Annotated in this window: 50 protein-coding genes and 2 pseudogenes (1 of these 52 cut by a window edge); 27 read left to right on the top strand and 25 right to left on the bottom strand. The window is 43.0% G+C overall.

The features are described from left to right. Both secA and F973_RS12015 read left to right on the top strand, forming a co-directional pair. On the top strand, positions 1 to 2132 hold the 3' portion of the coding sequence (gene secA / locus F973_RS12020; protein WP_004762006.1) for a preprotein translocase subunit SecA. It extends 604 nt beyond the left edge of the window; only the last 2132 of its 2736 coding nucleotides appear in the window; its start codon lies beyond the left edge, outside the window; its stop codon occupies positions 2130 to 2132. A gap of 144 nt (positions 2133 to 2276) precedes the next feature. Next, positions 2277 to 2681, top strand: a complete 405-nt coding sequence (locus F973_RS12015) for a hypothetical protein (protein WP_004757228.1) — start codon at positions 2277 to 2279, stop codon at positions 2679 to 2681. A 62-nt stretch (positions 2682 to 2743) separates the two neighbouring features. Here F973_RS12015 and lpxO read toward each other — a convergent pair whose 3' ends face one another. The 3 genes from lpxO to trhA form a co-directional block, all read right to left on the bottom strand. Next, positions 2744 to 3649 (bottom strand): lipid A hydroxylase LpxO, encoded by a 906-nt coding sequence (lpxO, locus tag F973_RS12010; RefSeq protein WP_004762005.1) that lies wholly within the window; start codon positions 3647 to 3649, stop codon positions 2744 to 2746. A gap of 159 nt (positions 3650 to 3808) precedes the next feature. Next, positions 3809 to 5119, bottom strand: coding sequence for an MFS transporter (locus F973_RS12005; RefSeq protein WP_004675630.1), 1311 nt, complete (start codon positions 5117 to 5119; stop codon positions 3809 to 3811). Between the two features lie 100 nt (positions 5120 to 5219). Continuing rightward, positions 5220 to 5861: a PAQR family membrane homeostasis protein TrhA gene (trhA, locus tag F973_RS12000; RefSeq protein ID WP_004762004.1), complete on the bottom strand. Its 642-nt coding sequence runs from the start codon at positions 5859 to 5861 to the stop codon at positions 5220 to 5222. Between the two features lie 100 nt (positions 5862 to 5961). Here trhA and F973_RS11995 point away from each other — a divergent pair, with 100 nt between their 5' ends. Both F973_RS11995 and F973_RS11990 read left to right on the top strand, forming a co-directional pair. Further along, positions 5962 to 7179: a class I SAM-dependent methyltransferase gene (locus F973_RS11995; RefSeq protein ID WP_004762003.1), complete on the top strand. Its 1218-nt coding sequence runs from the start codon at positions 5962 to 5964 to the stop codon at positions 7177 to 7179. 16 nt (positions 7180 to 7195) lie between these two features. Then, positions 7196 to 7617, top strand: a pseudogene (locus tag F973_RS11990) (GNAT family N-acetyltransferase). Between the two features lie 76 nt (positions 7618 to 7693). Here F973_RS11990 and F973_RS11985 read toward each other — a convergent pair. The 3 genes from F973_RS11985 to F973_RS11975 all read right to left on the bottom strand — a co-directional run bounded on the left by F973_RS11985 (position 7694) and on the right by F973_RS11975 (position 11578). Beyond that, positions 7694 to 7918: a flagellar basal body-associated FliL family protein gene (locus tag F973_RS11985; protein ID WP_004762001.1), complete on the bottom strand. Its 225-nt coding sequence runs from the start codon at positions 7916 to 7918 to the stop codon at positions 7694 to 7696. A gap of 160 nt (positions 7919 to 8078) precedes the next feature. Beyond that, the gene (locus tag F973_RS11980; protein ID WP_004762000.1) at positions 8079 to 10226 is read right to left on the bottom strand and encodes a 3-hydroxyacyl-CoA dehydrogenase NAD-binding domain-containing protein; all 2148 of its coding nucleotides are present in this window, start codon (positions 10224 to 10226) and stop codon (positions 8079 to 8081) included. 146 nt (positions 10227 to 10372) lie between these two features. Beyond that, positions 10373 to 11578, bottom strand: a complete 1206-nt coding sequence (locus F973_RS11975) for an acetyl-CoA C-acetyltransferase (protein ID WP_004761999.1) — start codon at positions 11576 to 11578, stop codon at positions 10373 to 10375. A gap of 177 nt (positions 11579 to 11755) precedes the next feature. Between F973_RS11975 and F973_RS15510 the strand changes: the two are divergent. Next, positions 11756 to 12300: pseudogene (locus F973_RS15510) on the top strand (AAA family ATPase). A gap of 60 nt (positions 12301 to 12360) precedes the next feature. Here F973_RS15510 and F973_RS11965 read toward each other — a convergent pair. Further along, positions 12361 to 13374 carry an AraC family transcriptional regulator gene (locus F973_RS11965; RefSeq protein WP_004675650.1) on the bottom strand — a complete coding sequence of 338 codons (1014 nt, stop codon included), beginning with the start codon at positions 13372 to 13374 and terminating at the stop codon, positions 12361 to 12363. A 478-nt stretch (positions 13375 to 13852) separates the two neighbouring features. On the opposite strand from F973_RS11965, the gene F973_RS11960 reads away from it, so the two are divergent. The 3 genes from F973_RS11960 (at position 13853) to F973_RS11950 (ending at position 17515) form a co-directional block, all read left to right on the top strand. Continuing rightward, positions 13853 to 14971: a CaiB/BaiF CoA transferase family protein gene (locus F973_RS11960; RefSeq protein WP_004761997.1), complete on the top strand. Its 1119-nt coding sequence runs from the start codon at positions 13853 to 13855 to the stop codon at positions 14969 to 14971. 422 nt (positions 14972 to 15393) lie between these two features. Further along, positions 15394 to 17037, top strand: a complete 1644-nt coding sequence (locus F973_RS11955; protein ID WP_004761996.1) for a nitrite/sulfite reductase — start codon at positions 15394 to 15396, stop codon at positions 17035 to 17037. Next, the gene (locus F973_RS11950; protein WP_004675657.1) at positions 17030 to 17515 is read left to right on the top strand and encodes a DUF934 domain-containing protein; all 486 of its coding nucleotides are present in this window, start codon (positions 17030 to 17032) and stop codon (positions 17513 to 17515) included. The genes F973_RS11955 and F973_RS11950 overlap by 8 nt, the downstream gene beginning before the upstream one ends. A gap of 110 nt (positions 17516 to 17625) precedes the next feature. Here F973_RS11950 and F973_RS11945 read toward each other — a convergent pair whose 3' ends face one another. From F973_RS11945 to F973_RS11935, 3 genes are all read right to left on the bottom strand, one after another. Beyond that, positions 17626 to 18069 carry a VOC family protein gene (locus F973_RS11945; protein ID WP_004761995.1) on the bottom strand — a complete coding sequence of 148 codons (444 nt, stop codon included), beginning with the start codon at positions 18067 to 18069 and terminating at the stop codon, positions 17626 to 17628. A 138-nt stretch (positions 18070 to 18207) separates the two neighbouring features. Further along, positions 18208 to 19383 carry a thiolase family protein gene (locus F973_RS11940; RefSeq protein ID WP_004761994.1) on the bottom strand — a complete coding sequence of 392 codons (1176 nt, stop codon included), beginning with the start codon at positions 19381 to 19383 and terminating at the stop codon, positions 18208 to 18210. Positions 19384 to 19494: 111 nt separating this feature from the next. Beyond that, positions 19495 to 20010, bottom strand: coding sequence for a GspH/FimT family pseudopilin (locus F973_RS11935; protein WP_004761993.1), 516 nt, complete (start codon positions 20008 to 20010; stop codon positions 19495 to 19497). Positions 20011 to 20400: 390 nt separating this feature from the next. On the opposite strand from F973_RS11935, the gene omp38 reads away from it, so the two are divergent. Next, on the top strand, positions 20401 to 21435 hold the full coding sequence (omp38, locus tag F973_RS11930) for an outer membrane protein Omp38 (protein WP_004761992.1): 1035 nt from the start codon (positions 20401 to 20403) through the stop codon (positions 21433 to 21435). 321 nt (positions 21436 to 21756) lie between these two features. Continuing rightward, a complete protein-coding gene (locus F973_RS11920; RefSeq protein ID WP_004761989.1) occupies positions 21757 to 21939 on the top strand; it encodes a hypothetical protein in 183 nt (60 codons plus the stop codon). Positions 21940 to 22124: 185 nt separating this feature from the next. On the opposite strand, the gene F973_RS11915 is transcribed toward F973_RS11920, so the two are convergent. Continuing rightward, a complete protein-coding gene (locus F973_RS11915) occupies positions 22125 to 23771 on the bottom strand; it encodes an acyl-CoA synthetase (protein WP_004761987.1) in 1647 nt (548 codons plus the stop codon). A gap of 273 nt (positions 23772 to 24044) precedes the next feature. Between F973_RS11915 and thrS the strand changes: the two genes are divergently transcribed. Together thrS and infC are read left to right on the top strand one after the other, a co-directional pair. Then, positions 24045 to 25967 carry a threonine--tRNA ligase gene (gene thrS, locus F973_RS11910; protein ID WP_004761986.1) on the top strand — a complete coding sequence of 641 codons (1923 nt, stop codon included), beginning with the start codon at positions 24045 to 24047 and terminating at the stop codon, positions 25965 to 25967. Positions 25968 to 25972: 5 nt separating this feature from the next. Then, a complete protein-coding gene (gene infC, locus F973_RS14815) occupies positions 25973 to 26524 on the top strand; it encodes a translation initiation factor IF-3 (protein WP_081398901.1) in 552 nt (183 codons plus the stop codon). Positions 26525 to 26584: 60 nt separating this feature from the next. Here infC and F973_RS11900 read toward each other — a convergent pair whose 3' ends face one another. Continuing rightward, entirely contained in the window at positions 26585 to 27058 is a 474-nt protein-coding gene (locus F973_RS11900; RefSeq protein ID WP_004761984.1) for an Hsp20 family protein, read from the bottom strand. 290 nt (positions 27059 to 27348) lie between these two features. On the opposite strand from F973_RS11900, the gene F973_RS11895 reads away from it, so the two are divergent. Both F973_RS11895 and F973_RS11890 read left to right on the top strand, forming a co-directional pair. Beyond that, entirely contained in the window at positions 27349 to 27966 is a 618-nt protein-coding gene (locus F973_RS11895) for a glutathione S-transferase N-terminal domain-containing protein (RefSeq protein ID WP_004761981.1), read from the top strand. 27 nt (positions 27967 to 27993) lie between these two features. Continuing rightward, complete coding sequence (locus F973_RS11890) at positions 27994 to 28419, top strand: YqaA family protein (RefSeq protein ID WP_004761980.1); 426 nt, start codon at positions 27994 to 27996, stop codon at positions 28417 to 28419. A gap of 32 nt (positions 28420 to 28451) precedes the next feature. Here F973_RS11890 and F973_RS11885 read toward each other — a convergent pair whose 3' ends face one another. Next, a complete protein-coding gene (locus tag F973_RS11885) occupies positions 28452 to 29705 on the bottom strand; it encodes an MFS transporter (RefSeq protein WP_004761979.1) in 1254 nt (417 codons plus the stop codon). 236 nt (positions 29706 to 29941) lie between these two features. Between F973_RS11885 and rpmI the strand changes: the two genes are divergently transcribed. From rpmI to F973_RS11870, 3 genes are all read left to right on the top strand, one after another. Next, positions 29942 to 30136, top strand: a complete 195-nt coding sequence (gene rpmI, locus F973_RS11880) for a 50S ribosomal protein L35 (RefSeq protein WP_004637967.1) — start codon at positions 29942 to 29944, stop codon at positions 30134 to 30136. An 11-nt stretch (positions 30137 to 30147) separates the two neighbouring features. Beyond that, a complete protein-coding gene (gene rplT / locus F973_RS11875; protein ID WP_004675688.1) occupies positions 30148 to 30507 on the top strand; it encodes a 50S ribosomal protein L20 in 360 nt (119 codons plus the stop codon). 176 nt (positions 30508 to 30683) lie between these two features. Continuing rightward, on the top strand, positions 30684 to 30881 hold the full coding sequence (locus F973_RS11870; protein WP_004761977.1) for a hypothetical protein: 198 nt from the start codon (positions 30684 to 30686) through the stop codon (positions 30879 to 30881). A gap of 53 nt (positions 30882 to 30934) precedes the next feature. On the opposite strand, the gene F973_RS11865 is transcribed toward F973_RS11870, so the two are convergent. Further along, complete coding sequence (locus tag F973_RS11865; protein WP_004675689.1) at positions 30935 to 31933, bottom strand: hypothetical protein; 999 nt, start codon at positions 31931 to 31933, stop codon at positions 30935 to 30937. A 231-nt stretch (positions 31934 to 32164) separates the two neighbouring features. On the opposite strand from F973_RS11865, the gene pheS reads away from it, so the two are divergent. The 3 genes from pheS to F973_RS11850 are packed head-to-tail and all read left to right on the top strand — an operon-like array spanning position 32165 to position 35853. Beyond that, positions 32165 to 33145 (top strand): phenylalanine--tRNA ligase subunit alpha, encoded by a 981-nt coding sequence (gene pheS / locus F973_RS11860; RefSeq protein ID WP_004675691.1) that lies wholly within the window; start codon positions 32165 to 32167, stop codon positions 33143 to 33145. A gap of 33 nt (positions 33146 to 33178) precedes the next feature. After that, complete coding sequence (gene pheT / locus F973_RS11855; protein WP_004761975.1) at positions 33179 to 35560, top strand: phenylalanine--tRNA ligase subunit beta; 2382 nt, start codon at positions 33179 to 33181, stop codon at positions 35558 to 35560. Then, entirely contained in the window at positions 35557 to 35853 is a 297-nt protein-coding gene (locus F973_RS11850) for an integration host factor subunit alpha (RefSeq protein ID WP_004664224.1), read from the top strand. The genes pheT and F973_RS11850 overlap by 4 nt, the downstream gene beginning before the upstream one ends. A 103-nt stretch (positions 35854 to 35956) precedes the next feature. Here F973_RS11850 and F973_RS11845 read toward each other — a convergent pair whose 3' ends face one another. The 3 genes from F973_RS11845 to trxA form a co-directional block, all read right to left on the bottom strand. Then, positions 35957 to 36226 (bottom strand): hypothetical protein, encoded by a 270-nt coding sequence (locus tag F973_RS11845; protein WP_004761974.1) that lies wholly within the window; start codon positions 36224 to 36226, stop codon positions 35957 to 35959. Positions 36227 to 36621: 395 nt separating this feature from the next. After that, a complete protein-coding gene (gene rho, locus F973_RS11840) occupies positions 36622 to 37890 on the bottom strand; it encodes a transcription termination factor Rho (protein WP_004675700.1) in 1269 nt (422 codons plus the stop codon). A gap of 329 nt (positions 37891 to 38219) precedes the next feature. Further along, on the bottom strand, positions 38220 to 38546 hold the full coding sequence (gene trxA / locus F973_RS11835) for a thioredoxin (RefSeq protein WP_004675702.1): 327 nt from the start codon (positions 38544 to 38546) through the stop codon (positions 38220 to 38222). Positions 38547 to 38819: 273 nt separating this feature from the next. On the opposite strand from trxA, the gene ppx reads away from it, so the two are divergent. From ppx to F973_RS11810, 5 genes are read left to right on the top strand one after another with little or no spacing between them, the layout of a single operon-like run. Continuing rightward, complete coding sequence (ppx, locus tag F973_RS11830) at positions 38820 to 40340, top strand: exopolyphosphatase (protein ID WP_004683034.1); 1521 nt, start codon at positions 38820 to 38822, stop codon at positions 40338 to 40340. Between the two features lie 28 nt (positions 40341 to 40368). Next, positions 40369 to 41193 (top strand): acetyl-CoA carboxylase carboxyltransferase subunit alpha, encoded by an 825-nt coding sequence (locus F973_RS11825; RefSeq protein ID WP_004761973.1) that lies wholly within the window; start codon positions 40369 to 40371, stop codon positions 41191 to 41193. Further along, positions 41130 to 42521 carry a tRNA lysidine(34) synthetase TilS gene (gene tilS / locus F973_RS11820; RefSeq protein ID WP_081399910.1) on the top strand — a complete coding sequence of 464 codons (1392 nt, stop codon included), beginning with the start codon at positions 41130 to 41132 and terminating at the stop codon, positions 42519 to 42521. Before F973_RS11825 ends, tilS begins: the two co-directional genes overlap by 64 nt. A 3-nt stretch (positions 42522 to 42524) precedes the next feature. Further along, positions 42525 to 43364 (top strand): pyrroline-5-carboxylate reductase, encoded by an 840-nt coding sequence (gene proC / locus F973_RS11815; RefSeq protein ID WP_004761969.1) that lies wholly within the window; start codon positions 42525 to 42527, stop codon positions 43362 to 43364. Positions 43365 to 43380: 16 nt separating this feature from the next. Next, complete coding sequence (locus tag F973_RS11810) at positions 43381 to 43950, top strand: YggT family protein (protein ID WP_004683029.1); 570 nt, start codon at positions 43381 to 43383, stop codon at positions 43948 to 43950. Between the two features lie 60 nt (positions 43951 to 44010). On the opposite strand, the gene polA is transcribed toward F973_RS11810, so the two are convergent. Continuing rightward, on the bottom strand, positions 44011 to 46791 hold the full coding sequence (gene polA / locus F973_RS11805; RefSeq protein ID WP_004761966.1) for a DNA polymerase I: 2781 nt from the start codon (positions 46789 to 46791) through the stop codon (positions 44011 to 44013). Between the two features lie 188 nt (positions 46792 to 46979). On the opposite strand from polA, the gene F973_RS11800 reads away from it, so the two are divergent. Then, positions 46980 to 49835 carry a DUF2339 domain-containing protein gene (locus F973_RS11800; RefSeq protein ID WP_004761963.1) on the top strand — a complete coding sequence of 952 codons (2856 nt, stop codon included), beginning with the start codon at positions 46980 to 46982 and terminating at the stop codon, positions 49833 to 49835. Here F973_RS11800 and F973_RS11795 read toward each other — a convergent pair whose 3' ends face one another. Both F973_RS11795 and F973_RS11790 read right to left on the bottom strand, forming a co-directional pair. Continuing rightward, positions 49836 to 50765: a mechanosensitive ion channel family protein gene (locus F973_RS11795; protein WP_004683023.1), complete on the bottom strand. Its 930-nt coding sequence runs from the start codon at positions 50763 to 50765 to the stop codon at positions 49836 to 49838. Positions 50766 to 50774: 9 nt separating this feature from the next. Further along, on the bottom strand, positions 50775 to 51611 hold the full coding sequence (locus F973_RS11790; RefSeq protein ID WP_004683021.1) for a hypothetical protein: 837 nt from the start codon (positions 51609 to 51611) through the stop codon (positions 50775 to 50777). A gap of 93 nt (positions 51612 to 51704) precedes the next feature. Between F973_RS11790 and gspE the strand changes: the two genes are divergently transcribed. Next, positions 51705 to 53192: a type II secretion system ATPase GspE gene (gene gspE / locus F973_RS11785; RefSeq protein ID WP_004761961.1), complete on the top strand. Its 1488-nt coding sequence runs from the start codon at positions 51705 to 51707 to the stop codon at positions 53190 to 53192. 14 nt (positions 53193 to 53206) lie between these two features. On the opposite strand, the gene F973_RS11780 is transcribed toward gspE, so the two are convergent. From F973_RS11780 to F973_RS11760, 5 genes are all read right to left on the bottom strand, one after another. Further along, complete coding sequence (locus F973_RS11780; RefSeq protein ID WP_004761959.1) at positions 53207 to 53566, bottom strand: DUF4951 domain-containing protein; 360 nt, start codon at positions 53564 to 53566, stop codon at positions 53207 to 53209. Between the two features lie 193 nt (positions 53567 to 53759). Continuing rightward, on the bottom strand, positions 53760 to 54584 hold the full coding sequence (locus F973_RS11775; RefSeq protein WP_004761957.1) for a carbon-nitrogen hydrolase family protein: 825 nt from the start codon (positions 54582 to 54584) through the stop codon (positions 53760 to 53762). A 29-nt stretch (positions 54585 to 54613) separates the two neighbouring features. Further along, positions 54614 to 55135, bottom strand: coding sequence for an anti-anti-sigma factor GigB (gene gigB, locus F973_RS11770; RefSeq protein WP_004675727.1), 522 nt, complete (start codon positions 55133 to 55135; stop codon positions 54614 to 54616). Positions 55136 to 55237: 102 nt separating this feature from the next. Next, the gene (gene gigA, locus F973_RS11765) at positions 55238 to 56206 is read right to left on the bottom strand and encodes an RsbU family protein phosphatase GigA (protein ID WP_004675729.1); all 969 of its coding nucleotides are present in this window, start codon (positions 56204 to 56206) and stop codon (positions 55238 to 55240) included. A 129-nt stretch (positions 56207 to 56335) separates the two neighbouring features. After that, positions 56336 to 57223 carry an MlaA family lipoprotein gene (locus tag F973_RS11760; protein WP_004761955.1) on the bottom strand — a complete coding sequence of 296 codons (888 nt, stop codon included), beginning with the start codon at positions 57221 to 57223 and terminating at the stop codon, positions 56336 to 56338. Between the last annotated feature and the right edge of the window lie 448 nt (positions 57224 to 57671).

The following is a 57671-nucleotide window of genomic DNA, read 5'->3' as shown; positions in this document are numbered from 1 at the left end:
GTCTCAGCTATGCCATCATTGACGAAGTGGATTCAATCCTGATTGATGAGGCACGTACGCCGTTGATCATTTCAGGGCAGAGTGAAGACTCTTCCCATCTGTACCAGTTGATCAACAGTATTCCTCCGCAACTACGTCCACAGAAAGAAGAAAAAGTGGTTGATGGCGGACATTTCTGGGTTGATGAAAAACAGCGTTCAGTTGAAATGACTGAAATCGGTTATGAAACCGTTGAACAGGAATTGATTCGTATGGGGCTGCTGGCTGAAGGTGAAAGCCTGTATTCAGCAGCCAACCTGAATCTGGTTCACCATGTGACTGCGGCGATTCGTGCACATTACCTTTATCAAAAGAATGTGCATTACATCATTGGCATTAATCCACAGTCACAAAAAGAAGAAGTCATCATTGTGGATGAGAGCACGGGCCGTACCATGCCTGGCCGTCGTTGGTCGGAAGGTCTGCATCAGGCGGTTGAAGCCAAAGAGAACATGGAAATCCAGCCTGAGAACCAGACGCTGGCAACCACAACATTCCAGAACTATTTCCGTCTGTATAAAAAGCTTTCAGGGATGACGGGTACTGCCGATACTGAAGCAGCGGAAATGAAAGAAATCTATGGTCTGGATGTGGTGATTATTCCAACACACCGTCCAATGGTGCGCCAGGACCACAATGACCTGATTTATTTAAACCGTAATGGTAAATACAGTGCCATTATTGAGGAAATCACCAATATCCGTCAGCAGGGTGTTGCGCCAATCCTGATTGGTACAGCCACCATTGAGGCCAGTGAAATCCTGTCTGCCAAACTGTTGCAGGCTGGGATTCACCATGAAGTATTGAACGCCAAACAGCACGAACGTGAAGCAGATATTATTGCACAGGCGGGTAGTCCAAATGCGGTGACCATTGCCACCAACATGGCGGGTCGTGGTACGGATATCTTGCTCGGCGGTAACTGGAAAGCCAAGCTGGCGAAAATTGAAAACCCAACCCCTGAAGATGAAGCACGTTTGCAGGCACAGTGGGAAAAAGACCATGAAGATGTTCTGGCATCGGGTGGTTTGCACATCATTGGTTCTGAACGTCATGAATCACGCCGTATTGATAACCAGCTACGTGGTCGTGCGGGCCGTCAGGGTGACCCTGGTGTTTCGCGTTTCTATCTGTCGCTTGAAGATGACCTGATGCGTATCTTCGCGGGTGACCGTGTGGTGGCGATGATGCGTGCAATGGGCTTACAGGAAAATGAAGCCATTGAGCACAAGATGGTGAGCCGTTCCATTGAAAATGCACAGCGCAAGGTTGAGGCACGTAACTTCGATATTCGTAAGAACCTGTTGAAGTATGATGATGTCAATAATGAACAGCGTAAGATTATCTATTCGCAGCGTGATGAGATTCTGGCGGAAAGCACACTACAGGCCTACATTGAGGAAATGCACCATGAAGTGGTGAAAGGCCTGATTGCGAACTTTATTCCACCAGAGTCGATTCATGACCAGTGGGACATAGCTGGTCTGGAAAATGCCCTGCGTACCGATTTAGGCATTGAGCTTCCTGTTCAGCAGTGGCTGGACCAAGACCGTCGTCTGGATGAAGAGGGGTTGATTGAGCGTATCTCTGATGAGGTGATCAGCCGTTACCGTCAGCGCCGTGAACAGATGGGTGATGAGTCGGCGGCGATGCTTGAGCGTCACTTTATGCTGAACTCACTGGATCGTCACTGGAAAGATCACCTGGCGGCGATGGACTACTTGCGTCAGGGTATCCATTTACGTGGCTATGCACAGAAAAACCCTGAGCAGGAATACAAGAAAGAGGCATTCAACCTGTTTGTGAATATGCTGGCTATTATCAAGTCTGACGTGGTGACGGATTTATCCCGTGTCCATGTTCCGACCGCTGAAGAACTGGCTGAGTTAGAGGCTCAACAGCAGCGTCAGGCCGAATCAATGCGTCTTTCTTTTGAACATGATGATGTTGATGGCTTAACAGGCGAAGTGACCATTTCTGAAGAACCAGACCGTTCATTGGCAAATGCCCAGTTCGAAGTTCCAGAAAGCCGTAACGCACCATGTCCATGTGGTTCTGGTTTAAAATATAAGCAATGTCACGGTAAAATCTAGTTTTAGGCTGATTTTTAGCTGTTATGAAGAGCAGGACTTAAGTCCTGCTTTTTTACGAGAAGTAACTTGAGTCACAACTGGCTTTATAGTTAGATTATTGGGATTAATATTCTTGATTGAATGTGTATGAAAAGCGGGAAAGCAATGAAAAAAACATTAAAATTTTTGATTTTGGCAAGTGTGGCAGTTTCTGGTTTTGCAGTTGCGGAAGATGCACCACAAACAACCACTGTGGACAAGGTACTTGCCGCACAGGGCAACACCACAGCAGAGGCACAGGTAAAGCGTGATGTCACCACCATTATCAGCCCGCGCACAGGAATTCGTTATACCTTGGGTGATACAGGCAATCGTCCAATCGTTTTACAAACTGCGGCGATTGCGCCTGCAAACTCTGCAAATATCAACCGTATCGTGGCATCAAATCCAGCGCTTTCAGCAAAAAGTCAGGAAAAAGCCAAGATTGCTTTGATTGGTGAGGCGGCTGTTCAGGCGGCAGATATGGCAGCGCAAACCACCAGTGCCCAAACAGCTCAAACAAATCAATAACGATTGATTTTGCAATAAAAAAGAGATGCGATGACATCTCTTTTTTATTCATTGAAACTTTATTATAAAAAGCTCGGCAGCAAGATGAGTCCAATAATCATGCCAAACAACAGCCATTTAGACACATAGTATAAACGACGGTTACGTTGCTTTAAGCCACGGCCATAATGGTGTACCGCATAGCCATATTTAAAGATGCGGTTGATAAAGCCAGTCTTGTCCTGATCATCATTGGGTGAGCTTGCCGCAGACATGACATTGCGTCCAAACCAGTAGTTGAAACGTTGTGCCCATCCCCATTTCATTGGACGTTCGATGTCACAGAACAGGATAATACGGGTTTGATCAGTCTGGTTATGCGCCCAATGCACATAGGTTTCATCAAAAATGGTGGCTTCACCATCGCGCCAGCTATAACGTTCCTGATCGACCTCAATGAAGCAGTCATCGCTATTTGGTGTGACTAAACCTAAATGATAACGAACTGAACCTGCATAAGGATCGCGGTGTTTGCCTAAATAACTTCCTGATGGTAACTCAGTAAACATGGCAGCTTTGACAGAGGAGATACTTTCCAGTAATGCCACTGTTTTAGGCCAAAGTTGCTGCGCCGATGGGTGGCTGTCCTGATACCATTTTAAGTAGAAACGTTTCCAGCCACGTTTAAAGAATGTGTTAAAACCCGCATCATTATTTTTTTCCGCCGCCTTAATCTGGCTTTGGAGTTGAATGGCTTCCTCACGAATCATCTGCCAGTCATCCTGCAATGGCTTGAGCTCTGGGAACTGTGCCACATCAAAGAATGGTTGGTTTGGGAGTTTTGAAAAACCCGTCATAAACATGTTTACGGGTGCCAGAAACGTGGAGTGATCAAATAATTGTCTAGAGGCTTTTAAGCGTTCTTTACCACGATAATAGGTATATAAGAAGCTGAGCAAAAATACGGCAACGATAATCACTGCGTACATAACACAATCGCCTAAAAAATGGAAGCGGTAATTTTACCATAAAAAATATTTTGGAAAATTTTGTGATCTATTTAATGGGAAGGGCTTGGGTATTGCCCGATAAATGGTATTCCAGATGATCCAGGTTTTTTTATTTTTGGATCATCTGGAAAACGAGGTTTAAATCTGGTTATTTACATCATCATGCTTGGTTTCACGAATTAGTAAAAACGCGATTAAAGAGAGAATGGATGCCAAACTTAGATATAAACCAACAGCACCCAGACCATAATTTTCCGCTAGTTTGGTGGCGATATAAGGGGCAAAAGACGCACCAAAAATACCTGCCAAATTGAATGTCAAAGCTGAACCTGTATAGCGTACTGAGGTTGGGAAAATTTCAGAAAGTACAGTGCCAATCGGGCCATAAGTCAATCCCATGATGGAAAGGCCAATACAGAGGAACAGGAACACCAGTATTGGGTTGCCTGAACCCAGTAGTGGCGCAAAGCATAATCCGAACAGTGCGGAAAGTACGCAGACAGCAATCGAGGTATTTTTGCGGCCAAATTTTTCTGCAAAAATCGCAGACAGCGGAATAAATGCTGCAAAGCATAGCGTGGCGATCAACTGCAAGCCAAGAAAATCACCGCGTGCATAACCCAGCTTGGAGGTTCCCCAGTTCAACGCGAACACGGTGGTGAGATAGAACACCACAAAGGTACAGATTGCGGCAATGGTGCCCAGTACCAACATCGGGAAATGCTTGGTCATAACTTCCTTGAAAGGAACATTGACCTCTTTCTGCTTATTCAACACTTTTTGGAAAGCAGGAGTTTCATGCAGTTTTAAACGGATATACAAACCGACCAATACCAGAATTGCACTGGAGATAAATGGAATCCGCCAGCCCCATGTCATAAAGGCCTGTTCCGACATAAAGGCATTCAGCAGGAGGAATGAACCTGTTGCCAGGATAAAGCCAATCGGTGCGCCAAGCTGTGGGAACATGCCATACCATGCACGTTTACCCTCTGGAGCATTTTCAGTGGCAAGTAAAACAGCGCCACTCCATTCACCGCCTAAGCCCAAGCCTTGTCCTAAACGGCATAAGGCAAGTAGTAAAGGGGCAACAATGCCAATCTGGGCATAGGTTGGAAGCAGCCCGATACAGACAGTGGAAATTCCCATAGTGAGCAGGGCGGCAACCAGTGTGGCTTTACGTCCAATTCGGTCACCCAGATGTCCAAAAATCGCCGCACCAATCGGGCGGGCAATAAAGGCGATGGCAAAGGTTGCCAGTGATTTGAGTACCGCAGCACCATCACTGCTTTCAGGAAAAAATAAATGGGGGAAAATTAGGACTGCCGCTGTGGCGTAGATATAAAAGTCGAAAAACTCAATCGTAGTACCGACCAGACTGGCAAATAATACCCGTACCTTTGAATTACTGGCCACTTCAGTGGTGACAGTCGTAGCGTTTGACGACATACAAAACCTTAATGTGATTTATTCAGGAAACAGTAAAACCTGTCCTGAAATTTCTTTTGAATGCGGAATTTACCCAGCAAGCTGCCTGCGATGCATGGATTTATAATACATAGCAATAGATCGCTAAAAAGTGTAAACCTGCCCCTAATAGCACAAAAACATGCCAAATTGCGTGGCTATATCTTACCTTTTTTAAGGCATAAAACAATGTGCCAACCGTATACGCCAGTCCACCTGCAATCAGGAGCTGTATTGCATCCTTGGAAAGATAGCGCTGCATGTCATCCATCACCAAAACCGCCAACCAGCCCATCACCAGATAGCCTGCCAGGGACACTTTCTGGAAACGGTGAATAAACACCAGCTTAAACAATGTTCCAATCAATGCAATGACCCAGAGAGCAATCAGTAGGTGGTGTGCCTTTGCCGTTGGAATGGCAATGCTGAGAAAAGGCGTGTAAGTCCCTGCGATTAAATAATAAATAGCAGTATGATCAAGTTTTTTATACCAATAACGTTTACGTTCGTCCTGAGCAAAGTGATACAGCATGGAGCTGCTGAGCAACAACACCAGACTCAGCCCATAGACCCATAGGCTGATCCATTGTCCCAAAGGTAAACCATAGCCTTTCACAATCAGGAAGATCGCGGCAATAAATGCCAGTACAGCACCCAGGCCGTGACTATAGGCATTGATCAGTTCTTCCTGTGGATCATAATCGAGTGGGGAAGTTGAAGCCATTCATAGCTCATCCGAATAAAAATACAACTGTATCGTAATGCAATTTCCCTTTTAAAGTAAGACGCTTTAGAATTTAGTTTCTATTTGTCAGGTTTTCACTATGTTTGCGCCGAAATTTTCTTTTGAACAGGAACAGCAGTTTTTCTTGGATATCCAGCAATCTATTGAAAATAAAAGCTTTGAACGGCTGATTCTCAGTCAGTACAAAGGTGAACTGGCAGATCTGGAAAAGATGACGTTTCGCATGATTGAGTTGCAGGGGCAGCCAACCTTGTCTTGCCTGTATCACCACACTACTCAGGACATCACCAAAAACTATGCAATTGCTGAGGGGTTGGAGAAAATTGCTGAGTTATTGAACCTGTCTAAACAGGCAAATTTATTTACACTCAATCAGGATATTCAACTGAAGAAAAATAAAAAGAAAGCCATGTTCAATATCCAGAAAAAACAGGCTTCTGCAACCAAAGTGGAACAGCATCAGCATAACCGTGAAAAGCAGCGTTATGTTGATCAGCACAGCTCATTTTTAATGCATCTGGGCATTACCGATGAAAAAGGGCAGATCATTCCGAGCATGGCGCGTAAGTGGAAACAGATTAATAAGTTCATTGAAATCTTTTCCAATGCCTATGAACAGATTGATGCCTCACAGCAAGAGTTGAACATTGTCGATTTTGGTTCAGGCAAGGGCTATTTAACCTTTGCCTTGTATGACTATTTGTTGGCACAACATAAAACACCACTGATTACTGGTGTTGAACTTCGGTCAAATCTGGTGGAGTTCTGCCAAAATGTAGCTGATCAGGTCGGATTTCATCATCTCGATTTTTTTGAGGGGGATGTACGCAGTTATCAACCTGCAAAGCTGGACGTGATGATCGCCCTGCATGCCTGTGACATTGCAACCGACTTCGCCATTCATACAGGGATTCGCTTAAATGCTTCCATGATTATGTGCGCGCCGTGTTGCCATAAAGAATTAAGGCCGCAACTCAAGAGTCCAGAAGTGTTGCAACCGATGCTTCAGTTTGGGATTCATGCAGGCCAGCAGGCAGAAATGCTGACCGATACCCTACGGGCCTTATTGCTCAAGGCCTATGGTTATGAAACCAAGGTATTTGAATTTGTGGCATTGGCACATACCAGCAAAAACAAGATGATTCTGGCAACCAAACGCAAGGATATTCAACAGCCTGACCCAAACATCATGCAGCAGATTCAGGCCTTAAAAGCCATGTATGGCATTGAAAAACAATCTCTGGAATTGTTGTTGCAGGATCAAATGCCAGTCGAAAATCTGGGTTGCAAGTGTTAGGCGTGTTAAGATCGGTATGTTAAGCGTTGAAAATGGCGATTGGGATCAATTGCAGCAAGATGCCAGACTGATTCGGGAATTGGTGTTTATTGTTGAACAAAATATTCCTGAACAGGATGAGTGGGATGATCAGGATGCCATTTCACAGCATTTTGTGGTTTATGATCGTGATCAACCTGTAGCCACAGCGCGTCTATTGCAAAACAATAGTGTTGGGCGCGTGGCGGTCATCCAAAAATATCGGGGGCAGGGCATTGGACGAATGATTATGTTGGATATTATTCGCTATGCACAACAGCAACATCGTCCATTCCTCAAACTGTCATCACAGGTTCATGCCGTTCATTTTATGAAAAACTTGGTTTTGTCACGCAAGGCGATCCGTATGATGAATGTGGCATTCCCCATATTGAAATGATAATGCCACTTATACCATAAGTGTCATAGATTAATGGATTGAACTTAAACTCTATAATTTCTGGTATCAAATTTTAGGTATGCTAGCCCAATTCAATCATTCGTGGTGCTGATGTGTTTCAGTATTGCCTGTTTCAGTGGTCATGGAAGACTGTGACATTTCAGCCTGGGCTGCTGCTTTCTTCTGGTTCATTGGCATATAGTCAGGCTCATTATTTATGGCTAAATAAAAAATCACCATAAAGATAAAGCTTAAAATGCAAGTGATGATCAGTGCTTTCCAACCCCACGGCGAGGTTTCAGGACATAATTTCTCAGACATAAGACAAATTTCCAAAGGACAAAAAGTAAAGCAGAATTGGTATATTTATAGCACAATTTGTGATGGATTAGACGTAATTCGATTTTCTATCAATAAATACAAAAAAACTCATACCAGTTAAAGAAACTGATATGAGTCTAAAGTGAAGAGAATGAAAAAATTATTGAATAATTTCTTTCTTCTGTGCCTTGTCTTTCAATAACTGCGGTGGATTAAAACGCTCACCATATTGAGCCGCCAATTGTTCTGAACGCTGGAGAGATTTCTCAATTCCATTCTGGTTTAGGAACTGGATTGCGCCTCCTGTCCACGGTGCGAAACCGATTCCGAAAATCGAGCCGACATTGGCATCAATCACCGATTCCAGAACATTCTCTTCATAGCAGCGTAAAGTATCGAGTGCCTGAACAAACAAGAAACGATCAATCATATCTTGTTCGGAAATATCATGGTCTTTAGTCCAGCGGCTGAGTCCATCCCATAAATGTTTTTTACCATTTTCAGGATATTCATAGAAGCCTGCACCCGCTGCCTTACCTTTACGATTCAGCTCGTGAATCATGGTGTGAACCACTTCATCTACAGGAGTTTTTGGTAATTCCTTACCCTCAGCCTGTAGGGCTTTACGGGTTTCACTCGCAACATGCTCAGTCAGAGTTAAAGATACTTCATCCTGAATTGCCAATGGACCGACTGGCATACCTGCCTTGAGTGCTGCCATTTCGATTTTCGCTGGATGCACGCCTTCAGCAAGTAGGCGCATACCTTCCTGAATGAATGTACCAAACACACGGCTGGTAAAGAAGCCACGACTATCGTTCACCACGATTGGTGTCTTGGCAATTTGCTGTACAAAGTCATAGGCTTTAGCCAAAGTTTCAGCCGAAGTCTCTTTGCCCTTGATAATTTCAACCAACTGCATCTTGTCGACTGGACTAAAGAAGTGTAGGCCAATAAAGTTTTTGGTATCTTTACTTGCTGTGGCTAGACCTGTGATTGGTAAGGTAGACGTATTCGATGCAAAGATTCCTCCTTCCGCTAAATATTGTTCAGCTTCTTGAGTCACCTTGGCTTTGAGTTCTTGATTTTCAAATACTGCTTCAATGATTAAGTCACAGCCTTGTAGATCAGCTGCATCAGCGGTAGCCGTAATAAGCGCTAACACTTGATCACGTTTTTCTGCGGTCATACGACCTTGTGAAACACGTTTATCAAGTAGCTTTTGCGAATAAGCTTTGCCTTTCTCTGCATTTTCTACAGACACATCTTTGAGTACGACAGGAATGCCCTTGATTGCAGTTGAGTAGGCAATCCCTGCACCCATCATACCTGCACCCAATACACCCACTTTGGTTGCCTGCCATTTTGCAACATCGGCGGGGCGGCTTGCACCTGACTTGATGGCATTGAGACCATGCCAGAATGTACCAATCATGTTCTTGGAAATCTGACCCACGGTAAGCTGGGTGAAGTAGCGTGATTCGATACGCAAAGCTGTATCAACATCCACCTGTGCACCCTCAACCGCTGCTGCCATGATGGCTTCAGGCGCTGGGTAGCAACCTTTGGTTTTATCACGCAGCATCGCTGGTGCAATCGCCAATACCTGAGCCACCGCAGGAGTTTTTGGATCACCCCCTGGAATCTTGTAGCCTTTGACATCAAACGGCTGTTGTGCTGCTTTTGTAGAGGGCGGATTGGCTTTGACCCATGCAATTGCTTTGTCCAACAACTCTTGTTCATTCTCAGCGGTGTCATGCACCAAACCAAGCGATTTTGCCTTGTCCACGCCAAACTGCTTGCCTTCCATCAAGAATGGAAATGCATTTTGTAAGCCGAGCAGACGCACCATACGCACGATACCACCGCCACCAGGAAGTAGACCTAAAGTTACTTCTGGTAAACCAAATTTAGTTTTTGGATCATTGATGGCAATACGATAATGACAACCTAAAGCGATTTCCCAGCCACCACCAAGCGCAGTGCCGTTTAAAGCTGCAACAACAGGCACACCTAAAGTTTCGATTGTGCGTAAGTCACCTTTGAGTTTTTCAATCATCCTGAAAAATTCAGTGGCATGTTCGGGTTTAACCTGAATCAGTTCATCCAGATCGCCGCCTGCAAAGAATGTTTTCTTGGCTGAGCGGAAAATAATACCTTTCAGGTCAGTTTCAGCTTTCAGCTTTTGACTGACTTCATCTAAAGCATCACGGAACTCTGCATTCATGGTATTTGCAGATTGACCAGATGAATCAAGTGTAAGAATTACAATATTGTCAGCGTTTTTTTCGTATTTAATAGCGCTCATACATCATCGTCCTAAATTTATTTCTTAAAAACGCTGGCGAAGCAGAGCTTGCGAGGCGGAAATATTTGAAAAAAGCGCAGTTTACGAGCTGTAAATGAGCATTTTTGAAAGTGTTTCCAACGTGGCAAGATCAATGCAGCCAGTTTTTATACCAACTCAATGATGGTGGCAATCCCCATTCCACCACCGACACATAATGTTGCTAGACCACGTTTTTTACCTTGACGCTCTAATTCATCTAGCAAAGTTCCTAAAATCATGGCACCAGTTGCACCCAATGGATGTCCCATCGCAATCGCACCACCATTGACATTGACTTTTTCGGCAGGAACATTTAGTTCGTTGATAAAGCGCATTACCACGGCAGCAAAGGCTTCATTCACTTCAAACAGGTCGATGTCATCAATGCTTAAGCCTGCCTTTTGCAGTGCTTTGCGAGCAGCAGGAGCAGGGCCTGTCAGCATGATGGTTGGATCTGTACCGACTAATGCAGTTGCAAGCACCTTGGCACGAGGTTTCAAGCCTTGTTCTTTGACTGCTTTTTCAGAAGCAAGTAATACTACCGCAGCACCATCGACGATGCCTGACGAGTTGCCCGCATGATGAACATGGTTAATTTTTTGCGCTTCAGGATACTTCTGTAATGCAACTGCATCGAAGCCCATTTGTCCCATCATTTCAAAGCTGGTGTTCAGTTTTGCCAAGCCCTCAACGGTAGTATTGCCTTTGATAAATTCATCTTTTTCTAAAATCATTACACCTGCATGATCTTTCACAGGCACAACTGATTTATCGAAAAAACCATTTGCTTGAGCAGCAGCAGCCTTTTGCTGTGAATTCACTGCAAAGGCATCCACATCTGCACGGCTATAACCATCTAAAGTGGCAATCAGGTCAGCACCAACACCTTGTGGGACAAAGGAGGACTTCAAGTTGGTTTCTGGATCAAGCGCCCATGGACCACCATCAGAACCCATTGGAATGCGTGACATGGATTCCACACCGCCAGCAACCACAACATCTTCCCAACCTGAACGAACTTTTTGTGCTGCCAAGTTCACGGCTTCTAAACCAGAAGCACAGAAACGGTTGATTTGTACGCCTGCGACATCATCATTCCAACCTGCAGCAATCGCAGCAGTTTTGGCAATATCCCCACCTTGATCACCAATTGGTGTCACACAACCGAGAACGATATCATCGACTTTAGATGTGTCGAGTTGATGGCGTTGTTGTAATTCATTCAATAATGTTGTGAGTAAAGTAATTGGTTTTACTTCATGTAATGAGCCGTCTTTTTTTCCTTTTCCGCGTGGTGTGCGAATGGCATCAATAATATAGGCCTCGCTCATAGCTGTTCCTTGTATTGCCTTAAATTAAAATCATTGTGCTTCGAGTGTACTCAATTTAAGTGGCAGTGCAATGATGATAAACGTTGGCAAGCTTGATGTTTTTCGCCAATTGGTCACTTGCCAGAAAAACGGCTTCATCAGTAAACTGGCCCGCCATAACTGAAGCAAGCATTTCAGATGAAATTCATTAATATTATTGGCACTACAGGCTGTGGTAAGTCTACACTTGCCCGAAAACTGGCACAAAAACGACAATTACACTATATCGAACTGGATGATTTACTCTGGCTGGATGATTGGCAGGAATCATCAAATGAAGCCTTATTCTCCAAACTAAAAACAGCGATGGAGGATGCCACAGCGGGTTGGGTATTGGATGGTCTTTTATACCCGTAGCATTCCGATGATTATGCAACAGGGGGATACCGTGATTTGGCTGGATTATCCATTTCACATCAATCTATAACGTCTGACTAAACGCACTTGGGGACGTGTCATCAGCCGAAAAAATTTGTGGGAAAATTCAAATAATCGGGAAAGTTTAAAATTGATGTTGTCTAAGGAATCAATTTTTGTCTGGTTAATCAAATGCTATCCTAAAAAACCGTAAGAAATATTTCGACCTCATGCAAAACCCAGCCTATCAGCATATTCAATTTATTCGCCTGACTTCGCCTAGACAAACTGAAGCTTTCCTAAAGCAAGTTAAGGCAGAGCAATGATAATTTGTTGACACATTAAAATAGATAGTCTGAGCTTTCAGACTATCTATAGACATTGATTTATAAATGCTGTCCGTGTAACTGACGATACAACCCTGGGGTAACACCCGTCCACTTTTTAAAGGCACGGTGAAAAGTACTCGTTTCGCTAAAGCCGACCTGTTGGGCGACATCCTCAAGGGTAAGGTTTGGCGTTAACAATAAATGAATCGCAGCATCACGACGTAAGGCATCTTTGACACCTTGATAGCTCTTGCCTTCCGCAGCCAAACGACGACGCAAAGTTTGCGGAGAAAGATACAGCATGGAGGCCACATTATTCAGTGTCGGCATTTCTTCACCGATCTGACTCTTTAACACATCACGAATGCGCGAGGTGAGCGAGTTGGTGTTCTTGAATTTTACCAGCAGCTGCGCTGGTGCAGCTTTTAAAAATTCCTCTAAGGTCTTTTCATCTTGACGGATCGGAAGATCAAGATAGTCCGCAGCAAATGTGATTTCCGTACGTGGTGCATCGAATTGCATCACAGGCGCAAAAAATAGCGCATCATATTCATCGGCGTGGTTAGGGCGTTCATAACCAAAATGGACGCGCTCCAAAGGTAAGCGACGTTCAATTAGCCATGAAGCCAGACCATGCCAGATCATCAGCATGCTTTCAGTAATGAAGTGATCGGGATCCAGAGCTTTGGGAATATGCGGCACTAAACGTGCTTCATGCTTGTCACGTTCCAGACTCACCGACCATTCATCTCCAAACAATTTATAGAATTGGGAGGAAAGTTCGAGTGCCTGTCCAAGTGTTTTCGAATGTATGATCAATTGGCACATAATAGCAAACGTACCCAGACGACGTGGCTGGACATCAAAGCCCACATGCTCGTCCTGCGTCACCATCCACAACATTTTAACGAAACGGGTGTATTGCTCTGGGGAGATTCGGGCCTTGGGTTGGCGCAGCAATTCTGCTTCAATACCGACATGTGAAAGTAATGTTTCCACGTCCATGCCGAGGCGTTTGACACCTGTTAAAGCCGCATTCACGAAGTGGATGCTGATCGTATCACGGCTCATATTGAATCCTTCAGTTTCTTTACTATTCACGATAATTGACCTAAATAACCGTCTAAAATAAAAAGGGCTTGTTAGTTGATCAGATATAGTTGCGACAGTAGACATTTTTTAGATGATACAAGGCATGGCTTGTGAGATTTAGTGCCTCTAAATGAACAAGACATAACGCAGGAGCATCAAAAAATGTCTTTGTCCCGTAGGGTTGTGACCAAAATTTCCTCATACTTCGTTATGAAACTCGGAAATGAATTGTCATTCCTTTCGTTTCATGCCTCGTCTGATAAAATTTTTGTCAACAACGCAATATATATCTGGTCAATTAACAAGCCCTATGGCAATTGACAAGAAAAATAATTGCTCATTCAGTACATGTTAAATTGCCGAAACGATCAAGGTAAATGGCTGAACATGACATTGTTTTTGTGTTTATCCAAACCTAATATAAAAGAAAATTTAAACAAACTGAGTAGAAATTATTATGCCAACCGCTTTAAAGGGATTGAAAGTTCTGGATTTTTCAACGTTATTGCCTGGACCATTTGCCAGCATGTACCTTGCCGACATGGGTGCAGAAGTGATCCATGTAGAATCTCCGAGTCGTCCAGATTTGGTTCGAATCATGCCACCTTATGCCAATGGACAGGCTACAGCGCATAGTTATTTAAACCGTAACAAGCAGTCGATTGCACTCGATTTAAAAGATGCAGCCAATATTGAAATGATCAGGAACAAGATTTCCGAGTTTGACATCCTGCTGGAACAGTTCCGTCCAGATGTGATGCGCCGTTTGGGCTTGGACTATGACACCCTGGCAGAGATCAATCCACGTTTAATCTACTGTTCAATTACAGGCTACGGTCAAACAGGTACTTATAAAGACCGTGCAGGGCATGACATTAACTATCTGGCACTGGCAGGTGTTTCTGGTCATAGTGGTCGTCAGGATGGTGGCCCACCGCCATTGGGCATCCAGATTGCCGATGTTGCGGGTGGTTCACTGCATGCGGTGATTGGTATTCTGGCAGCTGTGGTCGAACGTCAGCGCAGTGGCATGGGGCAATACATAGATATTTCTATGACGGACTGTGTGGCTAGTTTAAATAGTATGGCCGCCTCAGCAAGTTTGGCTGGTCAGACACCGCAAGGTCCTGAGCAAGGGATGCTGAATGGTGCTATTTTCTATGACTATTATGAAACCAAAGATGGTCGTTATTTCTCTGTAGGAAGTTTAGAACCACAGTTTATGACTGGGTTAGCTGCTGCATTAGATTTACCTATATTGATGGCAAAAGGTAGTTCTTTTGACCCTGAAGACCGTCAAGCGATTAAACAAGCCTTAAAGGAAAAGTTTAGCTCCAAAGATTTTGCTGAGTGGCAATCAATTTTTTCGCAATTAGATATTTGTGTTGAGCCAGTGTTGAGCTTGGATGAAGCTTTGACTTCACCGATTGCAAAACAACGTGGTTGGGTGGTCGATGTGCCTTTATCTGAAAATACAGATCAAACTGAGCCCCAATTAGCATGCCCAATCAAATTTTCACGTTCTCAAATGCGTTATCAATTTATCGGACAGGGATTAGGTCAAGGAAAATGGTAGAAAAAATGTGCATACAATCACAACTTGGTGAAATATTGCACATTTAATCAAGTGATTAACATTTTGAATAAATTAATCAATTAAAAATGGGCGTAACCTTTTATATACAAAAGCATAAAAGAGAGGTGGTCCTACGTGTTTGAACAACTAAAAGCTTATTTATAAGTGATATTCTGCTCTAGTTAAGCTACCTTATTTTGTTGTGGTAGCTGGTCTCTTGTAGCTTATGCATTGCCAGATAAGAACTAATTTCATTTAGAAAATGATTGTAAAAGCTCAGATTCGTCTGAGTTTTTTCTTTTTGGGGCAATTAGATAGGCTTATCAATAAAATCGTTATTAAATATGCAAAAAAAGCATTTTGTTGATGAATAAAAGCTCGCTATGCTAGTTGCCTTTATAATGAATGACTAGCCATACGCCATGTATTTATATACGGATTTCGATCAACAACTGATTAACCAACGTGTTGCTCAGTTCCGCGATCAAACAGAACGCTATTTAGCAGGAAAATTGACCGAAGACGAATATCGTCCATTACGTTTGCAAAATGGTCTGTACGTGCAACGTTATGCACCTATGCTCCGTATCGCTGTGCCGTATGGCTTGATGAATACTAAACAACTCAGAAAAATTGCTGAAATCGCGACTGAATATGATCGTGGTTATGCCCACGTTTCAACTCGTCAAAATATTCAGTTGAACTGGCCTGCTTTAGAAAATGTACCTGATATTCTGGCAGAGCTAGCAACAGTACAAATGCATGCAGTACAAACCTCAGGTAACTGTATTCGTAATACCACCACTGATCAGTTTGCAGGCGTGGTTGCAGGTGAAATTGCAGATCCACGTCCAACGTGTGAATTAATTCGTCAGTGGAGTACTTTTCATCCTGAATTTGCGTTCTTGCCACGTAAGTTCAAGATCGCCGTGTCTGCTCTGGAAGAAAAAGACCGTGCCGCAACTGCTTTCCACGATATTGGTGTTTATATCGTTCGCAATGAAGCGGGCGAAATGGGCTATAAAATCATGGTTGGTGGTGGCTTGGGCCGTACCCCAATCATTGGTAGCGTAATCCGTGAGTTCTTACCACGTGAAGACTTGATTGCCTATCTTGAAGCGACCTTGCGTGTCTATAACCTGCATGGCCGTCGAGACAACAAATACAAGGCACGTATTAAGATTCTCGTGAAAGCACTCACACCAGCAGTGTTCGCAGAAAAAGTTGAGGCTGAATTTGAGCACACCCGTGAAGCATTGAAGATTCAGCCTGAGATCTTGAAAAAATTAGATGAAGAATTCACTCCATTTGATTATCAAGATTTAGAAGATCAGGATTTTTCAGCACTGTTTGCTGAACATCCAAAATTTAAGCAATGGTTTAACGTCAACACCAATGCACATAAAGTCAAAGGCTATCGTATCGTCACGATTTCACTAAAACGTGCAGGCGTTGCCCCTGGTGATGTGACTTCTGAAGAAATGAACTTAATCGCAGACTTAGCGGATAAGTACACTTTTGGTGAGTTCCGTACTACACATGAACAAAATATTTCACTCGTGGATGTACCACAAAAAGACCTGTTTGAATTGTGGCAAACGCTTGAACATCACAACATGGCACGCGCGCATATCGGCTTTATTACCGATATTATTTGCTGCCCAGGTGGTGATTTCTGTTCATTGGCCAATGCGAAATCCATTCCAATTTCAGAAGCGATAAGCCGTCGTTTTGAAGATTTAGATACCATTTATAATTTGGGTGAACTTGATCTGAATATCTCAGGCTGTATGAATGCCTGTGGTCATCACCATGTTGGTAACATCGGTATTTTGGGAGTCGATAAGAAAGGTGCTGAGTTCTATCAAATCACTTTAGGTGGTCATGCTGATCACGATGCGTCGTTGGGGGACATTCTGGGGCCATCGTTTGCTGCGGATGCCGTTCCTGATGTGATTGAAGAAATCCTCAATACCTATCTTGACTTGCGTACAGAGGGTGAGCGTTTCATCGACACTTACCGCCGTGTTGGCATCCAGCCATTTAAGGAGCGTGCTTATGCTTAATACATCGCTACAAGTGCTTTCTAAAGATGGCACAATTGCAGACAATAGCTATCAAGTGATTGCTGAAGATGGTCTGATTCCGCAAGGTGATGTAGTGCTGACCACTGCACAACTTGATCAGTTGACACAGGTACAAGGTAAAAAGGCTTTATATATCACGGTCAATGATTCACCTGAAACCCATCAATTTCCATTAAATGAACTAGATGCAATTTTTATCGAGTTTGCTGGTTTTGGTGATGGTCGGGGCTACTCCTTTGCTGCGTTATTACGCCGTCAGGGCTATCAGGGTGAATTACGTGCAGTAGGTGATGTGTTTAAGGATGTTTTAAATTATTTGAAACGTTCTGGCTTTGATACCTTTGTTGTCAAAGAGGGCAAGGACATTCACGAAGCGGCTGCTGGACTTCAGGATTTTACTCACCCTTATCAGGCTTCAACCGCAGTGCCACAGGCCAGTTATCAAACAGGTGCGTAAGTATCCTCAAAGCAAAAGCTGAACTACGGTTCAGCTTTTTTATTATATGCAAATATTGATGCTTAGAACTTCATCAAAAAATTATTTCGATGAAGTCTTTATTCTGTTATTTATATGCTCTCAAGCTGACAATTGACCATCCATTTTATCCCGAACTGATCGGTAAATGCACCGTAGAGTGCACCCCAGAAAGTTTTCTCCAGTTGCATTTCAATATGACCATGTACTGAAAGCTGGTTAAATAAACGTCGTGCTTCCATTTCATCATATTCAAGATTAATCGAAATATAATGGTTATTTCCTGGCGTAAACACACTATTTGCTGCGCAAAACTGATCGTTGACATCCGATCCCATCAGAACCGTAGATTCATTGATCGGTAAGGAAACGTGCAGGATTAAACTTTTATCGACTTCAGACAGGGTGATTCCCTCAGTTGGTGGCATATCTCCATAGCGACTAATCATGGAAAATTCACCGCCAAACACAGACTGGTAAAAAATGAATGCCTGTTCGGCTTGTCCTTGGAAATTGAGATAATGATTGAGTTGCATGGGAAATTCCTTGTTGTTTTTTTATACACAACATAACTTATCGGGATTTTTAGATAAGGTGCATTATTTTTTTGTAATTATGAAAATAAAAAATCCTGCATCAAGCAGGATTTTTTTATAGAAAAGAATGATAGATATTTAGATCAATTCAATCGCAACAGCAGTTGCCTCACCACCGCCGATACACAGGGCTGCAACACCTTTCTTGCCACCCGTACGTTTAAGTGCATGAATCAGGGTCAAAATGATACGCGAACCAGTAGAACCAACTGGGTGTCCAAGAGCACAGGCACCACCATTGATATTGACCTTTTCAATATCCAGCTTGAAATCATCAACTGGACACATGGTCACCATGGCAAATGCTTCGTTGATTTCCCAAAGGTCGACGTCCTGTGCATCCCAGCCCGCTTTCTTTAACACTTTCTGAATTGCACCTACAGGCGCAATGGTAAATTCAGATGGGTGTTGGGAATTTGACGCAGTCGCAACGATTTTCGCCAAAGGTTGTAAGCCACGTTGAGCAGCCACATCACTGTTGGTAAGTACAAGTGCAGACGCGCCGTCAGAAATTGAGCTGGCATTCGCCGCAGTAATGGTACCATCTTTGGCAAAAGCTGGTTTTAAGCTTGGGATTTTATCCAGCTTGGCATTTAAAGGTTGCTCATCCTGATCAACAACCACATCACCTTTACGGCTTGAGACTGTTACAGCAACGATTTCATCCTTGAAATAACCTTCAGTAATCGCTTTTTGGGCACGTTGTAAAGAACGAATGGCAAAGTCATCCATTTGCTCACGAGTATAACCACGTGTATTTGCCATATCTTGGGCAAATGAACCCATTAAACGCCCTGTTTCTGCATCTTCTAGGCCATCAAGGAACATATGGTCCTTAATTTCCCCATGACCCATACGGTAGCCTGCACGCGCTTTTGGCAATACATAAGGTGCATTGGTCATGGATTCCATACCGCCTGCGACCACAATTTCAGCACTGCCTGCCTTGATCATGTCAGCTGCCTGCATAACCGCTTTCATGCCAGAGCCACACAGCTTGTTAATTGTCACTGCGCCTGTTGAGTCAGGTAAACCAGCCTTACGCATTGCCTGACGGGCAGGGCCTTGCTTTAAGCCTGCTGGTAATACACAACCCATGATGACTTCTTCTACATCGGTTGGCTGTAGACCAGCACGGGCAATTGCTTCTTTAATTGTGATTGCACCCAGTTCTGGTGCAGTTGCACTCGATAATGCACCTTGGAAGCCGCCCATTGCCGTACGGGCGCCATTGACAATTACGATGTCAGTCATTGTGTGTCTCCAGACTTATAATTTGCAGAGAATGTTCAAAACCTATGCAGTATAGTAAAAAAAAACAGTGAATAAAGTGTTTTATGTCGCCTTGCCTAGACTGAAGAGTTTTTAGCAGGTGGGTGTTTTCTCAAATCGTGGATGCCCCATACGACCAATGACCAGTTTTGAGTGATCATCCAGTGAATTGGAACAATAGATAAAGCTACCATTGGAAGCGAAAGGCAAGCCATTTTCCTGTTGAAATACAATATATCGTGGGGAAGAGCCAAAGGCTCTATAGCTGAGTGAACCATATTTATGATTGAGTGCGCTGGCAAATAATAAGGTTTCATCATTGTCACGTTGTCTATTTTTATTGCTATCTATAAAACTAATAAAACCAGTGTTCCAGTCATTATGACAACTCTCTAAATCCTGACTTGGGCAAATGATGACATTTTTATGGTGAATTTGTGCATCAGTCTTTGCTTTTTGTATATTCATTGTGAGTATTCTAATGGTCTGGTTTGACTCCCAGGAAGCCAATAAGTGGTGAAATGCTGGAATTGCGAAAGCGACTATTATGGACAAAATAGTCGTGGTCACCACCATTTCGGTTAAGGTAAAACCTAATGTTGTTTTCATGTGAAACCCAAGTAATTTTTGTTTAAATATATAAATAACAAAGTGTTAAAATGTGTTTTTAAAATTAAATAATACATTAACCCATATTTAGGCCATTATTTAAATAGAAATGCTACATAGCAAATAAATAAAAACTTGCGAACGATAATTGATTATTACTTTACATGGGAATTGAAAATTTACTGAACTACAACGGAAATTGTAAGAAATTTTGTCAATAATTTACTAGGTTAAAGTTATCAAGCACTTGGAAAATTACTCAAGTGTTTGTATGATTCAAAGTTAAGTGAATAGCTTAAAAAGAACACTGTAAGTGCTTGATGCTTATGAGTGGTCAAAAATTATAGGCTAAGCTTAACAACAAACAAATGTTATCTCTGGAGGATATCCATGAAATTGAGTCGTATTGCACTTGCTATGCTTGTTGCTGCTCCTTTAGCTGCTGCTAATGCGGGTATAACAATTACTCCATTATTACTGGGTTATACAAAGTATGATACAGAACATAATAATAATGGTGATAAAGGTAGTCTAACAACGGGTGCGGAACTTGATGATGATTTATTCGTTGGCTCTGCGTTAGGTATTGAATTAACGCCTTGGTTAGGTGCTGAAGTTGAATATAGTCAAATCAAAGGTGATGTAAGTAATGGTGGTGAGTATAAAGGTCGTAACCTCGCGGGTAACCTTTATGTTACTTCTGATCTAATCACAAAGAATTACGATAGTAAAATTAAACCATATGTGCTTGCTGGTGCAGGTCACTATAAATATGACGTAGATGCGGTACGTGATGGTGAAGAAGGTACGCTAGCAAATGCTGGTGGTGGTGTTTTCTGGCGTATTAATGATGCTCTATCACTTCGTACTGAAGCTCGTGGTACATACCATTTTGATGAGAAATTCTGGAACTACACCGCGCTTGCTGGTTTAAACGTTGTTCTTGGTGGCCATTTGAAGCCTGCTGCACCAGTAGTTGAAGTTGTTCCAGTACCAGTACCAGTACCAGTACCAGTACAGCCGCAGCCACAAGAGATGACTGAAGACCTTAACATGGAACTTCGTGTATTCTTTGATACCAACAAATCAGACATCAAGCCGCAGTACAAGTCTGAAATTGCGAAAGTAGCAGAGAAATTGGGTGAATTCCCGAACGCAACTGCTCGCATTGAAGGTCACACAGACAACACGGGTCCACGTAAGTTGAACGAACGTTTATCTTTAGCTCGTGCCAACTCTGTTAAGTCTGCACTTGTGAATGAATACAATGTTAACGCAACTCGCTTGACAACTCAGGGCTTCGCTTGGGATCAACCGATTGCAGACAACAAGACTAAAGAAGGTCGTGCTATGAACCGTCGCGTATTCGCTGCGATCACTGGTAGCCGTACTGTTGTTGTACAACCAGGTCAACAAGCTCAGTAATTGAGTCTTGATGATATGAAAGGGCGGCTCAATTGAGCCGCTTTTTTTATATCTATGTCTCGTCCTAATTAAGGTTGACACTTTCCATTCCTAAAATTGGAGAGTGTTATGACTAGAGTGCTTAGAAGAACACAACGAGATTATAGTCTCATCTTTAAATTATCAGTTGTTGACCAAGTCGAAAAAGGTGTAATGATTTATAGGGAGGCACAGGATAAATATGACATACAGGGCTGTTCAACAGTATTAGTTTGGCTTCGCAAGCATGATAACCTAGACTGGAGTCAGTGAGCACTCTCTTTTCATCCAGGTAAAACCTCCATGCCCAATACACCGCTCACGCTAGAACAAAGAATTAAAGAACTTGAGCACCAATTTGCCAACAGTCAACAAAAAGCTGAATTCTTTGAAAGTGTTGTAGATGTACTCGAAAGAGATTATGGAGTCAGCATTATAGAAAAGCCACGAGGCAAGTCATCAGGGAAAAGCAAGAAACGGGGATAAGTATTATGCAATGCTGCCGTTATCTTGGAATGACCCGTCAAGTCTATTACAAGCAATGCAAGTAGGAATCTCTACGCATTAAAAAGGATCAGGCCATTTGCATTAAAATATAAAACGCCCAATGAGGTTTATCAGGCATTTTATAGTTGAAATAAGTGTCAACCTATTTTAGGACGGGACACGTCTTAATAATTCCCGAATTCTCCTGTTGCACGTTGTTTCGCCCATTCTCTTAAAATAAATTTCTGTAATTTCCCTGTCGATGTTTTCGGAATCTCAGTAATTACCACATCTTTAGGAACTTTAAAGCGCGCCAGCTCCTTTTCGCAATGTGCAATAATCTCTTCTGCGGATGCAGATGCACCCTGTTTTAATTCAATAAAGGCACATGGCACCTCCTGCCAGCGTTGATCTGGTTTTGCCACAACCGCTGCGGTAAGTACGGCTGGATGGCGATAGAGCACATCTTCCACTTCCAGGGAGGAAATGTTCTCACCACCTGAGATAATAATATCCTTGGAGCGGTCAGTAATCTTGGCATAACCGTCAGGATGACAAACCGCCAAATCTCCTGTATGGAACCAGCCACCCTTAAATGCCTCCTCAGTTGCCTGTGGATTCTTTAAGTAGCCTTTCATGACGATGTTGCCACGGAACATAATTTCTCCCATGGTTTGCCCATCATTCGGTACCGGTTGCATTGTTTCAGGATCAAGTACTCGCATACTGTCTTGGAGTGGATAAGGAACACCTTGACGTGAATGAAGCTGCGCTTGCTCCTGAATAGATAAATCACTCCAGCCAGCCTGTGATGCACATAGTGCTGATGGGCCGTAGGTTTCGGTTAAGCCATAGACATGATTAACATTAATTCCAATATGGCGCATACCCTCAATAATCGCAACAGGCGGAGCCGCACCAGCCACCATCACCTCGACATCATGCTCAAAAGCGACTTTTTGCTGTTGAGGGGCGTTGATCAGCATGGACAATACAATCGGCGCACCACAGAAATAATCGACCTTATACTTAGCGATATATTTAAAGATCAATACAGGATCAACCCTGCGTAAACAGATATTGGTGCCACCACTTGCGGCAATTGACCAGGCAAAACACCAGCCATTACAGTGGAACAATGGCAATGTCCACAGATAAACAGCACGCGGCTTCATCCCACAGGCCAGAATATTGCTGGCTGCATTTAGGTAGGCTCCACGATGATGGTAGACCACGCCTTTCGGATTACCTGTTGTACCAGAGGTATAATTGAGGCTAATCGCATCCCATTCGTCCTGTGGGAGTAACCATTCAAAATCTGGATTACCCTGTGCCAGCCACGACTCATATTCATACTGGCCAATTGCAACCTGTTCACCCTCAAACTCATGGTCAAAAACATCAATCACAATAATATCTTGATTGATCAGTGTTAATGCTTCTTCTGCAAGGGTTTTAAATTCAGGGTCGACAAGCAGTACTCTTGATTCCGCATGTGTGAGCATGAAAGAAATAGTTTTTGCATCCAAGCGAGTATTCAGCGTATTGAGTACAGCACCTGCCATTGGTACTGCAAAATGAGCTTCGATCATTGCAGGGACATTTGGTAACAGTACCGAAACGGTATCGTTTTTTTGGATACCTAGATTTCTGAGTTGATGCGCAAACTGGCGACAGCGTTGATAGGTTTTCTGCCATGTAATTTGACGTTCACCATGAATAATGGCTGCCTGATTTGGGTAAATGTAGGCGGCACGCTCCAGGTAACGCAATGGTGATAAGGCAACAAAATTTGCTGGTGTTCGTGGTAACTCATCATATGCACTGACCATGTGTACTGCTCCATTGCTGTTCTTGTCAGGTTTATTTATATCCACACCAACATAGTGTTTCGCCCAGTCTAATTCATTTAGGCTTTAGTATGAGACGATTCCTTGATTGTTCCTGTATTTTTCTAATTCAAAGGTTTCATCCGCATCTAAACCTGTGTAAAATCTTGAGTACTTTTTTATCCGCCGTTTTTTATCTTTTGAGGTCCGCCTCAATACATAATCTCGCGGTGATATGCTCCATTGTGCGGGGCATCACTCCTTAAGGATTTTATTATGCCAATCATTACTTTACCAAATGGTGATCAGAAACAGTTTGATCATCCGATTTCCGTGATGGAACTTGCTCAAAGCATTGGTCCTGGTCTTGCAAAAAATACAGTTGCTGGCCGTATCAATGATCGTTTGGTGGATGCTTGTGATTTAATCACAGAAGATGCGACAGTTCAGATTATTACCCCGAAAGATGAAGAAGGTCTAGAGATCATTCGTCACTCATGTGCGCACTTGGTAGGACATGCGGTTAAGCAATTGTTCCCTGAGGCGAAAATGGTTATCGGCCCAGTCATTGAAGAAGGTTTCTACTATGACATCTGGATGCCACGTCCTTTTACTTTAGATGATATGGCGGCGATCGAAGAGCGTATGAAAAAGCTCATCGATCAAGACTATGATGTCATCAAAAAAATGACATCACGTGATGAAGTGATTGCAGAATTTACAGCACGCGGTGAAGAATACAAATTACGCTTGATTGCAGACATGCCGAATGAAACACAAATGGGCTTGTACTACCATCAAGATTATTTGGATATGTGCCGTGGTCCGCACGTACCCAACACTAAATTTTTAAAATCATTCAAGCTCACAAAAATCTCTGGTGCTTACTGGCGTGGTGATGCGAAGAATGAACAGCTACAACGTATCTATGGTACGGCTTGGGCTGATAAAAAACAGTTAGCAGCTTATATCAAACGCATTGAAGAAGCTGAAAAACGTGACCATCGTAAAATTGGTAAAGCTTTGGACTTATTCCACATGCAAGAAGAAGCACCTGGTATGGTGTTCTGGCATCCAAATGGTTGGACGATTTACCAAGTGCTTGAACAATACATGCGTAAAGTTCAGCAAGACAATGGTTACCAAGAAATTAAAACACCACAAATTGTTGATTTCACTTTGTGGGAAAAATCAGGCCATGCGGCAAACTATGCGGACAACATGTTTACGACTCATTCAGAAAGTCGTAACTATGCCGTAAAACCAATGAACTGCCCATGTCACGTACAAGTGTTCAATCAAGGCTTAAAATCTTATCGTGATTTACCAATCCGTTTAGCGGAGTTTGGTTCTTGTCATCGTAACGAACCATCTGGTTCATTACACGGCATTATGCGTGTTCGTGGCTTTACTCAAGATGATGCACATATTTTCTGTACCAAAGAGCAAATTGGTAAAGAGGTTGCAGACTTTATTAAACTGACTTTAGATGTTTATAAAGACTTCGGCTTTGAAGAAGTGCAAATGAAACTTTCAACACGTCCTGAAAAGCGTGTCGGTGATGATGCACTTTGGGATATAGCTGAAAAATCTTTAGCAGATGCTTTAGATGCTGCTGGTTTGGAGTGGGAACTTCAACCGGGTGAAGGCGCATTCTATGGTCCGAAAATTGAATTCTCACTGAAAGATTGCTTAGGCCGTATCTGGCAGTGCGGTACGATTCAATGTGACTTCAACTTACCAATCCGTTTAGATGCGTCTTATGTCACTGAAGACAATGATCGTGATCAACCAGTCATGCTTCATCGTGCAATTCTTGGTAGTTTTGAGCGTTTTATTGGTATACTAATTGAACACTATGCGGGCTTTATGCCACCATGGTTAACACCAATTCAAGCGTGTGTTATGAATATTACTGATTCACAAGCAGAAGTGTGTGAACAAGTGGTTGAAAAACTCAAAGAAAATGGTCTTCGTGCTATTTCTGACTTGAGAAATGAAAAGATCGGATTTAAGATTCGTGAGCGTACCCTAGAGCGTATTCCTTACCTTCTGGTTCTTGGTGATCGAGAAGTTGAAGAAGGTACTGTTAATGTGCGTACTCGCTCAGGAAAAAATTTAGGTACTATGTCAGTAGATGCATTTATTGACCTAGTGAAATCTGCCGTTGCCGAACGCGGCCGGTACATTGTGGAGTAATAAAGATTAAACAGCCTGACCGTAACCAGCAACAAGGTGCTAAAAGTAACCGTCCTGCAATTAATGAAGAGATCCGTGCGAAAGAAGTACGCCTCGTTGCTGCAGATGGAGAACAAAAAGGTGTTGTTTCATTAACTGAAGCATTACGTGCTGCTGAAGAAGCTAATCTTGACCTTGTTGAGATTGTTGCTAATGCAGAACCGCCTGTTTGTAAAATCATGGACTACAACAAGCACTTATTTGACTTAAAGCAAAAGCAAAAAGATGCGAAGAAAAAACAGCATCAAGTGCAAGTGAAAGAAATTAAGTTACGTCCTGCAACGGATGTAGGTGATTACCAAATTAAATTGCGTGCAATTTTACGTTTCCTTGAAGAAGGAAATAAGGTAAAAATCACTTTACGATTCCGTGGTCGTGAGATGGCACATCAACAGCTTGGTTTGGCTCAATTACAAAAAATTGAAGCAGACGTTGCTGACTTTGGCGTAGTTGAACAAGCGCCGAAGATGGAAGGTCGTCAAATGGGCATGTTAATTGGCCCGAAAAAGAAAAAGTAATCATCCAATCATCAAAAAAGCCCTGCTCGAATAGCAGGGCTTTTTTGAGTTAAAGTATAATTACTCAGTACTTACAGTTTTTTCTGTAGAGTCAGGCTGATCAAGTAAAAGTTTTTTCTTACCAATTGGGATTTCGCGTGGAAGTTTCTCTTCTGGTATGATTCGTTCCAACTCAATGACCAATAAACCATTCTCATAATCAGCTTGTTGAACTTCAATATGTTCATCTAAGCGTAAAGACAATTTAAAGGCACGACGCGCGATTCCTTTATGCAGATATTCAGTTGTTTCTTTCTGAACAACCTCAGGTTTACCTGAAATGGTAAGAAGCTGATTTTCTAGACTTAGTCCTAATTCCTCTAGGCTAAAACCTGCGGTAGCCACCACAATGCGATAACGGTTTTCACCAGCTTTCTCTATGTTATATGGAGGATAATTGGGTGCATCACTTTGCATGGCGTAGTCAATAAAATCATTTAAACGATCAAATCCAATGCTACGACGAAATAAAGGATGAAGATTTAGATTACTCATGATTAGAACCTCCTGAGGTCAGCAAAGTTTTAAAAATAAGAAGATAAAAACTTAAACCTGCCATGTATAAACATCGACAGAATGTTAAAAATCGTCATTTCTAACACAATAATTAATATATGTTTGAGTTTAAAAAATTCAAGTTAAAGATCTATTTTTTTAAATAAATTTTATATATAATTGATAATTATAAAAAATTATTTTTAATTTGCAAAACTTGTTGTTTCTTTTTAAATCTATTAAGGTGTGTGAAGAGCCACCATCTACGGTGTATGGAGAATAATTTTAAAATGATTGATCTTTATTATTGGGGAACACCCAATGGACATAAAATAACCATTGCACTTGAGGAAATGGGCTTGGATTATCAAATTTTTCCAATTAATATTTTGGAAAATGATCAATTTCAACCTGATTTTTTACGTATTTCGCCAAATAATAAAATTCCTGCGATTGTTGATCAAAATGGACCACGAGGTGAACCGATTTCTGTATTTGAATCAGGTGCAATCCTACAATATTTAGGTCGGAAGACTGGATTATTCTATCCTACGGATGAACAAGAGCGAGTTGAAGTAGAGCAATGGTTAATGTGGCAAATGGGTGGGTTTGGTCCAATGCTGGGGCAAAATCATCATTTTAATAAATTTGCACCTGAACGTATTCCTTATGCCATTGATCGTTATATCAATGAGACTAAGCGTCTTTACACTGTTTTAAATAAGCAATTGATTGGTCAAAAGTTCGTGGCGGGTGAGTATTCAATTGCTGATATGGCAATTTTGCCTTGGGCATTGCGCCATGAATGGCAAGGCATTCAGCTTGAAGATTATCCATATGTTCAGGACTATATTGAACGTTTAACCGCCCGTCCTGCGATACAAAAAGCTTTGTCGATCCAAGTCTAATTTTTCTATAGTGTCTAAGTTCGCCTCATGAGTTATTGGTTGTTGTTCATATCTGCTTTTGGGGCTGCGACATTATTACCTTTACAGTCGGAAGCAGTATTAATAACCTTATTGATACAAGGGTTTTCCAACCCTCTTTATCTGATCTTAATAGCAACCATTGGAAATGTCTTGGGTTCATGTGTGAACTGGTGGTTAGGACTGAAAATTGAGCATTTCAAGGATAAAAAATGGTTTCCTGTTTCGGAAAAACGTTTAGGGCAGGCGCAACAGATGTATCATCAATATGGTTTTTATTCTTTATTATTGAGTTGGACCCCCATCATTGGTGATCCCATCACACTCATTGCAGGTTTAATGAAAGAAAATTTTTGGCGATTCCTGTTCATTGTGACGATTGCCAAAGGTGGGCGTTATTTAACATTGTATGTGTTATATCTTGGAGTTTTTTGAAAAAAGGGAAAGTTTGACTTTCCCTAAAAACTTTAATGATCAATACCTTTAGTAATATCGACTTTAAATAAATCGCTGGTTTTAAACCAACAGTAACTTACAACTGCAAGCGTCATACAGCCACCAAAAATGGTTGCAGTGATTGTTCCGAGGTATTTGGCTGCCAGACCTGATTCAAAAGCCCCGAGTTCATTACTCGATGAAACGAACATTCCATTTACCGCAGCCACTCGACCGCGCATATTTTCAGGCGGGAAAATTTGTAGCACAGTTTGACGAACAACAACCGAAATACTATCACAGGCACCCGTCATTGCGAGAGCAAACAGGGATAGCCACATATTGTTTGAAAAGGCGAACAGAATGGTAAAAATACCAAAGCCAGCGACAGCCAATAACATATTCCGCCAAGCATGGTGCATTGGCGGGAACTTGGTCAGGACAATCATAGTAATCAGGGCACCGATAGAGGGGGCTGCTCTTAAATAGCCTAAGCCCTCAGGGCCTACTTTTAGAATTTCTTCAGCAAAGATCGGCAGTAGGGCAATCACACCACCAAATAATACTGATACCAGATCAAGTGAAATTGCCCACAAAACAATTTTGGTTTTCCAAATAAAGCGAAAACCATCGGTCAGGCTTTGTAAGACATTCTCAGTTTCCATTTTTGGGAATGTTCGTTTCTGTAAGCAATTAATCAAAATAAAGCAAATCGCCAATAATGCTGATACTGCAAAAAGGCTCGTTTCACGTCCCAGAAATGCCAACATAAAGCCACCCAACATTGGCCCGATAATGACACCACTTTGCCAGCCAATCGTGGTCCATGTCGCACCATTGGCATAAAGCTCACGGGGAATCAGGAAAGGTTTTAATGAAGTGGCAGAGGGATTATAGAAACCGCGAATGGTTCCCAGAGCAAAAATGACTGCATAAATGCCCCAAGACAATGTTGTAATGCCAATTTTCTGTAAACCATGTAAATGGAAAAATCCCCAAAGAGCCAAAGGGAGGGGAATCGCCAAGAATAAACACACTTTCATGATGGTCTGTTTATTCAATTTATCAGCGAAATAACCGCCCCATAAAGACAGGGTAATGAATGGGATTGCTTCAGCCAGACCAATAAAACCTAAGGTTAGGGGATCACGAGTGATTTGATAGAGTGAATAAGCAACAATAATTTCCTGAATTAAAATTGCCAGTGTTAAGCAAAATTGATTCAAGGTCACAATAGAGAAATCTCGATACCGTAACGCGGCGAATGCATCATTCTGAATATTCATAAGAATAAAGATTTAATAATTTGATTCTATTATAGGCGCTGATTTTGTGGATTTTTCTCATAATTTGAGAATTAGTTATGGAAAATAACGTTTGGAAAAAATGGATAAGGTATTATCAAAAAATAAGCATTTTGCTTTTGTTTTATGCGCAGATGCTATATGATATTGCACTCCTTACCTGCAGGTCGATTTGCAATAGTGCAAACGAGCCGAACAGGTGCCCAAAAGAGGTTACTATGGCTAAGTTAAAAACTCGCCGTGGTGCAGCTAAACGCTTTAAAGCGACTGCAAACGGTTTCAAGCGCAAACAAGCATTCAAGCGCCACATTTTGACCAAAAAATCTGCTAAGCGTATCCGTCAATTGCGCGGTTGTGTAATGGTTCACGTAAGTGACGTTGCATCAGTTCGTGCTATGTGCCCATACATCTAAGGAGATTATAAATGGCTCGTGTAAAACGTGGTGTACAGGCTCATCGCCGTCACAAAAAAATTCTTGCTCGCGCTAAAGGTTACTATGGTGCTCGTTCACGCGTTTATCGCGTAGCGTTCCAGGCGGTAATCAAAGCTGGCCAATACGCTTACCGTGACCGCCGTCAAAAGAAACGTCAATTCCGTGCTTTATGGATTGCGCGTATCAATGCTGGTGCTCGTCTTAACGGTTTGTCTTACAGCCGTATGATCGATGGTTTGAAAAAAGCTCAAGTGATCATCGACCGTCGCGTATTAGCTGACATCGCTATGCATGATGCGGTTGCATTTGCTGCTTTGGCTGAAAAAGCCAAAGGTGCATTAGCTGCATAAGCTTAGAGATTCAAAGAAGGCCGCTTTTTAGCGGTCTTTTTTATTTTTAGATGATTAAATTTAAAGAATAAACAGAGATTAAATATAAATAGAGCTTACACAACCCTAACACGTTTGATTGGACATTTACCCTTGAATCTTTTTACAGTAAAAGAAAACAGGATAGGGGTAAAGATATGCTAGTGAGTGTAGAGGGATTGCAGCAAGGTGCATTTGAAACAGAACTGACTATTTTGCCGAGAAAGGGTGAAACCATCCGAATTTTTTATGGGCCAGATGCTGAAGTTGAGGGTGAAATTGAAAATGTACATCACATTGTCAATCAGCATGATGGCGGGCATAAGGTGATTATAAAAATTAAACCAACTTTCTGATCAATAAAAGAAAAACCAGATTGCGTGTAGGCAGGTTGTTTTATTGCTTATAGTTACAGCCCAAAATAGTAAGCACAGATACAGATAATCACCGTGAGAATAATCAACTTAATCACACCAGATGTTCCAACCTTATGCTGGTGAGCCTGATTAAAATGCTGTGATGTTTCCATAGTTCTGTCGATGATTTCAGGTTCAGCAGTGATCTGTGCAGTTTGGTAATGGTTAGCTGTTTTGACAATCAGCTTGGCAAATAAGTCATCGGTTTTCTGGGCAAAGTTGCGTAAATTGATCTGCTCCTCAGGGTCAATCAGCTCACCTGAATCATGATAGGGATGGCGTCTTTTTTCTTCCAGATAGTCGGCTAAGGCCTGAGTGCGATGTAATAAACGATGGGCACAATCCGCTGGATAATCTGTTGGAATCAATGCAAGCTGCTGGCTTGAAAGATGGGTGGGATCAACCTTATAGCCATAAAATGGAAAGTCTTGCTGTTCTGGTTCAGGGAAATGCGGGGCATATTTACTGTCAAAAAGCTCACGTTCCAGAAAAACTACGACATTATTCCAGTTTACATTTTGTAAATCAGCATTTATTTTTTTGACAAGTTTGTCATTCAGTTCATAACCCCAAAAGGTTTGCTGTCCCAGTGTGATTTTCTGTGAAACAGGCACTTCAAACGCATTGTCACTGTTATACCATTCAGCCAGTTCCTGTCCACAAATCCATGCAGTTTTTTTATTGGCTTGATGGCTAACCATAAAGTGTGCAAAGGGAAGTAGCTCAACATTCGGGTTTGGGTTTTGCTCTTCATTCAATAAAGTGGATAAGTGTAGACTGAGTTTGGTAACGCCCTGTTTTTTCAGTCCCTCCAGCCAAATCTGGAAGTGCTGTGCCAGTAAACGTTGTGATAACAGGTCACGGAAAGTCAGGCACTGGTGATCAAAAATAGGATGTTCGACCCAACGGCTAAAATTGAGATTTCCTGCAAGAAATTCATTGCCATAAGTCACTAGGGTAAGCTGTTGTTTCCAAATTTGATCAAGCGCCATCGTTATTCTTTCTCATTGACGATATTGGTATCTTATACATTTTATTCAATTGTTGAGTAATTTTTCGGAAATTTTAGTTGATCTGCTTAGGTATCTTGTTGTTTTATTTTTGCATCTATATTTTCAAAAGTACGCTGTTTAAACCGCTGTTTATTTTCATCAAACTGGTAAAAAGCTGATAAACTATAGCGTTTTATTATATTTCTATATTTTGTTGCTTTGAGAGTTACTATGTCACTGGAAGCCCTGACCACTGAAGCGCTTGCTGCCATTGCAGCGGCTCAAGACCTTGCTGCACTCGATCAAGTTCGTGTGCAATTTACAGGGAAGAAAAGCCAGCTCGCAGAACAGTCGAAAGCACTTGGAAAAATGGATCCTGAAGAGCGAAAAGTACAAGGTGCTGCGATTCATGCTGTGCGTGAAGCGATCAATGTAGCTTTGACTGAGCGTCAACAGACATTACAACAAGCTGAACTTGCAAAAAAATTAGCAAGTGAAACCATTGATATTACTTTACCGGGCCGCGGGCAGCGCATGGGAAGTATTCATCCTGTTACTCAAGTACAAGAGCGTATTTGCCAGTTCTTTACCAAGGCGGGTTTCCAGATCGCTTATGGTCCTGAAGTTGAAGATGATTATCACAACTTTGAAGCCTTAAATATTCCAGGACATCACCCAGCCCGTGCCATGCACGACACGTTCTACTTTGATGCAACGCATTTACTGCGTACCCATACTTCGGGCGTGCAAATTCGAACTATGGAAACCAGTCAGCCGCCAATTCGTATCGTGTGTCCTGGTCGTGTATATCGTTGTGACTCGGATCAAACCCATTCGCCAATGTTCCATCAGATCGAAGGTCTGTACGTTGCTGAAAATACCAGCTTTGCTGAGTTAAAAGGTTTATTGATTAACCTACTCAATGAGTTCTTTGAAAAAGATTTAAAAGTACGTTTCCGTCCATCTTACTTTCCATTTACAGAGCCAAGTGCAGAAGTGGATATCATGGATGAACGTGGTCGTTGGTTAGAAGTTTTAGGCTGTGGCATGGTGCATCCAAATGTATTGCGTGCTGCAGGAATTGATCCTGATCAATACAAAGGCTTTGCCTTTGGTCTAGGGGTAGAGCGTTTTGCAATGTTGCGTTATGGCATCAATGATTTGCGTATGTTCTACCAAAATGACGTGCGTTTCTTACGCCAATTTGCCTAAACAGTTTTTCAGGATTAAAGAAGGTTTATACAAATGAAAATTAGTGAAAATTGGTTGCGCAGCTGGGTAAATCCAGCCATTGATAGCGATACATTGTCTGATCAATTGACCATGTTAGGTTTGGAAGTTGATGAGTTAGCGCCTGTTGCAAAACCGTTTACTGGTGTGGTTGTTGGTGAAGTCCTTACGGTTGAACAACATCCAGATGCAGACCGTTTACGTGTGACAACCGTGAATATTGGTTCAGGTGAACCATTGCAGATTGTCTGTGGTGCGCCAAATGTCGGTGTGGGCATGAAAGCACCTGTTGCAACGATCGGTGCGGTATTACCAGGCGATTTCAAAATTAAAAAAGGCAAGCTGCGTGGTGTTGAATCACAAGGTATGCTCTGCGGTGCTTCTGAAATTGATTTAGAAGACAAAATTGATGGGTTGTTAGAGTTGCCTGCTGATGCACCAGTGGGAATGAATATTCGTGAATATTTAAAACTTGATGACAATGTGATTGACATCAGTATCACGCCAAACCGTGGTGACTGCTTTAGTATTCGTGGGATTGCCCGTGAAATCGCAGTCATTAACCAGCTTGAAGTGAATGAGCCGAAGATTCAGGCAATTGCAGCAAATATTTCTGATGAGAAAGTGGTCAACATCAGCACAGAAGGTACGCCACGTTATTTAGGTCGTATCATTAAAAATGTCAATGTTAAGGCGGTTACACCTGATTGGATGGAGCAGGCACTGGCACGTTCAGGCATCCGTACCCATAGTATTTTAGTGGATATTACCAACTATGTATTACTTGAGTTGGGCCAGCCAATGCATGCTTTTGACCTGGCAAAAATCGAGGGTTCAATTCAAGTTCGCCAAGCGCAACCGCAAGAAAAACTGACCTTGCTCAATGATCAAGAAGTTGAATTGCAAGATGACATCATGGTCATTGCCGATGATCAGAAAGCATTGGCAATTGCAGGCATTATGGGTGGTTTGGATTCATCGGTGACCGATGATACACAAGATATTTTCCTTGAGAGTGCGTTCTTTGCATCTTTAGCCATTGCTGGTCGCGCTCGTCGTTTTGGTTTACATACCGATTCATCGCAACGTTATGAACGCGGTGTTGATTTTGAGTTGCCGATGATCGCAATGCACCGTGCCTCTGAACTGATTCAAGTCTTTGCTGGCGGTGATTTTGGTCCAATTACAGTGGCTGAACAAACGAGCTTATTGCCAAAACGTGAAGCAATTGTATTGAAACAGGCACAGGTTGATCAGTTACTTGGATATCAAGTGGCGGGTGATTTTATTGCCGATGCGTTAGCACGTTTGGGCTGTGTGGTGGAAACCAAAGCACAAGGTGAGTGGAGCGTAGTTCCACCATCACATCGCTATGATATGGCTATTTATCAGGACCTGATTGAAGAGGTTGCACGTATCCACGGCTATGACAACATTCAGGTCAGCTTGCCAAAAATTGATGTGAAACTAGAGAAATATCAAGATCGTTTTGAAATTGCTCAACTGCGCCAGACCATTGCAACTTTGGGGTATCAAGAGGCGATTAGCTTTAGCTTTGCCGATGCAAAGCTTGAAAAGCAACTGAATCCAAATGTACAGCCATTAATGCTTACCAACCCAATTTCCAGTGATTTGGCGGCAATGCGTAGTACTCTATTATCCAGCTTGATTCCTTGTGTCCAGTACAATCTAAACCGTCAACAGCAGCGTATTCGTTTCTTTGAACTGGGCTTGCGTTTTGATTATCAGGATGCGCAAAGTATTCATGACCTGAAACAGGTTCCGACTCTGGCCGTGATTGCTGTGGGGTCGCGTACACCTGAATCCTGGCATGCAAAGCCACAGACAATGGATTTCTTCGATTTCAAGGGAGAGGTGGAAGAAATTCTGGCTGCTGGACGTGTAAAGGCGGAGTTTGTCCGTACTGAACGTGCATGGTTACATCCTGGGCAGTCTGCTGAAATTATGGTAAATGGACAGTCGATTGGTTATTTAGGCCGTTTGCACCCCTCACTAGAAAATGAGCTGGATTTAAGCACAACATGGGTGGCAGAACTGGATCAGCAGGCTGTTTTGCAATCTTATGTATCTAATTTTACAGAATTATCACGTTTTCCATCAGTTAGACGTGATATTGCGCTTTTAATCTCTGATAATATTGAGGTTAGAGATATTCAGCGGTTAATTGAGCAAACAGGTGGGGATCTACTCGACTCAACATGGTTGTTCGATGTGTATACGGGGCAAGGGGTTGAACAAGGCAAGCGCTCTTTAGCTTTTGCAGTGTTGTGGCAACATCCAGCACGTACCCTTGAAGATGCTGAAATTAAATCTGGTATGGATAATATTATTCAAGTGTTGGAAGACACTTACCAAGCGACATTGAGGGCCTCATGACAGCATTAACAAAAGCAGAGATGGCGGACCATTTAAGTGAGCTTACGAGTTTAAATCGCCGTGAAGCAAAACAGATGGTCGAGTTATTTTTTGACGAAATCAGCCAGGCATTGATTGCGGGTGAGCAAGTCAAACTTTCAGGTTTCGGTAATTTTGAGTTGCGTGACAAGCGCGAACGTCCTGGACGTAATCCAAAAACAGGTGAGGAAATTCCGATTTCTGCCCGTCGAGTGGTTACGTTTAGGGCGGGCCAGAAATTTAGACAGCGTGTTGGAAATGAGCAGATCGATTGATCTGCTTTTTTATGTTCTTATTTTTAATTTTTGAACTTAATAAAAATGAGGCATAAAAAAAGAGAACCAAACGGTTCTCTTTTTTGAATAATCTAAAAGTAGATTATTGTGCAGCAGAAGCTTCAGTAACAACAACGTCAGAAGCAACAACAGTTGCATCAGTAGCAACAACAGTTGTTGCATCAGCAGCAGCGTTAGTCGCTTCAGAAGCAGCGTCAGTCGCTTCAGCAGCAGCGTCAGTTGCTTCAGTAGCAGCTTCTACAGCTTCAGAAGCAGCAGCAGTAGCGTCAGCAGCTTCTTCTTTCTTAGAGCAACCAACGAAAGCTAAAGTAGTGGCAATAGCAGCAGCAACAGCAAATTTCTTGAATAACATGGCATCACTCTCATAAAATTGTGAGATTAAAAAAAACCTGGGTTAGTCTGTATGTGCTTTTATTATTCCTAAACGCTTTAGGTAACAACGCAGGGAGCAGCCTAACTGGTCTGCTGCTATCCTATCAAAGCAAATCATGAATTACTACAGCCCTGTCCAACAAAACGACAAAAAATGACAAAAATTGGCTAATTTTTGATAGAAAATAACTATGGAAAAGTAATTTTAAATCGGATATTTGTTATTTTAGGTCTTTAAATTTTATTCATTGTTTTAAAAAACAATAAGTTAAATTTTATGTGGGATTTTTAAATAATGTGTAAATAATATGTAACGGTGTCAACCGAATTAAAAAAGCCACCATAAAAGGTGGCTTTTTTAATGAGGTACCGTGGTTAGTTTGCCGCTTTACGCTTCATCTGGTCGAAGAAATCATCATTGGTCTTGGTTTCTTTCATACGATCCAGTAAGAATTCCATTGCCGCCAGCTCATCCATAGGATGGAGGAGTTTGCGCAGAATCCAGACCTTGCGTAGATTATCTTCATCCATGAGGCGTTCTTCACGGCGGGTGCCTGATTTCTTGATGTTCATGGCAGGGAACACGCGTTTCTCGGCAATACGGCGATCCAGTGTAATTTCCTGGTTGCCTGTACCCTTAAACTCTTCATAGATGACATCATCCATTTTACTGCCTGTTTCAATCAGGGCAGTTGAGATGATGGTCAATGAGCCACCTTCTTCAATATTACGTGCCGCACCAAAGAAACGTTTCGGACGTTCAAGGGCATGGGCATCCACACCACCTGTAAGTACCTTGCCTGATGATGGAATCACGGTGTTGTAGGCACGTGCAAGACGGGTAATGGAGTCAAGCAGAATCACAACATCTTTCTTGTGCTCAACCAGACGTTTGGCTTTCTCAATCACCATTTCAGCAACCTGAACGTGGCGGGCAGGCGCTTCATCAAAGGTTGATGCAACCACTTCACCACGAACAGTACGTTCCATCTCAGTAACTTCTTCAGGACGTTCGTCAATTAAAAGTACAATCAAAAATACTTCAGGGTTGTTGCGTACAATCGACTGGGCGATATTTTGCAACAACATGGTTTTACCCGCTTTCGGTGGTGCCACAATAATTGAACGCTGACCTTTACCAATCGGTGCAACCAGATCAACCACACGTGCGGTTAGGTCTTCAGTTGTGCCATTGCCAAGTTCCATCACCAGCTGTTCTGTTGGGAACAATGGCGTCAGGTTTTCAAATAAAATTTTATTACGTGAGTTTTCAGGCGTGTCATAGTTGATTTGATTCACTTTTAACAGTGCAAAATAACGCTCACCCTCTTTTGGTGGACGAATTGTACCTGTAATGGTGTCACCTGTACGCAGGTTGAAACGGCGAATCTGGGATGGGCTGACATAAATGTCATCTGGTCCTGCCAAATATGAACCAGCAGCCGATCGTAGGAAACCAAAACCATCAGAGAGAATTTCGAGAACACCATCACCAAAGATTTCTTCGCCATTCATGGCATGGCGCTTTAAAATGGCAAAAATAATATCTTGTTTACGGTTACGTGCCATGCCTTCAAGGCCCATAAAATCCGCAATCTTAATGAGTTCGCCAATGGGTTTTTTCTTGAGTTCAGTTAAGTTCATAAGTGGTCAGACAGAATGGAATAAGTGGAGGATAATGTTGGGAAAAGAATAAAAAATCGACCGCATACATAGACGCTGATGTAATTGTAGGTACACAACCACGATTCAGTAGCTTAGTTCATTGTTTCAGAGAGAAATGTGAAAACAATTGTTTATTGCCGAGCGGCGATCTTATGTTTTGTGTTTTGTAAGAAGCGTAATGAAGTAGATACCATTCAGGGCTTCTTGATCCAGTAATATAGGGGAAATCAGGGAATTTGTCAATTTTTACGAAGAAATACACTATCTGTAATAGTGTATTTCTTTTAATTGGCAGCTACATCCAGAAATTAGATGTTCTGATCAATAAATGCTGCAAGTTTTGAACGCGGCGCTGCGCCAACCTGTTGTGCCACAACTTCACCATTTTTAAACATCAATAATGCTGGAATATTACGGATATTGTATTTCACGGCAGTGTCTTCACATGCAGTCACGTCAACCTTAACGATTTTCACCTTGCCTGCATATTCATTTGACAAGTCTTCAAGTACAGGTGCAATGGCTTTACAAGGCGCACACCAGCCAGCCCAGAAGTCAACGAGTACAGGAGTTTCAGCATCTAAAACATCTGCTTGGAAGTTTTCATCAGTTGTATTAACAATAGTCGCAGACATGGGGTTGCTCCAAATTTAAGGAATAAAGTGCGAATTTGATCATCATCACGATGAATATTACATTGCTACTTTACTCAATGTAAGGGTTTGTTCTGATTATTCAAGTTTGAAAATAAAAAGTCTAATGGATGCTCACGATGTTGACCATCGACTTATACAATCATTTACTTGATAAAAGTGAAAATACGCGAATTTTATTGCTGAAAATGACTTTAAAATTATTGGCGTGTGAATTACTCTAATGCCTGAATGGTGTATGGGTTTATATAAATAATGTCTGATTTTCTGATTGATGAAGAATTACTTGCCGCGATTGACATGGGTTCAAATAGTTTCCATTTGGCAATCGCTCGTGTTGATCACGGTGAAGTGAAAAAAGTTGCTTCAATGTCAGAAAAAGTACAGTTGGCAGCGGGACTGGACGAAAACAAGAATTTAACCGAGGCTGCACAACAGCGGGGACTAGCCTGTTTGGCACGTTTTGTGGGTCGTTTAAGTTCTGTGCCACCCAACCGTTTAAGAATTGTGGCGACCAATGCGCTGAGACAGGCAAAAAATGGCCATGAGTTTATCCAAAAAGCTGCGGAAATCTTGCCAAAACCCATTGAAATCATTGCAGGCCGTGAAGAGGCCCGCCTGATTTATCTTGGTGTCTCACATACCATGGCCAATGGCGGACGACGTTTGGTGGTCGATATTGGTGGTGGTTCAACCGAATTTATTATTGGTGAGGAGTTCGAGCCGCTACACACTGAATCTTTGCAAATGGGCTGTGTGGCTTATAGTAAAGCATATTTCCCTGATGGTGAGATTTCCACCAAGGCCTTTGATAAGGCGGTAGTTGCGGCACGCAAGGAAATGTCTGCGATAGCCAATACCTATAAGACTGAAGGCTGGGATACGGTTGTTGGTTCGAGTGGAACCATCAAGGCATGCCGTCAGATTGCAGTCAATTTGGGGCTGAGTGATGAACAGGAAAACCTAACACATGAAGGGCTGTCTAAGCTAAAGGATCGCCTGCTTAAATTTAAGCATGTTTCTGAAATTGATTTTGAAGGACTGCGTGAAGACCGCCGAGCAGTTTTGCCAGCAGGTATGGCAATTTTGTATGCAATTTTTGACGTTTTGAATATTGATAAGTTGGCATATTCAGATGGTGCATTGCGTGAAGGCGTGATGTATGACCTGTTGGGTCGTTTCAAGCATGAAGACATTCGTGACCGCAGTGTACAGGCCTTGATGGGGCGCTATAACGCCGATCCAAAGCAGGCTGAACGTGTGGTGAATACTGCCCAGCAATTGTTTGATGGTGTGGCTGGAGCGTTGCATTTAACCACAGAAGACAGTGACTTACTGCGTCGTGCCGCCTATTTACATGAAATTGGTTTGGCGATTAGCCATGGTGGCTATCATCGTCATGGTGCCTATTTGTTACAGCATTCAGATATTCCAGGCTTCTCACAGATTGATCAAAACCATCTTTCACATCTGGTTTCGCACCATCGGCGTAAACTGCGTGCCGATGCCAAGAATGATGTGTTAAAGGTCGGTGGTAGCCATTTACTTTATCTTTGCCTGTTGCTTCGCCTCGCAGTTTTGCTGAACCATAGTCGAAGTGATCAGATGCTTCCTGCCATTGAACTGAGTGTGGTAAATGATCAACAATGGCAACTCAGCGTTTCTGGCGATGCTAAACAATGGCCTTTACTGGTTGCAGACCTGCATGATGAGCAGGTGCAATTCAAGCATTGGGACATTGAGTTAAATATTCAGTCAGACAAATTTATTGATTAACCATATTGTTATGGATCATTTTTGACTTATGAAAAATAAAGCGACTCAGTCCAAGGCGTGGGCTACGGTTCAAATTGCACGACATCCTGAGCGTCCGCAATTTCTAGATTATGTCAGTGAAATCTTTACTGAGTTTGATGCACTGCATGGCGACCGTTTATATGGTGACGATGGTGCTATGATTGGTGGCTTGGCACGTTTTGACGGACAGCCCGTCATGGTGGTGGGGCAGCATCGTGGTCGCGGCACCCGTGAAAAGCTACAGCACAACTTTGGGATGTGTAACCCTGAAGGCTATCGTAAATCACAACGTTTACTGGACATGGCTGAACGTTTTAATCTTCCAGTATTCACTTTTGTTGATACCATGGGTGCCTATCCAGGGGTGGGTGCGGAAGAACGAGGTCAGGCGGAGGCAATTGCCACCAGTCTGGCACAACTTTCCAGCTTGAAAGTACCTGTGATTGCTACTGTGCTTGGTGAAGGCGGTTCTGGTGGTGCGCTGGGTATCGGGGTGGCGGACCGCGTGATTATGCTCTCACACAGTATTTACTCGGTGATCTCACCTGAAGGCTGTGCCTCCATTCTATGGAAAACAGCAGATAAAGCGGCTCAAGCCAGTGAAGCACTCGCATTAACTGCCGACAAGCTGAAAGCTTTAGGTATTGTTGAATATGTCGTGGATGAGGGCGACGGGGCACATTTGCAGCCTGAAAAAGTCATGCATGACTTAAAAGATGTGTTAAAACAAGTCCTGGATGAACTGCAACCGATGGATGCTCAAGTAAGATGCGACGCACGTTATCAACGTTTAATGAAGTTTGGCAGCAGCAATTTAGGCATCGCATCCTAACGCAAGTCCAGTATTTTTCTGAATCCACCCAATTCCTGCTTGGGTGTAGCGGCGGCATGGATTCCATGCTGTTGTTGCATCTGATGTCTGAAATTTTTCCAAGCAGAACCCGTGCAATTTATATTGATCATCAACTACAGCAGATGAGTGCGGAATGGGGAACGCTGGTACAAAAACAAGCTGAAGTACTGAAAGTTCCCTGCATCATTCAAAAGGTGCAGGTTGAAGCAGGCAATCTGGAACAGCAGGCGCGGCAGGCGCGTTATCAGGCCTATCAACAGCATTTGCAAAGTCATGAAGTTTTAGTTCTGGCTCATCATCAGCAAGATCAGGCTGAAACTGTGTTATTGCGTTTATTTTCTGGCGCTGGAGTAAATGGACTGGCTGCAATGCGGCAAATCGATAAACGCAATAATATGACCATCTGGCGACCATTTTTGGACTTAAGTCGTGCGCACATTGAGCAATGGTCACAGCAACTGGGTTTTGATTATGTGACTGATCCAACCAATCATGATACCCATTATGATCGGGCATGGTGTCGGGAAGTGCTATGGGATGTTATACAAACTCGCTTCCCAAAAATGCAGGCTGTTATAGCGCGAACCAGTTATCTGATGCAGGATACAGCAGAGATATTGGAGAATGTATTACAAAAGGATTGGCAAGATTGCATAGCAGATCAGGAGCTTGATCTGCTGAAATTGAGTCAACTTTCATTGGCACGACAACGTCAATTACTCTCAGCCTGGGTAAAGGGAGATGATCAGTATCGTCCAAGCTACGATATGGTACAGCGTCTACAGCAAGAAGTGATTCTGGCAAAACCTGATGCACAGGCGACTTTACATATCAACCAGCATTATTATGTTCGCTATCAGAAAAAACTATATCGTTTAACACATGATATATTATATGCGGAAAAGCAATCATCCATTGCAAATGTGTCGTCACAGTATTATGAAATAGGTCAATTTATACAGGTTGCAGCGGGAAAATTCAGGATTGAATCGCAGACGATCGGGCTTTCTCCAAAACTGCTGGGTCAAGAGTTGCGCTTAATCAAGCGGCAGGGTGGCGAGAAAATCCATCTTTATGGGCGGGTTGGGCATTGGCCACTGAAAAAAGCCATTCAGGAAGCACAGATTTTGCCTTGGTTACGTCATACAATTCAAATATTGGTCGTAGATAATGTTATGCTTGGGGTTTTTAGCCCAAAGGGTTTTTGGTTGGCGCAATCTGATTATTTAGAGCAGGGCGGTTGGCAACCAAGTTTAATTTCTGACTGCAATGACTTTTTTCAGCAGTCTTTTTCATATGATGAGTAGGACATGGCGACAACATTGAATCAAAATATTTGTTTTATTGGTGGTGGTAACATGGCGCAAGCCTTGATTGGTGGGCTACTTTCTCGTGGTTTACCGACGACGCGCATTACCGTTTCTGATCCAGTTGAACAAATTCGTCACATCTTAGAAGAAAAAAATATTCAAACCACAACAGATAATGTGGACGCAATTAAAAATGCGGACGTTGTGGTATTGGCGGTCAAACCACAAGTTTTGGCAACGGTATTACAACCATTAAAAGGTTTATTGTCGGATAAACTCGTGATTTCAATTATTGCGGGTGCTGAAATTCAAACGATTTCAGATTTAATTGGCGGCAGCCAGCGTATTGTGCGTGTGATGCCAAATACACCTGCGTTGGTGCAGACAGGGGCGCATGGCATTTATGCATCTGAAGCGGTTGGTAAACAGGACCGTGAACTGACCAGCCAGATTCTTGCAGCGACAGGTCTCACCATCTGGTTGGATAATGAGGCGCAAATTGATGCGGTAACCGCCGTATCTGGTTCTGGTCCTGCGTATTTTTTCTATTTAATGGAAAGCATGATCCGTGCAGGCAAGAATCTCGGTCTGGAGGAGAAAGTGGCGACAGCATTGACGTTACAAACGGCATTGGGTGCCGCACAAATGGCGATTACCAGCTCCAACTCACCATCAGAATTGCGTAAAAATGTGACATCTCCAAATGGTACGACTCAAGCTGCATTAGAGGTATTTGACCGTGCGCAGATTTCACAAAATATTCAAGCAGCGCTTGCAGCAGCTCAGAAGCGTAGCCAAGAGCTCGCACAAGAGTTGAGTGACAAGACTAAATCGGTTTAAGTAGGATAAGACAATTATGGGTGCAAGTTCTGCGCTAATTTTTGGTGTTTTGATCAATGTTGCAATTTTATTGGTCTTCTTCCGTTTTTTAATGCAATTGGCGGCAGTCAGTCCATACAATCCTGTAGTGCTTTCAACTGTGAAAGCCACCAAGATTGTGGATGTTTTTAGCCGTATTTTTCCAACGGTGAGCAAGGGTCGTGTCAATCTGGCTGCGGTTGCCTTGCTGGTGGTGCTGTATTTACTGAAAATCTTTGGCCTGATGTATTTGTCTGGACAGATGCCGCATAGTGCCGTGTATCTGGTGATCACGACTTTTGTGACCATGATTCAGGACTTGATCCGTTTCTGCCGCTACCTTATTTTTGCAACCATCATTTTAAGCTGGGTGGTGATGTTTACGCAGACACGTTCACCTTATATTGAAGTGATTCAGGAACTTGCTGAGCCATTGCTTGCACCTTTCCGCCGTTTGTTGCCGAATATGGGGATGATTGACCTGTCGCCAATTTTGGCATTCTTGGCTTTATATATTGCTGAGATCTTAATGAATGAAGCGGCGAAAGTTCTTTTAACAGGACTTTAATCTGCTTCAAAATAAAAAAAGGATTGTATTTTACACAATCCTTTTTTTATTGCTCACGTATTAGTGAGCAGCATCCCAGTTCAGTCCCTGTCCGACCTCAACCACCAATGGAACTGAAATCTGAACAACGGACTGCATGACATCCGTAATCTGTCTGGATAGCTCCTCAGCAATTGATTCATCTGCTTCAAATACCAGTTCATCGTGTACCTGCAATAAAAGCTTGGCCTGATCTTTTGGCAGGATTTTATCAACCTCAATCATGGCAATCTTAATGATATCGGCCGCGCTTCCCTGTAATGGTGCGTTAATCGCGGCACGTTCAGCCGCCTTGCGTACCATCATGTTTCGTGCATCAATATCTGGTGTATATAAACGGCGCCCCAGTATTGTCTCAACAAAACCCTGTTCCAGTGCAAGCTGACGTGTACGCTGCATATATTCATAAATACCAGGATAGCGGTGGAAATATTGCTTGATATAGTTCTGTGATTCTTCACGGGTAAAGCCCAATTGACGAATCAAGCCAAACTCCGACATGCCATAGAGCAGGCCGAAATTGACGGCCTTGGCCTGGCGGCGCTGGTCATTGGTCACATCTTCAATGGCAATGCTCAGTACTTCAGACGCGGTACGGCGGTGTACATCCTGTCCATGCTGGAACGCATGAACCAGTGCATCATCCTGGGAAAAATGTGCCATCAGGCGCAGTTCAATTTGTGAGTAATCGGCTGCCAGCAACACACGTCCCTCAGGTGCAATAAATGCCTTGCGAATCTGACGTCCAATTTGAGTACGAATTGGAATGTTTTGCAGGTTTGGGTCAGTGGATGACAGGCGGCCTGTCGCGGTCAAGGCCTGATGATAGCTGGTATGCACACGATGTGTCGTATCATGTGACTGTTCAACCAGACGGTCAGTATAGGTGTTTTTAAGCTTTGCCAGTCCACGGTGTTCCAGAATCACTTCGGCTAGCGGATGCTCAATTTTTTCCAGCACACTTTCACTGGTGCTGTATTGTCCAGTTGCTGTTTTCTTGCCGCCTTTGATGCCCAGTTTGTCAAATAACACTTCACCGACTTGTTTAGGTGAGGCGATATTAAATGCCTCACCTGCCAGTTCGGTGGCCTGATTTTCCAGTGTCTGCATGGTTTCAGAAAATTCAACACTGAGCTGGTCAAGGAAAGCATGATCCAGCTTGATTCCATCTTCTTCCATGCCCGTCAATACCCGAGCAACAGGCATCTCAATGTTATGCAGGATATTGACCAGTTCAGGCAAAGGCTGGAGCTTTGCTGACAGCACCTCATACAGCCGATAGGTGACATGCGCATCTTCAGCGGCATAATGTGCCGCAACCTCAAGCTCAATCTGGTTAAAGGTTTTCTGTTTGGCACCCTTACCAGCGATTTGCTCGAAAGTGGTGGTGAGATGGCTGAGATACACCCGTGCCACATCATCCATACCATGACGTGTTGCCGCCGCATTCAGGACATAAGACGCCAGCATAGTATCGAAATACCAGCCCTGAATGATGATGCCGTGATTGGCAAAGATGTGTGCATCGTATTTTAAGTGGTGACCGATTTTCCTGACCTGTTCATTTTCAAGAATCGGTTTGATCTGTGCCAAAACAGCTTCACGATTAAGCTGTTCAGGTGCATTTTCATAGTCATGTGCCAATGGAATGTAATAGGCATCGTTTGCGTCAAAGGCGACAGAAAATCCAACCAGCTCTGCAATACGATAGTCCAGACTGGTGGTTTCTGTATCAATGGCAAAGTGATCGGTCTCCTGCATCCGTTGTAACAGGCTGTCCCAATCCTCCTGTTTCAGTACCGTATGATAGCTGGCTGTGCCAAGCTGGTCATCCTGACTGGAAAGACTGGCATGGTCTTCTGCAATACCATCCTGTGCCGCCGTGGCTTCAGTGTTTTGCGCAGCTTTCACAATGTTCTGTGAAGTCTGTTGATAGGCAGAGCCATTTGGATTGTTCGGATGATCTAAAGACTGTAACTGGTTACGGAATTCCAGTTCAGTGTAAAGGTCACGCAGATGGTCCACGTTTGGATTGCAGAGCTTGAGTTCATGCCAGTCCAGATTAAGCTCAAGGTCACAGACAATGCTGGCAAGCTGATGGTCAATCTTGATGTTGTCCAGATTGTCCTTGATATTTTGACTGATTTTACCCTTGAGCTGGTCTACATTGGCAATGATATTGTTCAGTGAACCGTATTCATTTAGCAGTTTGGCAGCCGTTTTCGCCCCCACGCCTGGAACGCCCATGATGCCATCAGAGGCATCGCCCATAAGGGTGAGATAGTCAATAATCTGGTGCGGGTGCACGCCAAACTTCTCATATACGCCAGCCTCATCCAGCACGCGGTCCTTGAAGCTGTCTTCCAGTTTGACATGCTCATTGACCAGTTGCGCCATATCCTTGTCGCCTGTTGAGATCAGCACATGGTGACCCTCAAGCACCGCACGTTTTGCCAGCGTTCCAATAATGTCATCCGCTTCTGCACCTGGCAGGCTGTACAATGGAATACCCTGTGCTTTGATTAAGGCATGCAAATACGGAATCTGTTGTGACAATTCCTCTGGCATGCTTGGACGATCACCTTTGTAAATCGGTGATAATTTATGACGAAATGTTGGCTCTGGCGTGTCAAAGATCACCGCCATATGGGTGGGCTGGGTACGGCGCATCAGCTTCTGGATCGCCGAAATGGCACCACGGATTGCATTGGTATGCAGACCAGTCGATGTTGTGAGTGGAGGTAAGGCGTGAAAAGCACGAAATAAAAAATAAGACCCGTCAACCAGGACAAAAGGTGGCATTGCACAAATCCTTATTATGAACTGGCAGCTATTTTACGTGAAAAAGTGGTGGCTGTCCCTGTTGTCGTGTTGAGCAGGGACGATCTATGTCGTTTTAAAAATTGCAGTATTTTGTATGTAAAAATAGCGGCCTATCCAATGATCAAGTAAGATAGCTTCAATGAAGCTGTGATAATTGATATAAACCCATGTATAAAAAAGATAAACAGGGAATGGTCATTGTTCTGGTTGCCTTGACTATATTGCTCGTCAGTGCAATCGCATTTCAATGGCAGGGGGCGATTATTGCCGCCGCAATAGGACTAACCGTTGTTATTGTACACATCCTTTCCGAGATTCATCAGCGTTTGCTTCAGCTTGAGCAGGCGGCACCCAGCTATTTTGCCCAGTCTGCTGGTATTGGAATGCAACGCATCGTGATTTATAGCGCGGCGCTGGTTGCGCTTTTTGCCTATGCAAATACATGGATGTGGCTGGCAGGTGGTGCGTTGCTGGTGCTTATGCTCTGCCTGATTCAAACCATCAGCGCCTTTCAAACACGGTTGCTTCATCTGGAACAATATACAAATGCCGATTCAAAAGCAGAAGCTTTAGGTAATATTCAAAATATTGAGATCGACCACACCACACCAACAACTACACCAAGTTTTGAAGCCCAGCATCCAGCGTGGATGCAGGCCAATGTCGCAGCAACTCCAAATATGGATATTCAGGATTCCATAGCCAACAACAATCCACCCATAGCGAAAGAACAGGCTTGGTGGCAACCTGCATTCGACTGGATGATACATGGTAATCCAATCCTGCGTGTTGCTGTGGCCGTGTTGATGGTGGGTGTAGTGTTGCTACTGCGTTTTGCCAGTGAACATTGGCAATTGAGTCTGGGTGTCAAACTGGGATTTATTGCCAGTGCGGGTGTTATCACCACCATTGCTGGCTATTGGCTGCAAAAGAAAAACCAGTTGTTTGCAGTTGCCTTGCAAGGTGTGGGTTTAGCCGTTGTCTTTTTAACCCTGATTTTCTCACATCATTTTGCTGTCATAGGCAGTTTAACCACAGCCAGTATTCTGTTTGTCATTTTACTGTTGGTGACGGTTTATCTTAGCTTAAAGCAACAAGCCTTGTATTTGGCAATGCTGGCCTTGAGCATGGCCTATCTTGCGCCATTGGTAATTCCACAAAATCATCCTGATGTGATTTTCCTGTTTGCTTATTACTTGTTAATTAATTTAGCTGTTGCAGCGGTTAATTTTATTCAACCCTGGAAAATCCTGCATCAAATCGCTTTTTTTGCCACCATGTTTATTGGTGGGGCAGTGATTGGAATTTATGCCAAGACGCAGCAATTTGCTACACTGGACTGGATTTTATGGTTGCATATCGCGCTGTTTATCTGGCTCAGTGTCCGTTATAGCCAGTTAATGTTGCGGGTTAAAAACCATGACCTAAATTTAAATCAGGACACAGGGCAGAAAACCCAGCGCTTACAACCCATTCTGGATGTGGGGCTGATTTTTAGTGTGCCTGTACTGGGCTTTTCACTGCATGCCTACCTGATGCATAACTCCACCCAGGCCATGACCTTGGGGGCAGTTGCCTTGGCAATTGTCTATATTTCATTAAATCTGTGGATTAAACGGCAGCATCCACAACTTTCCATCTTGGCAAAAAGCTTCTTTATCCTTGCTGTAGTTTTTGTCGCACTGATTTTCCCATTGGCAAAAGGTGCGCACTGGATTTCCACAGGCTGGGTGATACAGGGAACCGCATTAATCGTTTGGGGTGTAACCGAGCGCTATCGTTTGAGCCGTTATATTGGTGTGATCTTGGTATTGTTCAGTTCAGTGGCACTGATTTTTCAGATTTGGTCAAATGATCATTTTCCAATACTCAGTACGGTGATTTATGCTTTAGCACAATTTATTTCAGCATTTTATTTATTGCATTACCAGGAAGTTGAAAAGTATTTTAGCGCACGTATGCTTAGCGGGATTTTCCTTGCGCTTGGCCTGTATGCAGGTGCAGTTGCGGGCGTTGAGTTGATGCAGTGGCAGCAATATGGACTGAGTCCTTATCTTGCGATTGGAACGGTTTTGATGGCTGGTTTTAGCCTTGCTGTTCATTTAAAATCACAATTGCAGTGGGGAAATGTGCAACTGATTTTATTGGGTGGTCTGCTGTTCCTGCTCTATGGGGAAAGTTTTGCTGCAAATGTGTATTCGGTCTGGCATTGGCCGAGTGGTTTAAGCCAGTTCAGCTTTGCCGTAGCTTCGGTTGTATTGGCGATCATGCTGATAACCTTAAAACTCACTTCTTCAAAAGCATATCTGGCGATTTGGTCTACATTGCTTTGGTTGAGTCTGGCAAGTGTTGGTTTAGCTATTTTCCCTATGATGCCAATCCTTGCCCTTGCAATAATCCCTATTATCTACGGTGCTTGGCTGTTTCAAACGAATAGGACACAGTTGCTGCATCAGCTTCCCGTCTGGTGTTTGACCCTGTTGTGGCTAGTGCTGGTTAACCTTGATACCTATTCTGCTGAGCAATACTATTTTTTACCGTTGCTGAACTTCACGGACATTTTATCCTTGCTGATGTTCGTTGGTATGATCTGGATTATTTATCATCATGATTTTACCACCGAGCAGTCTGTCGAGTGGGGCTTTAAAGTCACCACTATTTTAATTGGTTTATTGGTGTTGAGCAGCGTGGTGGTGCGTGCCATGCATCATTATCTGGGTACGCCATTGTGGGGATTGGACATTTGGTCAAATGGTGATGTGCAGCTCAGCCTGACTTTATTATGGGTAATTCTGGCATTTATCCTGATGACTTTTTCCAGTCGCCGTCATATCCGCCAAATCTGGTTTGTGGGTGCTGCGTTGTTGGGCATTGTGGTGGCTAAATTATTACTGCTGGACTTATCGCAAAGCGGCACATTGACGCGCGTGATTTCATTTATCGGTTCGGGTGCGGTCATGCTGGTGATTGCCTATCTCGCACCTTTGCCACCTGCGTTTGAGGAAAGTCAGAAAGAGGGCTAATCAACTCTCTTTCTGCTCTTTTTTAAGTTCTTTCTGATGGGCATATTGATCAATCTCATCATCCTCAAGTGGGATGGGGCGGTCAATCAAGCCCATTTTCGGTACAGGGATTTCGATCTGATTTTCCACAAAGCCATTTCGTACCCGTTCCTGCATCTCATCGCGAACCTTTAGGGCATTTTCCTGACGGCACCAGACAGAAAACAGCAATTCAATTGAGGATTCCCGAAATGCGGTTACGGTCACGGTTGCCTTTGGATCATCCATCACCAAAGGATATTTGGCTGCGACATCCAGCAATACCTGCCTTACCTTAATGATGTCCTCATGGAAATTAATCGCCAGCGTGATGGGAATCCGCCGTATTGGATATTTGGACAGGTTCATCACAGGTGTTCGAATCAGTTGCTCATTGGGTAGGCGAATATAGACATTATCTAGTGTGAGCAGTTTCACAGACAGCAGGTCAATTGAAATCACCTGTCCCTCAATGGTCTGCCCACGAATCAGGGTAATCTGAATCGTATCACCAACTTCAAATGAACCTTCACCAATCAGGAACAAACCACTGATCAGGTTGGTGGCAGAGGTTTGTGAGGCAAAACCTAAAGCCACCGTTAAAATCCCCGCTGCACCCAGGAAAACGCTGAGTTTAAAACCTGCTTCCCTTAAGCTGGTCATAATAAACAGCAGGAAAATAAAATAAAAAATCCCCCTGCGCCACAATAAACGCTGATGCGCATTTAAACGACTGCCAATGGTGCGGATAAAGGTGTTTGAAACAAGACGTGCGATCAGGAAACCAATAAAGCACAAGATAATGGCAACCAGAATTTCGCTCAGCCGATCAAGATTAATACCTGTGAATATACTTTTCAGGGTGTCGGTCAGGTTATTTGCCACATCTTTGGGAATGCTGGTTTCTGCCATAAAAACCTCTTAAAAGAATGAATCGAACATATTGAACAAGGTGCTGCCAGGTGCCCGTGGTGGGTGGACATAAATGACCTCGCCTGCCTGAGTTGGTGTTTTGTTTTCAATGCGGATACGTGCTGGATGTTCCGCACCCTCATAATGGACCTTGATTTGTGAGGTCCATAAACGTCCTGTACTTTCGCTATAGAACAGAGGAAGCGCGGGCACGGGCACATTCATACGGTCAAAACGCAGTTGATGCTGGCTGGTGTTGTGGAACTCAATTGGAGTGACTGCACGGAATGCACGCGGTTTGAGCAAATTTAAATCGGTGCGTCCATCCACCGAGGTGGCATAACAAATTTCACCATGCTGGGGGTCTTTTCCAAACCAGGTGTCTTTCGGCTGGATGATGGGAATATCAAATAAAGGTTCAGTCAATCCCCCAACCAAGCCTGCAATCCATAAGGGCGTACTGATATAAAGTGTTCCGCGTTGACCTGCTGGGATATAAATTGGGTCTACAGGCTTGATTACCACCGAACGATCTGCCAAACGGGGCATTAAGTGAAATGTACTTTGGGTATTATGGAACATATAACGTTCGATCTTTGCAGGCTGTGGCATTGCAAACTCAGTATCGCTCAGCATTTTCCATTGTTGTTCATAATCGTGCTGATATTGAGGGCGATGATATTCCAAACGCCATTCCTTAATGCCACGGGTCAGGCGAAATAACAGTGAACCGAATTGCCAGGCCTTGGCCTGCTGAATTTCAAATTGTTGTTCTCCCCACCATTTCAAAATGTTGGCATGAGGCGGCTGAAATTGCTGCTTTTGATATGAATTATTTTGAGACAAGATGTAAAATTCCTGTGTGAGTATGCTAAACAGACTTCACGCTGTAACTCGCTTAGAGTACACTCAAGCATCTTTTTTATCATTATTTGTATGATGCAAATACTTAAACAAATACAAATTCCTTATAGTTTTGCCAAAAGACATGGCGTTTTGTTACGTTACGAGGGCGATCAGGCATTTATTGTGCGACGGAAAGACACCGCACGGATTGCCTTGCAGGAAGCGCGTCGAATTTTGGGGAAATCTGCCCACGATCAATTGTGTAGCGATCAGGAATTTCATGCTTTGCTCAGCTCCAGCTATGCGGGTGACACGGGGGAGTCGCAACAGGTTGCGGCTGGTCTGGAAGACCATCCTGATTTACTCAGCCTTGCCGATCAAGTGCCTGAAGCCGAAGACTTAATGGATCAGGAAGATGATGCGCCGATTGTTCGCCTGATTAATGCGTTATTGTCAGAAGCGATTCGTGTCAGTGCATCTGATATTCATATCGAGGCCTTTGAGAAGAAACTTTCAGTACGTTTGAGGGTTGATGGGCAACTGCGTGAAATCGTGCAGCCACGCCGTGAACTTGCGCCGTTGTTGGTGTCACGTATTAAAGTCATGGCAAAACTGGATATTGCAGAAAAACGTATTCCTCAGGATGGCCGTATTTCACTGCGTTTGGCGGGCCGTGAGGTTGATGTGCGTGTATCCACCTTGCCATCCTCTCACGGTGAGCGAGTAGTAATGCGTTTACTCGATAAGCAGGCTGGGCGTTTAAACATGACCCACCTGGGCCTAATGCAAAATGACTATGAGCGTCTGACCCAACTGGTACATCGTCCGCATGGCATTATTCTGGTGACAGGCCCAACAGGTTCGGGGAAAACCACCACACTTTATGCGGCATTGTCTGACCTGAATGATAATACCCGCAATATCCTGACGGCCGAAGACCCAATTGAATACCAACTTGAGGGGATTGGACAGACACAGGTTAATACCAAGGTGGATATGACCTTTGCCCGTGCCTTGAAAGCCATGCTGCGTCAAGACCCTGATGTGGTAATGGTGGGGGAGATCCGTGACCTTGAGACGGCTGAAATTGCAGTACAGGCATCACTGACAGGGCACTTGGTGCTCTCCACACTGCATACCAATACCGCCATTGGTGCAGTGACCCGCTTAAAAGATATGGGTATTGAACCGTTCTTGCTGGCGAGCTCCCTGATTGGTGTGATTGCACAGCGTTTGGTGCGTACCTTGTGTCCACATTGTGTGACTTGGCGTAAGGCCGATGACTTTGAACGACAGGTTTTCCAGCATTTAAATGTGGATCAACACATGGAATTGCCTGAACCTAAAGGGTGTGAGCAATGCTCTCATGTTGGCTTTAGTGGCCGAACTGCAATCTATGAAATTGTCCCTGTGGATGAATCTCTGCGTCGTTTGGTTCATGGCAATGCGGCTGAATATGAACTGGAAAACCATGCTCGCCGTTATGCAGGTTCAATTCGTGATGATGGTTTAAGAAAAGTCTTGGCTGGTAAAACTACACTGGAAGAAGTGTTGCGGGTAACCACTGAAGCGGCAGAATAATCTGCCACTTCACCTTACCAGAGATCAGCAATTCTTTTCATTAATCTGGCACGGTAACGCGCGGTTGGATTTTCAAAATTATTTTCCAGCTCTTGTTCATAATACTGTTGCCAGACTTTGATCATGTCTAGCGTTGTACCTTTTTGCTTGATGACAGTAACATCTTCAGGTTGGATATTGTCAAGACGTTGTCTAGCACCTTCAGCACCTGTTCCCCAGCCAATAATCCATTGGCCAAATGCATTCAGGGACAGGTTCTGTGGTGTTGGAAGAGAGATGATTTGGTGTTGAGAAACTTCAGATGTTTCTATTTCAGCAGCATAAAGTTGAATTGTTGTCCCAATTAAAAATACAACAATAAATAATCTAAACATGGATAAAGCTTAATAAGAATTAATCAACAATGTTACAGTATGAATAGAACAAAATGAGAAGAGCTTGTTCTACCAAGATGAATAATCTTTATTAAATCATGCTTCTAATCAGTTTTCATTGAAAAAGTTGATCATTATGGTCAGATATTTACTGTATGCACATATTTTGGCTTAGCTAAGCCTTATGATGTGTTTAGTAATTGATTAATCTGCGATGCTGCATAAGTGGCATGGAAAGGCGAATGGTATTTTGTTCATCAAGGTCAAAAGCACTGGTTACTAAACCATGCCCCTCAGTGTCTATCATCTGTAAAAGCTGACCACGACTATCCGTAATCCCTGCATGCCCCCAGGTTTGACGCTGTTCCCCATGCCAGCCTTGCTGTGCCGCACCAAGAACAAAACACTGGCTATCCATGGCACGTGCCTGTAGCAGCAGTTGCCAGTGCAGTTTGCCTGTTGTGTAGGTAAATGCGGCGGGCGCGGTTAGAATATTCGCCCCTTTGGTGCGTAACATCAACGAGAGTTCTGGAAAACGCAAGTCATAACATACCATTAGTCCGAGATTACCAAAAGATGTTCTGGCAACAACAACCTCATCACCAGGCTCAAAAAATCTTGATTCCTGATAACCCCCAACAGCGTCACCCACCTGAACATCAAACAAATGGATCTTGTCATAACGTGCTTCTGTACGCTCAGGACTAATGCATAAACTGACGGTACGCACACGACCATCCTGAATGATTGAGCCATCAGGACGAAATGGGCAGGGAAGTGTACCCGCAACAATCCAGATCTGGTAGCGGTGAGCAAGCTGTTCCAGTCGTTGCTGAATAGCCTCAAACTGTGCTGCGGTCTCGCGTTGCTTACCTGCGGCAAAACAGACAAAATTTTCAGGGAAGACAATCAGTTCAGCATCTTGGGCCTTACTTTGCTGAATCAATGACTCAATGACAGTGAAATTCGTTTCAATGTCATCTTGAGAGTTCATTTGTACAACAGAAAGCAGACTCATATAGGTACCACAATATTAGGAGGCAACGATCAGGCGTTTTGTTTTTGAGTATCCTGGTTTAAACAATCCTGTTCTTTTTGCAACTGCTTGACCAGTGGTTCAAACATATTCTGATTGTTTTCATTCAGGCGCATCAGGGTCTTATGCGCGTCCAGTACTGTATTTAACATTGCACTGTGTGTCACAAATTCTTCTGTTAGCTCCAGCGTGCACACACTAGGATCGCCGCAGTAATTCAGGATCACAAAAACCTGCCCCAGCCCCATGCTATTCGCCAGGGTGGTAATATCTGGATTGGTTGAAAGCATGACTGCCTGTATGTGATGGACTTGTTTAAGCTTAAGACCGAGTTTTGCAAGTACGCCCAGGACAGTACTATCAATAAATGTGGTCTGGGTTAAATCAACGATTGCACCAACAACATTTTGCTGCTGTTCAATCTTGTTGAGTAGCTTGTCCAAACTTATACAAGATTGGGCACGCACTTCGCCAATAAGCTTGAAAATATGCGTTCCATTTAAGCTTGCATATTCAACATGACCTGTTGACATATAAATGCCATTTTCAGAGAAAGGATATAAAATTATCCCATAGTGATATTCTAGACACAAGTGGTTGGATGCTGTGATCTAATTAAAACATTGATTTTAAAATTAATTCATTCGGCATAAACTCAGAATGGCAATATCATCAGCCACATGGTCGGGAGGCTGGAAAGAGTTGTTTTGAAGGTGGGTGACCAGTTGGTTAAATTGCTCATTTAACCCGCCATCAAAAGGTTCCAGTGCGCCATCGGAACATAAAATAAAGCGGGAATGACGGTTTAGTACACAATGATGCTCTTCCACTTCCAGTTCTTCGGTCAAGCCTAATGGAAAGCTGCTGGTTGTCAGAATCTGGGGAGGCTGATTCGGTTCAAAAATGATTGGGGGAGGATAATGCCCCGCACTTGACCAACGCACTTCGTGGCTAACCAAATTCAGAACCCCTGCCACCATAGTGATATGCTTTTCAATGTTTTCCTGTACCAGCATGGCATTGAGCTTTTGGATGAGCTGGCTTGGTGTCTTTGACCTACCATGAAATGCCGCCATCCATGAGGTCAATAAACTGCTGGTCACCCCATGTCCTGACACATCGGCAAGATAGAATAAAATTTCTTCATCATTCAGACGCCAATAATCATACCAGTCCCCTGAAAGATAGGCAGAAGGCTGAAAAAAGGACTCAAACTGATAATTGGGTAGTTCAATTGGATTGGGTAAAAGGCGCTTCTGTAACTCAGCGGCGGAAGGTAGATCGCGGCTATCCTGATTACGTTTATACTGGGCATCAATTTTAAATAAGGCATGAACAGGATTTTTAGGTAGGCTATCCCAGATCCAGCCTGCCAATGCTCCCATTTCCCATGCTTGTGCCAGAGCAGTTCCTTCATCTTCAAAAGCCAGCACAATGGTAGGCAACTTCCATTGGTATTTTAAAAAGTCCTGAACATCTGCAATTGCAATAATTGTGGGATCATACAAATCTAGATCATCAACATGAATGACTTGTAAACTCGGTAACTCATTCAATGACTGATCTAAACAAGGTATTGAGCGTGTGGGCTGAATGAAATACATAGATGAATAGCCGATCCTTTGTATGATCATTTTTTAATTCATCATAGATGAAATATGATGGAAAACATAGTATTACTCACATTTAAAATAGAGAGTAATACTTATGTCTATAAATATAGAAATACGAATTTACTGATTATCCGAAGATTCTTCACTATCTTCAGTATCATCTACAAATGATACATCTGCAGAGTCGCTATGTTTTTCAGCAATTTGGAAAGCCTTTCTTTGCAGATAGAAATCTCGAATCATTGCATATTTATCGCCTTTTAAGCTTTCTTCAATATCCAAAACTTGAGCACGAGCATCTATAGCTTGTAACTCATTTGTAGACCAATAAATTCCTTGTTGGTCGTCGAGCATATATTTTTGTGAGCGACCATAACTATCAGCGAGCAAACCAAAACCATCACGGAACGTACTGGGGCCAAAGAAAGGCAGCATGACATAAGGACCTGAGGCAATACCATAATAGCCTAGCGTTACCCCAAAACTCTCTTCTTCTGTTGGCAATCCCAGACGACGTGCAGGGTCAGCAAAGCCTAAAGTCGTTAAGGTGTTGATCGTGAAGCGGCCTAGACTTTTAGCTGCACGTGTTGGGCGGCCCTGTATGAACTGGTTGACTGCATTCCACGGTTCACCGAGGTTTTTGCGAAATTGACGGTAAGGACTTCGTACAGGTTCTGGTACTTTTTCAACGTATTGGATAGCTACTGGCTTAAGTACATATCGGTCTAATGTATCGTTGAAGGCAAATATTTGGCGATTTAATGGTTGTAAAGGGTCTTTTATCGCATCAGGCTGAGCTGCATTTGCATTTACTTTTAAATCATTCTTGGTGAGATGCTTCAAATCTTTTATTGCTTGAATCGTGGTCGGGTTTTTCTGTTCGGTTGTTGCCTGATTCTCAGTAGTATTGCTCTGGTCTGCCGATTCATTGGGAGTCTCTTGCGCGAATACTGATGAACATGCTCCAGCAGTTAACAACCCAAGCAAGATAAAATTTGAGTAATGCATATAAGTCCTTAATCGCGTTAGAGCGAAATTACAGTCATTAAATGATTGCCTTGATGCAAACATTATATAGAAACGGCATATAGTTTAATTGTTCTTCTGGTATTAAAACAAATTCGGTTGAAAAATATAAGCTGGAAAGTGTTTTTGATTGAAAATTGTTCACTTGGATATATTAATTTAAAAAAGCACTTGCAAGGTATTTAGAATGATCTATAATGCGACTCCATCGGCGGTGATGCAGATAAAAACTTGTTGATAAACAAAGGTTTGACTAAAGTGGTTAGATTCTTGGGTTGGTTGATAAGTTTTAAAAATATCGAAATTATCAGTTGACTTTAAAGAGATTTAGGGTAACATAGCCGACCTAGCTTGATGATGACGAATCATCGAGAAGATCATTAAGAGAATAGAAGAACAACTTGTGTGGATTTTTACTGATTGATTGATC

Source organism: Acinetobacter sp. CIP 102129, from assembly GCF_000368305.1.
GTDB classification, from domain to species: Bacteria; Pseudomonadota; Gammaproteobacteria; order Pseudomonadales; family Moraxellaceae; genus Acinetobacter; species Acinetobacter parvus.
This window is presented reverse-complemented; position numbering and strand designations above follow the sequence as displayed.

Bases quoted from the DNA above. Each gene is read 5' to 3' on its own strand.
- F973_RS12015 (WP_004757228.1), top strand. From the start codon at position 2,277: ATGAAAAAAACATTAAAATTTTTGATTTTGGCAAGTGTGGCAGTTTCT.
- lpxO (WP_004762005.1), bottom strand. From the start codon at position 3,649: ATGTACGCAGTGATTATCGTTGCCGTATTTTTGCTCAGCTTCTTATAT.
- F973_RS12005 (WP_004675630.1), bottom strand. From the start codon at position 5,119: ATGTCGTCAAACGCTACGACTGTCACCACTGAAGTGGCCAGTAATTCA.
- trhA (WP_004762004.1), bottom strand. From the start codon at position 5,861: ATGGCTTCAACTTCCCCACTCGATTATGATCCACAGGAAGAACTGATC.
- F973_RS11995 (WP_004762003.1), top strand. From the start codon at position 5,962: ATGTTTGCGCCGAAATTTTCTTTTGAACAGGAACAGCAGTTTTTCTTG.
- F973_RS11985 (WP_004762001.1), bottom strand. From the start codon at position 7,918: ATGTCTGAGAAATTATGTCCTGAAACCTCGCCGTGGGGTTGGAAAGCA.
- F973_RS11980 (WP_004762000.1), bottom strand. From the start codon at position 10,226: ATGAGCGCTATTAAATACGAAAAAAACGCTGACAATATTGTAATTCTT.
- F973_RS11975 (WP_004761999.1), bottom strand. From the start codon at position 11,578: ATGAGCGAGGCCTATATTATTGATGCCATTCGCACACCACGCGGAAAA.
- F973_RS11965 (WP_004675650.1), bottom strand. From the start codon at position 13,374: ATGAGCCGTGATACGATCAGCATCCACTTCGTGAATGCGGCTTTAACA.
- F973_RS11960 (WP_004761997.1), top strand. From the start codon at position 13,853: ATGCCAACCGCTTTAAAGGGATTGAAAGTTCTGGATTTTTCAACGTTA.
- F973_RS11955 (WP_004761996.1), top strand. From the start codon at position 15,394: ATGTATTTATATACGGATTTCGATCAACAACTGATTAACCAACGTGTT.
- F973_RS11950 (WP_004675657.1), top strand. From the start codon at position 17,030: ATGCTTAATACATCGCTACAAGTGCTTTCTAAAGATGGCACAATTGCA.
- F973_RS11945 (WP_004761995.1), bottom strand. From the start codon at position 18,069: ATGCAACTCAATCATTATCTCAATTTCCAAGGACAAGCCGAACAGGCA.
- F973_RS11940 (WP_004761994.1), bottom strand. From the start codon at position 19,383: ATGACTGACATCGTAATTGTCAATGGCGCCCGTACGGCAATGGGCGGC.
- F973_RS11935 (WP_004761993.1), bottom strand. From the start codon at position 20,010: ATGAAAACAACATTAGGTTTTACCTTAACCGAAATGGTGGTGACCACG.
- omp38 (WP_004761992.1), top strand. From the start codon at position 20,401: ATGAAATTGAGTCGTATTGCACTTGCTATGCTTGTTGCTGCTCCTTTA.
- F973_RS11920 (WP_004761989.1), top strand. From the start codon at position 21,757: ATGCCCAATACACCGCTCACGCTAGAACAAAGAATTAAAGAACTTGAG.
- F973_RS11915 (WP_004761987.1), bottom strand. From the start codon at position 23,771: ATGGTCAGTGCATATGATGAGTTACCACGAACACCAGCAAATTTTGTT.
- thrS (WP_004761986.1), top strand. From the start codon at position 24,045: ATGCCAATCATTACTTTACCAAATGGTGATCAGAAACAGTTTGATCAT.
- F973_RS11900 (WP_004761984.1), bottom strand. From the start codon at position 27,058: ATGAGTAATCTAAATCTTCATCCTTTATTTCGTCGTAGCATTGGATTT.
- F973_RS11895 (WP_004761981.1), top strand. From the start codon at position 27,349: ATGATTGATCTTTATTATTGGGGAACACCCAATGGACATAAAATAACC.
- F973_RS11890 (WP_004761980.1), top strand. From the start codon at position 27,994: ATGAGTTATTGGTTGTTGTTCATATCTGCTTTTGGGGCTGCGACATTA.
- F973_RS11885 (WP_004761979.1), bottom strand. From the start codon at position 29,705: ATGAATATTCAGAATGATGCATTCGCCGCGTTACGGTATCGAGATTTC.
- rpmI (WP_004637967.1), top strand. From the start codon at position 29,942: ATGGCTAAGTTAAAAACTCGCCGTGGTGCAGCTAAACGCTTTAAAGCG.
- rplT (WP_004675688.1), top strand. From the start codon at position 30,148: ATGGCTCGTGTAAAACGTGGTGTACAGGCTCATCGCCGTCACAAAAAA.
- F973_RS11870 (WP_004761977.1), top strand. From the start codon at position 30,684: ATGCTAGTGAGTGTAGAGGGATTGCAGCAAGGTGCATTTGAAACAGAA.
- F973_RS11865 (WP_004675689.1), bottom strand. From the start codon at position 31,933: ATGGCGCTTGATCAAATTTGGAAACAACAGCTTACCCTAGTGACTTAT.
- pheS (WP_004675691.1), top strand. From the start codon at position 32,165: ATGTCACTGGAAGCCCTGACCACTGAAGCGCTTGCTGCCATTGCAGCG.
- pheT (WP_004761975.1), top strand. From the start codon at position 33,179: ATGAAAATTAGTGAAAATTGGTTGCGCAGCTGGGTAAATCCAGCCATT.
- F973_RS11850 (WP_004664224.1), top strand. From the start codon at position 35,557: ATGACAGCATTAACAAAAGCAGAGATGGCGGACCATTTAAGTGAGCTT.
- F973_RS11845 (WP_004761974.1), bottom strand. From the start codon at position 36,226: ATGTTATTCAAGAAATTTGCTGTTGCTGCTGCTATTGCCACTACTTTA.
- rho (WP_004675700.1), bottom strand. From the start codon at position 37,890: ATGAACTTAACTGAACTCAAGAAAAAACCCATTGGCGAACTCATTAAG.
- trxA (WP_004675702.1), bottom strand. From the start codon at position 38,546: ATGTCTGCGACTATTGTTAATACAACTGATGAAAACTTCCAAGCAGAT.
- ppx (WP_004683034.1), top strand. From the start codon at position 38,820: ATGTCTGATTTTCTGATTGATGAAGAATTACTTGCCGCGATTGACATG.
- F973_RS11825 (WP_004761973.1), top strand. From the start codon at position 40,369: ATGAAAAATAAAGCGACTCAGTCCAAGGCGTGGGCTACGGTTCAAATT.
- tilS (WP_081399910.1), top strand. From the start codon at position 41,130: ATGCGACGCACGTTATCAACGTTTAATGAAGTTTGGCAGCAGCAATTT.
- proC (WP_004761969.1), top strand. From the start codon at position 42,525: ATGGCGACAACATTGAATCAAAATATTTGTTTTATTGGTGGTGGTAAC.
- F973_RS11810 (WP_004683029.1), top strand. From the start codon at position 43,381: ATGGGTGCAAGTTCTGCGCTAATTTTTGGTGTTTTGATCAATGTTGCA.
- polA (WP_004761966.1), bottom strand. From the start codon at position 46,791: ATGCCACCTTTTGTCCTGGTTGACGGGTCTTATTTTTTATTTCGTGCT.
- F973_RS11800 (WP_004761963.1), top strand. From the start codon at position 46,980: ATGTATAAAAAAGATAAACAGGGAATGGTCATTGTTCTGGTTGCCTTG.
- F973_RS11795 (WP_004683023.1), bottom strand. From the start codon at position 50,765: ATGGCAGAAACCAGCATTCCCAAAGATGTGGCAAATAACCTGACCGAC.
- gspE (WP_004761961.1), top strand. From the start codon at position 51,705: ATGCAAATACTTAAACAAATACAAATTCCTTATAGTTTTGCCAAAAGA.
- F973_RS11780 (WP_004761959.1), bottom strand. From the start codon at position 53,566: ATGTTTAGATTATTTATTGTTGTATTTTTAATTGGGACAACAATTCAA.
- F973_RS11775 (WP_004761957.1), bottom strand. From the start codon at position 54,584: ATGAGTCTGCTTTCTGTTGTACAAATGAACTCTCAAGATGACATTGAA.
- gigB (WP_004675727.1), bottom strand. From the start codon at position 55,135: ATGTCAACAGGTCATGTTGAATATGCAAGCTTAAATGGAACGCATATT.
- gigA (WP_004675729.1), bottom strand. From the start codon at position 56,206: ATGTATTTCATTCAGCCCACACGCTCAATACCTTGTTTAGATCAGTCA.
- F973_RS11760 (WP_004761955.1), bottom strand. From the start codon at position 57,223: ATGCATTACTCAAATTTTATCTTGCTTGGGTTGTTAACTGCTGGAGCA.